The sequence below is a fragment of the Rhodococcus sp. PvR099 genome, assembly GCF_017833315.1.
Lineage (GTDB): Bacteria > Actinomycetota > Actinomycetes > Mycobacteriales > Mycobacteriaceae > Rhodococcus_G > Rhodococcus_G oryzae.
Genome location: NZ_JAFIBV010000001.1, coordinates 1361202 through 1418149, shown reverse-complemented (window position 1 = coordinate 1418149; position 56948 = coordinate 1361202). Strand labels below are relative to the sequence as shown.

At 69.0% G+C, this 56948-nt stretch carries 55 protein-coding genes, 1 tRNA gene and 1 pseudogene (2 of these 57 cut by a window edge); 36 read left to right on the top strand and 21 right to left on the bottom strand.

What is annotated here, in order from left to right; genetic code table 11:
- Positions 1–4, top strand: partial view of a hypothetical protein gene (locus JOE46_RS06400; protein ID WP_209926596.1) — the 3' portion only. Its footprint begins 506 nt before the window's first position; 4 of the gene's 510 nt are visible here — the last part of the coding sequence; its start codon lies off the left edge, out of view; it ends in the stop codon at positions 2–4.
- A 277-nt stretch (positions 5–281) separates the two neighbouring features.
- Here the strand turns inward: JOE46_RS06400 and JOE46_RS06395 are convergent, their stop codons facing one another.
- The 3 genes from JOE46_RS06395 to JOE46_RS06390 form a co-directional block, all read right to left on the bottom strand.
- On the bottom strand, positions 282–938 hold the full coding sequence (locus JOE46_RS06395; RefSeq protein WP_209926595.1) for a TetR/AcrR family transcriptional regulator: 657 nt from the start codon (positions 936–938) through the stop codon (positions 282–284).
- A 155-nt stretch (positions 939–1093) separates the two neighbouring features.
- Positions 1094–1216, bottom strand: a complete 123-nt coding sequence (locus JOE46_RS26725; protein ID WP_269590159.1) for a hypothetical protein — start codon at positions 1214–1216, stop codon at positions 1094–1096.
- A gap of 9 nt (positions 1217–1225) precedes the next feature.
- The gene (locus tag JOE46_RS06390; protein ID WP_209926594.1) at positions 1226–2245 is read right to left on the bottom strand and encodes an alcohol dehydrogenase catalytic domain-containing protein; all 1020 of its coding nucleotides are present in this window, start codon (positions 2243–2245) and stop codon (positions 1226–1228) included.
- Positions 2246–2654: 409 nt separating this feature from the next.
- On the opposite strand from JOE46_RS06390, the gene JOE46_RS06385 reads away from it, so the two are divergent.
- Complete coding sequence (locus JOE46_RS06385) at positions 2655–3272, top strand: VOC family protein (protein WP_209926593.1); 618 nt, start codon at positions 2655–2657, stop codon at positions 3270–3272.
- 15 nt (positions 3273–3287) lie between these two features.
- Here the strand turns inward: JOE46_RS06385 and JOE46_RS06380 are convergent, their stop codons facing one another.
- The gene (locus tag JOE46_RS06380; RefSeq protein WP_209926591.1) at positions 3288–3536 is read right to left on the bottom strand and encodes a three-helix bundle dimerization domain-containing protein; all 249 of its coding nucleotides are present in this window, start codon (positions 3534–3536) and stop codon (positions 3288–3290) included.
- Between the two features lie 163 nt (positions 3537–3699).
- Positions 3700–4338 (bottom strand): hypothetical protein, encoded by a 639-nt coding sequence (locus tag JOE46_RS06375; protein ID WP_209926589.1) that lies wholly within the window; start codon positions 4336–4338, stop codon positions 3700–3702.
- A 434-nt stretch (positions 4339–4772) separates the two neighbouring features.
- Between JOE46_RS06375 and JOE46_RS06370 the strand changes: the two genes are divergently transcribed.
- Together JOE46_RS06370 and JOE46_RS06365 are read left to right on the top strand one after the other, a co-directional pair.
- Positions 4773–5558: an SDR family NAD(P)-dependent oxidoreductase gene (locus tag JOE46_RS06370; RefSeq protein WP_209926587.1), complete on the top strand. Its 786-nt coding sequence runs from the start codon at positions 4773–4775 to the stop codon at positions 5556–5558.
- Between the two features lie 451 nt (positions 5559–6009).
- Positions 6010–6426: a DoxX family protein gene (locus JOE46_RS06365; RefSeq protein ID WP_209926583.1), complete on the top strand. Its 417-nt coding sequence runs from the start codon at positions 6010–6012 to the stop codon at positions 6424–6426.
- Positions 6427–6466: 40 nt separating this feature from the next.
- On the opposite strand, the gene JOE46_RS06360 is transcribed toward JOE46_RS06365, so the two are convergent.
- From JOE46_RS06360 to JOE46_RS06345, 4 genes are all read right to left on the bottom strand, one after another.
- Positions 6467–7444 carry an NAD(P)H-quinone oxidoreductase gene (locus tag JOE46_RS06360; RefSeq protein WP_209926581.1) on the bottom strand — a complete coding sequence of 326 codons (978 nt, stop codon included), beginning with the start codon at positions 7442–7444 and terminating at the stop codon, positions 6467–6469.
- 101 nt (positions 7445–7545) lie between these two features.
- Positions 7546–8976: an ATP-binding protein gene (locus JOE46_RS06355; RefSeq protein WP_209926579.1), complete on the bottom strand. Its 1431-nt coding sequence runs from the start codon at positions 8974–8976 to the stop codon at positions 7546–7548.
- The gene (locus tag JOE46_RS06350) at positions 8973–10631 is read right to left on the bottom strand and encodes an FAD-dependent oxidoreductase (RefSeq protein WP_209926576.1); all 1659 of its coding nucleotides are present in this window, start codon (positions 10629–10631) and stop codon (positions 8973–8975) included. The genes JOE46_RS06355 and JOE46_RS06350 overlap by 4 nt, the downstream gene beginning before the upstream one ends.
- 50 nt (positions 10632–10681) lie before the next feature.
- Complete coding sequence (locus tag JOE46_RS06345; RefSeq protein ID WP_209926573.1) at positions 10682–12280, bottom strand: Na+/H+ antiporter; 1599 nt, start codon at positions 12278–12280, stop codon at positions 10682–10684.
- A 66-nt stretch (positions 12281–12346) separates the two neighbouring features.
- On the opposite strand from JOE46_RS06345, the gene JOE46_RS06340 reads away from it, so the two are divergent.
- The 3 genes from JOE46_RS06340 to JOE46_RS06330 all read left to right on the top strand — a co-directional run bounded on the left by JOE46_RS06340 (position 12347) and on the right by JOE46_RS06330 (position 13593).
- Positions 12347–12676, top strand: coding sequence for a UBP-type zinc finger domain-containing protein (locus tag JOE46_RS06340; protein WP_209926571.1), 330 nt, complete (start codon positions 12347–12349; stop codon positions 12674–12676).
- A gap of 191 nt (positions 12677–12867) precedes the next feature.
- On the top strand, positions 12868–13338 hold the full coding sequence (locus JOE46_RS06335) for a hypothetical protein (protein WP_209926568.1): 471 nt from the start codon (positions 12868–12870) through the stop codon (positions 13336–13338).
- A 75-nt stretch (positions 13339–13413) separates the two neighbouring features.
- Complete coding sequence (locus JOE46_RS06330; RefSeq protein ID WP_027502040.1) at positions 13414–13593, top strand: tautomerase family protein; 180 nt, start codon at positions 13414–13416, stop codon at positions 13591–13593.
- Between the two features lie 15 nt (positions 13594–13608).
- Here JOE46_RS06330 and JOE46_RS06325 read toward each other — a convergent pair whose 3' ends face one another.
- A complete protein-coding gene (locus tag JOE46_RS06325) occupies positions 13609–14082 on the bottom strand; it encodes a MarR family winged helix-turn-helix transcriptional regulator (protein ID WP_097213272.1) in 474 nt (157 codons plus the stop codon).
- An 80-nt stretch (positions 14083–14162) separates the two neighbouring features.
- Here JOE46_RS06325 and JOE46_RS06320 point away from each other — a divergent pair, with 80 nt between their 5' ends.
- Positions 14163–14945, top strand: a complete 783-nt coding sequence (locus JOE46_RS06320; RefSeq protein WP_209926566.1) for a dioxygenase — start codon at positions 14163–14165, stop codon at positions 14943–14945.
- 6 nt (positions 14946–14951) lie between these two features.
- Here JOE46_RS06320 and JOE46_RS06315 read toward each other — a convergent pair whose 3' ends face one another.
- Positions 14952–15425 carry a peroxiredoxin gene (locus JOE46_RS06315; protein ID WP_097213192.1) on the bottom strand — a complete coding sequence of 158 codons (474 nt, stop codon included), beginning with the start codon at positions 15423–15425 and terminating at the stop codon, positions 14952–14954.
- An 81-nt stretch (positions 15426–15506) separates the two neighbouring features.
- Between JOE46_RS06315 and JOE46_RS06310 the strand changes: the two genes are divergently transcribed.
- From JOE46_RS06310 to JOE46_RS06250, 13 genes are all read left to right on the top strand, one after another.
- Positions 15507–16223, top strand: a complete 717-nt coding sequence (locus JOE46_RS06310; RefSeq protein ID WP_209926564.1) for an Imm52 family immunity protein — start codon at positions 15507–15509, stop codon at positions 16221–16223.
- A gap of 49 nt (positions 16224–16272) precedes the next feature.
- Entirely contained in the window at positions 16273–17847 is a 1575-nt protein-coding gene (locus JOE46_RS06305) for an anthranilate synthase component I (protein WP_179800650.1), read from the top strand.
- Positions 17840–18550, top strand: a complete 711-nt coding sequence (locus JOE46_RS06300; protein WP_097213195.1) for a TIGR02234 family membrane protein — start codon at positions 17840–17842, stop codon at positions 18548–18550. Before JOE46_RS06305 ends, JOE46_RS06300 begins: the two co-directional genes overlap by 8 nt.
- A gap of 82 nt (positions 18551–18632) precedes the next feature.
- Positions 18633–19442, top strand: coding sequence for an indole-3-glycerol phosphate synthase TrpC (gene trpC, locus JOE46_RS06295; RefSeq protein ID WP_097213196.1), 810 nt, complete (start codon positions 18633–18635; stop codon positions 19440–19442).
- A 113-nt stretch (positions 19443–19555) separates the two neighbouring features.
- Positions 19556–20815 carry a tryptophan synthase subunit beta gene (trpB, locus tag JOE46_RS06290; protein WP_097213197.1) on the top strand — a complete coding sequence of 420 codons (1260 nt, stop codon included), beginning with the start codon at positions 19556–19558 and terminating at the stop codon, positions 20813–20815.
- On the top strand, positions 20812–21633 hold the full coding sequence (gene trpA / locus JOE46_RS06285; RefSeq protein WP_097213198.1) for a tryptophan synthase subunit alpha: 822 nt from the start codon (positions 20812–20814) through the stop codon (positions 21631–21633). Before trpB ends, trpA begins: the two co-directional genes overlap by 4 nt.
- Positions 21630–22631, top strand: a complete 1002-nt coding sequence (gene lgt / locus JOE46_RS06280) for a prolipoprotein diacylglyceryl transferase (RefSeq protein ID WP_209926560.1) — start codon at positions 21630–21632, stop codon at positions 22629–22631. The genes trpA and lgt overlap by 4 nt, the downstream gene beginning before the upstream one ends.
- 30 nt (positions 22632–22661) lie before the next feature.
- A complete protein-coding gene (locus tag JOE46_RS06275) occupies positions 22662–23246 on the top strand; it encodes a TM2 domain-containing protein (RefSeq protein ID WP_245220952.1) in 585 nt (194 codons plus the stop codon).
- A gap of 217 nt (positions 23247–23463) precedes the next feature.
- Positions 23464–28047, top strand: coding sequence for a glutamate synthase large subunit (gene gltB / locus JOE46_RS06270; RefSeq protein WP_209926556.1), 4584 nt, complete (start codon positions 23464–23466; stop codon positions 28045–28047).
- On the top strand, positions 28040–29545 hold the full coding sequence (locus JOE46_RS06265; RefSeq protein ID WP_097213201.1) for a glutamate synthase subunit beta: 1506 nt from the start codon (positions 28040–28042) through the stop codon (positions 29543–29545). Before gltB ends, JOE46_RS06265 begins: the two co-directional genes overlap by 8 nt.
- A gap of 95 nt (positions 29546–29640) precedes the next feature.
- Positions 29641–31059 (top strand): pyruvate kinase, encoded by a 1419-nt coding sequence (pyk, locus tag JOE46_RS06260; RefSeq protein WP_077041837.1) that lies wholly within the window; start codon positions 29641–29643, stop codon positions 31057–31059.
- Entirely contained in the window at positions 31060–31962 is a 903-nt protein-coding gene (locus JOE46_RS06255; protein WP_097213202.1) for an acyl-CoA thioesterase II, read from the top strand. It begins immediately after the preceding gene.
- Between the two features lie 166 nt (positions 31963–32128).
- On the top strand, positions 32129–33988 hold the full coding sequence (locus JOE46_RS06250; protein ID WP_280923540.1) for an ABC transporter ATP-binding protein/permease: 1860 nt from the start codon (positions 32129–32131) through the stop codon (positions 33986–33988).
- Between the two features lie 9 nt (positions 33989–33997).
- Here the strand turns inward: JOE46_RS06250 and JOE46_RS06245 are convergent, their stop codons facing one another.
- On the bottom strand, positions 33998–34189 hold the full coding sequence (locus tag JOE46_RS06245) for a hypothetical protein (protein ID WP_143548497.1): 192 nt from the start codon (positions 34187–34189) through the stop codon (positions 33998–34000).
- Positions 34190–34494: 305 nt separating this feature from the next.
- Here JOE46_RS06245 and JOE46_RS06240 point away from each other — a divergent pair, with 305 nt between their 5' ends.
- Positions 34495–35478: an alpha/beta hydrolase family protein gene (locus JOE46_RS06240; RefSeq protein ID WP_097213204.1), complete on the top strand. Its 984-nt coding sequence runs from the start codon at positions 34495–34497 to the stop codon at positions 35476–35478.
- 15 nt (positions 35479–35493) lie between these two features.
- On the opposite strand, the gene JOE46_RS06235 is transcribed toward JOE46_RS06240, so the two are convergent.
- On the bottom strand, positions 35494–35955 hold the full coding sequence (locus JOE46_RS06235) for an SRPBCC family protein (protein ID WP_097213205.1): 462 nt from the start codon (positions 35953–35955) through the stop codon (positions 35494–35496).
- 115 nt (positions 35956–36070) lie between these two features.
- Here JOE46_RS06235 and JOE46_RS06230 point away from each other — a divergent pair, with 115 nt between their 5' ends.
- From JOE46_RS06230 to JOE46_RS06220, 5 genes are all read left to right on the top strand, one after another.
- On the top strand, positions 36071–37147 hold the full coding sequence (locus tag JOE46_RS06230) for a phosphatidylinositol-specific phospholipase C domain-containing protein (RefSeq protein WP_097213206.1): 1077 nt from the start codon (positions 36071–36073) through the stop codon (positions 37145–37147).
- 205 nt (positions 37148–37352) lie between these two features.
- On the top strand, positions 37353–38846 hold the full coding sequence (locus tag JOE46_RS26315) for a BTAD domain-containing putative transcriptional regulator (RefSeq protein ID WP_307861255.1): 1494 nt from the start codon (positions 37353–37355) through the stop codon (positions 38844–38846).
- A 27-nt stretch (positions 38847–38873) separates the two neighbouring features.
- Entirely contained in the window at positions 38874–40073 is a 1200-nt protein-coding gene (locus JOE46_RS26310) for a hypothetical protein (RefSeq protein WP_245220951.1), read from the top strand.
- 52 nt (positions 40074–40125) lie between these two features.
- The gene (locus JOE46_RS26305; RefSeq protein ID WP_245220950.1) at positions 40126–40407 is read left to right on the top strand and encodes a hypothetical protein; all 282 of its coding nucleotides are present in this window, start codon (positions 40126–40128) and stop codon (positions 40405–40407) included.
- Entirely contained in the window at positions 40344–41522 is a 1179-nt protein-coding gene (locus JOE46_RS06220) for an FAD-binding oxidoreductase (RefSeq protein WP_245220949.1), read from the top strand. Before JOE46_RS26305 ends, JOE46_RS06220 begins: the two co-directional genes overlap by 64 nt.
- Before the next feature lie 63 nt (positions 41523–41585).
- On the opposite strand, the gene JOE46_RS06215 is transcribed toward JOE46_RS06220, so the two are convergent.
- The 3 genes from JOE46_RS06215 to JOE46_RS06205 all read right to left on the bottom strand — a co-directional run bounded on the left by JOE46_RS06215 (position 41586) and on the right by JOE46_RS06205 (position 42684).
- On the bottom strand, positions 41586–41825 hold the full coding sequence (locus tag JOE46_RS06215; RefSeq protein ID WP_097213216.1) for a hypothetical protein: 240 nt from the start codon (positions 41823–41825) through the stop codon (positions 41586–41588).
- A gap of 99 nt (positions 41826–41924) precedes the next feature.
- Entirely contained in the window at positions 41925–42206 is a 282-nt protein-coding gene (locus JOE46_RS06210) for a hypothetical protein (RefSeq protein ID WP_097213217.1), read from the bottom strand.
- 401 nt (positions 42207–42607) lie between these two features.
- A tRNA-Leu gene (locus JOE46_RS06205) sits at positions 42608–42684 on the bottom strand.
- A 106-nt stretch (positions 42685–42790) separates the two neighbouring features.
- Here JOE46_RS06205 and JOE46_RS06200 point away from each other — a divergent pair.
- The 8 genes from JOE46_RS06200 to JOE46_RS26300 all read left to right on the top strand — a co-directional run bounded on the left by JOE46_RS06200 (position 42791) and on the right by JOE46_RS26300 (position 53122).
- A complete protein-coding gene (locus JOE46_RS06200) occupies positions 42791–43402 on the top strand; it encodes an ANTAR domain-containing response regulator (RefSeq protein ID WP_097213218.1) in 612 nt (203 codons plus the stop codon).
- A 319-nt stretch (positions 43403–43721) separates the two neighbouring features.
- On the top strand, positions 43722–44921 hold the full coding sequence (locus JOE46_RS06195; protein ID WP_245220948.1) for a branched-chain amino acid ABC transporter substrate-binding protein: 1200 nt from the start codon (positions 43722–43724) through the stop codon (positions 44919–44921).
- A 95-nt stretch (positions 44922–45016) separates the two neighbouring features.
- Positions 45017–46054, top strand: coding sequence for a branched-chain amino acid ABC transporter permease (locus tag JOE46_RS06190; protein ID WP_097213220.1), 1038 nt, complete (start codon positions 45017–45019; stop codon positions 46052–46054).
- 119 nt (positions 46055–46173) lie between these two features.
- The gene (locus tag JOE46_RS06185) at positions 46174–47310 is read left to right on the top strand and encodes a branched-chain amino acid ABC transporter permease (RefSeq protein WP_373560279.1); all 1137 of its coding nucleotides are present in this window, start codon (positions 46174–46176) and stop codon (positions 47308–47310) included.
- On the top strand, positions 47307–48269 hold the full coding sequence (locus JOE46_RS06180; RefSeq protein ID WP_072752206.1) for an ABC transporter ATP-binding protein: 963 nt from the start codon (positions 47307–47309) through the stop codon (positions 48267–48269). The genes JOE46_RS06185 and JOE46_RS06180 overlap by 4 nt, the downstream gene beginning before the upstream one ends.
- On the top strand, positions 48256–49035 hold the full coding sequence (locus JOE46_RS06175) for an ABC transporter ATP-binding protein (RefSeq protein WP_097213221.1): 780 nt from the start codon (positions 48256–48258) through the stop codon (positions 49033–49035). Before JOE46_RS06180 ends, JOE46_RS06175 begins: the two co-directional genes overlap by 14 nt.
- A 52-nt stretch (positions 49036–49087) precedes the next feature.
- Positions 49088–51823, top strand: coding sequence for a DNA polymerase I (gene polA / locus JOE46_RS06170; protein WP_209926554.1), 2736 nt, complete (start codon positions 49088–49090; stop codon positions 51821–51823).
- A gap of 105 nt (positions 51824–51928) precedes the next feature.
- Complete coding sequence (locus tag JOE46_RS26300; protein WP_257017650.1) at positions 51929–53122, top strand: alpha/beta hydrolase; 1194 nt, start codon at positions 51929–51931, stop codon at positions 53120–53122.
- Between the two features lie 28 nt (positions 53123–53150).
- On the opposite strand, the gene JOE46_RS06160 is transcribed toward JOE46_RS26300, so the two are convergent.
- On the bottom strand, positions 53151–53585 hold the full coding sequence (locus tag JOE46_RS06160) for a protein-tyrosine phosphatase family protein (protein ID WP_209926552.1): 435 nt from the start codon (positions 53583–53585) through the stop codon (positions 53151–53153).
- 60 nt (positions 53586–53645) lie between these two features.
- On the opposite strand from JOE46_RS06160, the gene JOE46_RS06155 reads away from it, so the two are divergent.
- The gene (locus JOE46_RS06155) at positions 53646–54419 is read left to right on the top strand and encodes a PIG-L family deacetylase (RefSeq protein ID WP_097213224.1); all 774 of its coding nucleotides are present in this window, start codon (positions 53646–53648) and stop codon (positions 54417–54419) included.
- A gap of 82 nt (positions 54420–54501) precedes the next feature.
- On the opposite strand, the pseudogene JOE46_RS06150 reads toward JOE46_RS06155, so the two are convergent.
- The 4 genes and pseudogenes from JOE46_RS06150 to JOE46_RS06135 form a co-directional block, all read right to left on the bottom strand.
- Positions 54502–54625: pseudogene (locus JOE46_RS06150) on the bottom strand (VIT family protein); the annotation flags it as partial.
- Positions 54626–54780: 155 nt separating this feature from the next.
- Positions 54781–55299: a DUF2231 domain-containing protein gene (locus JOE46_RS06145; RefSeq protein WP_097213278.1), complete on the bottom strand. Its 519-nt coding sequence runs from the start codon at positions 55297–55299 to the stop codon at positions 54781–54783.
- A gap of 80 nt (positions 55300–55379) precedes the next feature.
- The gene (locus tag JOE46_RS06140; protein ID WP_097213226.1) at positions 55380–56612 is read right to left on the bottom strand and encodes a sensor histidine kinase KdpD; all 1233 of its coding nucleotides are present in this window, start codon (positions 56610–56612) and stop codon (positions 55380–55382) included.
- A protein-coding gene (locus tag JOE46_RS06135; protein ID WP_269590211.1) for a response regulator transcription factor crosses the window boundary here: on the bottom strand, positions 56609–56948 show its 3' portion. 302 nt of this gene lie beyond the right edge of the window; only the last 340 of its 642 coding nucleotides appear in the window; its start codon lies beyond the right edge, outside the window — the gene reads right to left on this strand; the stop codon is at positions 56609–56611. Before JOE46_RS06135 ends, JOE46_RS06140 begins: the two co-directional genes overlap by 4 nt.

Sequence of the window (56948 nt, the reverse complement as noted above, 5' to 3'; positions counted from 1 at the left end):
GTGAACGCTTCGGTCGACGGGTTGTTCGCTGGTTCTGAGGTAGATCTGTGACACGCGACTGTGCGCGAGGTTCGAAGAGGAGCCTCGCGCACAGTCGCGTTGCGGCCGGGTCGTGGTGCCATGGTTCATGGGCGGGGGGCAGACCAGGAGCCGCGGCGCCGTCGAGCTCGGGTCGCCGAAGAGACCTGCCGCAGATGCGGCCAAGCATTGAAGAATTGTGTGTTGCGATCGCGCCTTCGTCAGGTCGAACTGACGAGGGTTACCCCGAGGTGACTAGTCGTTCACTCCGTGGCGCTGAATGACGTGGCGATGAGTGTGGCCATCCGGGTGAGGGCAGTGATTTCGTCCGGATCGACCAGCCGCCTTTGTGCCTCTGCTCGGCAGGCGACGCCGAAGAATGCGTCGAAAATGATCTCGGCTGCGGTTTGAGCGTTCTTCGGGTCGTCGTCGCGGAGATCGGCTATTGCGTGAACCAGCGGCTGCAGGAGTTGTTCGCGCATCGCTGCGAGTTCGGTGGGAAACATCGTCTCCCACCGGTACGTGTGGAGCAGGATTGCTCGATACCCCTGCGATACATCCTGGGTATAGGGGAGGACGACGGCTCGAACCCATGCATCGACACGTTCGAGCGGTGTGCTCGCCGATGACATACGTTCGATGACGTGGCTGGTTTTCGTGGTGGTGCCATCTTGCAGGACGGCGATGATCAGCTCTTCCTTCGAATTGAAGAGCCGGTAGAACGCGCGGGTTGCAAGGCCCGCGCGCTCGAGGATTGCGGCGACAGGGGGATCCACCTGACCGGTTTCAGCGATGAGGCTGCCGCAAGCGCGGATGAGGCGCTGCGCTTCCGTGAGGTATTCGTCGCGCTGCCGGTCGAACAGCCGATCGACGGCGGCGGTCGCGAGGGGGTTCACAGCCTCTTGGTCTGCGGAAGTCACCTGGTGTGTCCTCATTTTTGTGGCGAGATTGCCGTTCTCGAAGTCGAGGATAGCTATACCGATGCGGTCCCCAGGAGGTCGACAACAACCCGGGGATGGTCGGCGACATGGACAGCAGTCGCGAGCGGAGTGATCGGCGCCAGGACCAGCGCCAGCTACGCGAGCAGCAGCATCATCTCCAGGAGCGGCGCGAGGCGTACATGCAGAACGCCGTCCTGCCCGAGCACGCCGCCGATGGGGTAGTCAGCGCACTCAGAGTTGCGGACCGTGTTGGGCACGGATGTCGATCAGAGTCCGGTGGTCAGGACCACACGGAATCGAGCTTTGCCGCTGAGTGCGTGGCGGTAGGCGGCCGGAGCCTCGGTCAGCGGCACCTCCTCGATCATGGGGCGGATGTCTGTGAGAGCCGCGAAGTCGAGCGTCCGTTCGACATCGCGCGCGGTGCCGGCCGGATGCCCGTGCACCGAACGGGACTGGAAGATCAGTTGTAGCGGGCTGACCGGGATCGGATCCGGGACGGCGCCGATGACGATCAATTGGCCGTCCGCCGAGAGGCCGTCGATGGTGGCAGCCATGGCCGCCGAGTTCGCGGCGGTCGCCTGAACGACCCGAGCGCCGCCCAGACGGCGTAGTTCGGCGGCGACGTCCTGTGTCGTGGAGTCGATGTAGTGCCGCGCACCCAACTGGGTGGCCAGCGGTTCCTTGTCCGGGCCGCGGGCGATCGCGACGGTGTCGAAACCCATCTTCGCCGCGAACTGGACACCGAGGTGCCCGAGGCCGCCGAGGCCGAGGATCGCGACCAGGTCACCGGGGCGGGCCGAGCTCCGGCGCAGCGAGTTGTACGTGGTCACGCCTGCGCAGGCCATCGGCCCGGCATCCGCGGCGGTGAACTCGTCGGGGATGCGGGCGATCGCCGTGGCGGGTACGACCACGGCGTCGGCATAGCCACCCGGGTAGTGCCAGCCGGGTATCTGAAGGTTCTCGCAGTGCATGAAGTCGCCGTCGCGGCACGGATCGCAGTACAGGCACGCGCCGCCGAACCAGCCGACGGCCACCCGATCCCCGGGAAGCCAGCGGGCGACGGCGTCGCCGACCGCGTCGATGCGGCCGGCGATCTCGTGGCCGGGCGTCACTGGGAACGTCACGCCGGGAAGGGCATTGGTGACGAACGCGTCGTCGGAGTGGCAGATGCCGCAGGCCTCGACGGTGACCCGCACCTGACCCGGACCGGGGTCGGGTATCTCGCGGGTGGTGAGGCGCAGTTCGGCGTTGGGATGGTCTACCTGGACGGTCCGGATGCTGGTCATGACGAAATTTCTCCTCTCGGCGTGATGAACGGGCGAATCGAGGATGGCTCCCGGAAATACGTTGCACGGCAAGAATTGTCGACACGGACTTGGTCCGGAGTTCGGGCGCCGCAGGGGACCGCCTCCGCGCGGTAACGCTTAGGTAGGTAGTCGGTCTCGAGCAGAACAGCCATTCGGCGCGTCCTGTCATGACGGGGCCCGCCGGACAACGGCGGCGATGCTTCGAGCGTAATGCTCATCAGCCCGGCCGGGTGGGGTGATCCCGGGATCGCCCATGTGCACCGCCGCCATCTCCTTTGAATCGCTACGGGGTATGGACTTCCAGCGATTGGTGGTGGAAGTGTGGATGTGGCGCACACACCAGTGGCATCGACGCAGGTGACCGGCATCAACGGGAGGAACCGAGGCCGTGGACACGAAGCTGGAGATTGTGGTGTTGCCGGTCTCTGACGTTGACCGGGCCAAGAACTTCTACCGGGCGTTGGGCTGGCGGGAGGACGCCGATGTCGCCACCGGCCCGGATTTCCGGGTGGTGCAGCTGACACCGCCGGGCTCGGCGTGCTCGATCATCTTCGGCACCGGAGTCAGCTCGGCCGCCCCGGGCTCGGCGGACGGCCCGCACCTCGTGGTGACCGACATCGAGGTGGCCAGGGCCGAGTTGGCGAGCCGTGGGGCGCAGGTCAGCGACGTCTTCCATGATGCTGGAGGGGTGTTCCATCACGCCGGGGCCACCGCTCGGGTGACCGGCCCGGACCCGGACCGCCAGAGCTATGGATCGTGGCTGTCCTTCGCCGACCCCGATGGCAACAGCTGGTTCGTGCAGGAGGTCACCACCCGCGCGCCGGACCGCGTCACGCCGGGGCCGGTGGCCTACGCCTCCGCCACCGCGCTGGCCGGGGCGATGCGGCGCGCGGCCGCCGCACACGGCAAGTACGAGGAACAACTCGGGCGATACGACACGGACTGGCCGGACTGGTACGCGCAATACATGGCGGACGAGTCGAACGCTCAGGCGACCGGCGAATAGCCGGCCACGTGTCCCTCAGTCGACTCGATGGCGACCGCCAACGGCGCCGATCGGGACCTCCCGCATGCCCGCGGCGTGGCTCAATTCGGCTTCCGCGTTGCGTTCGACGAGCAGCGGGACGAAATCCCGCACTCGGCGGCCGTCGAAGTGCCTGTGAGCGTGGGCCACCGTGTCGCGCACTGTCGTTGCCGAGAGTTCAGGGTGCTTCTTGGTGAGGCGCTCGACGACGAACTCGATGTGACGCCCCTCGTCGTCCGTGGTCATACTGAAGTGTTGGGCGTCTTCATGGAAAGGTCAAGACGAAAGACCGTTCAACGTGGGGAAGGTCGCGCCCAGGTCCGACAGGACGGTCGTCGACCAGGAAACGAGTCTTGCCCGACACCGTGTGTATCAGGAGCGGGCACAGCTCGGATTCACGAGTGGCCGGTCAGAGATGTCCGGCAAAGAGGGCCGGTGTGATGCGAGCCGATCCGATACCGCGGTCCGACTTGCCGAGCCGGAACCGCACCCGAGACTTCAGCACGGTTCCCGACTGAGCCAATCCATCGATCAGCTCCTCGCCGGCGAACACGGTGAAGGTCCACCGTTCGTTGCGCTCGCAGTCCGGAAGGAACGCGTCGCCGGCCTGAAGCACGCGCGCACCCCACAACTGACGGGTCATGCCCGCACGAATGTCATTGTCAGCGACGTCGAAGTTCACCGCCTCGGCCCCTCGGATCTGCTGATAGCTACCCGCCGAGACGCCATACCGACCAACACACGTGACGAAGAACGCCCCCGCTGTGTCGTCCGGAACCGCGTCGACGCCGGCGTCCAAGCGGCCATCGAAGACATCCCCGGTCAGGTCGGGATGCTGCTGCCGCCGAATGCCTGCCTCCACCGGCTGTCGGGTATCCAGCACCCGCACCGAAGGCACGAACAGCAGCCCGACCTCGACATCGTCGGCGAATCGCTTGTCCGCCAGCCACTTCTCAAGTTCGGCCCCCAGCGTTCCAACGCCGCCCCACCACCGTCGCCCCTGTCTGCTGAGGAATCGGTGTGGATCGACCGGCAGGCGCCTACGCACCCCGAGAACCCGAGTCCACCCACTCTTCTCGAACCGTGCCACCTCGCGCTCGGCAGTCAGCCCTGGGCGTGTGGTCATAGCTCGACACCGACCGTCTCGCATGCCGGCTCCAACTCAGTCGACTCCACCGCCTGAACCAGCCGAGACTGGTGCCCCGGGCGAGGGACGCAACTGAAAACAGCGATGATCACGGCAACCACCTCCACCACGCACCCTACGACCCCACCCCGACATCCACCCCCCTGTGGGCGGGGTGAGGATTCGGTGGGAAGGAGCCCGATACGCCGCGTTCCGGTACCTGCGGACCCGTCTGCTGGATATCCTCACATCAGCCGGATGTCGGGTGTGACGGTCCGGGTCTGGGATCGCGGTGCTGTGCGGGGGAGTGCGCCCCGCAGCATGGGTATCGTTTGCGCCCCTTTGGGAGGGTGACGATGGATCTGCATCTCGACGGGAAGATCGCGGTGGTCACCGGCGCGAGCAAGGGCATCGGTCTCGCGATCACCGACCGCCTCGCCGAGGCTGGGGCACATATCGTCGCGGGATCACGCACCCGCAGCACACGGCTCGAGGAACTCGAGTCCGCCGGACGGGCGACCTTCGTGCCCGCGGACCTGTCGACGAGCGATGGCCCGGTCGCGCTGGTCGAGGCCGCCGCGCGGCTGGGTGGCGTGGACATCCTGGTCAACAACGCGGGTGGGGTCACCCCGCGGCCGGGTGGGTTCGTCACGGTCACCGACGACGAGTGGAATGCCTCGTGGTCGCTCGGGGTGATGGCGGCGGTGCGCACCACTCGGGCGGCGATTCCGGAGATGGTCCGGCGCGGTGGCGGGGCGATCGTCACGATCGGCTCGGTCAACGCGTTCTACCCGGACCCCGGCGTAGTCGATTATTGCGCGGTCAAGGCCGCGGTCACGAACCTCACCAAGGCCCTGTCGAAGGAACTCGGCCCGAAGGGTATTCGTGCGAATTCGATCAGCCCGGGCCCGGTGCTGACGGATCTGTGGCTGGGCGAGGGAGGTGTCGCCGAGGTGATCTCCAAGGCCAGCGGGGCCAGTCCGCAGGACGTCGCGGACGGCGCGGTGTCTGGCACACCCACCGGGCGGTTCACCACCCCCAACGAGGTCGCCGACCTGACACTGTTCCTGGCCTCCGACCGGGCGGCGAACATCACCGGCGCCGACATGACGATCGATGGCGGATTCATCACGACCGTGTAGGCCGCACCCCACGATCGCCGCACCCCAACCGCGACTACCGGCGTGTATTGCCGCCGACCTCGGGGTCAACGGGACACTCCATCGTTTGACGCTCACTTGCGGACGCCCAGCAGCTGGTCGAGAATCCGCAGTTCCGCGGGAAGACCGCGGTGCTCGTCGTGGCTCGGAGCGACGGCAAGCTGAGGGCGTTCGCTTCGGAAGCGGCCGGGCGCAGTTGCTGACCCCGGAGCTTCGAGCCTCCGGCGGCGTTGAAGGACCGCTTCGAGGATTCAATCTCGTTTTCAGCATGGACCTGATGCCCAACGCGGGATACTGACCAACATCGAGTATTACGGCACCTATGTGATCCTCAGGTACGTGACACCCTCGCCGAGTCGGCGAGCGGAGGTCGGCAGGCAAAGCCGCCGCCGGCGCACTACTGACCAGCCTCACAAACACCTGGAGGTAGGCAATGGACATCGTCGTTCTCATCGGCCGAATTCTCTTCGCCGCGTTGTTCCTCACATCCGCTCTGGGCCACCTGACCCAGTCCAAGGCCATGGCGCAATACGCCGCAGGCAAGGGCGTGCCCATGCCGCAACTCTCCGTCCTGTTCTCAGGTGTGCTCTTGGTCGTTGGCGCGCTGAGCGTGCTCCTCGGTGTGTGGGCCGATCTCGGCTCGCTCCTGCTGGTGGCCTTCCTCGTCCCGACCGCGGCGATCATGCACAACTTCTGGTCCGAATCCGACCCTCAGTCCCGGCAGATGGAGATGATCCAGTTCAACAAGGACATCGCGTTGGCCGGTGCGGCACTGATGCTGTTCGCCTTCTTCGCCCACACCGGTGATCTCGGGCTGACCATCACCGGACCGCTGTTCACGATCTCCTGATCCGGTGCGTATGGGGAATCCCGTCCCTTCTCCGGATGGTTCACGGCGAGACGAGGACGACCTTGCCGAAGGCTCGGCCGCTGTACAGGAATTCGTGCGCCTCGGCGGCCAGGGGCATGGGTAGGACGGTGTCGACCACTGGGGCGATCACCCCTTGGTCGATCAGAGGCCACATGTACTTGCGGACCCGGGCGACGATGGCGGCCTTCTGGTCGGGTGGTCGGGAGCGTAGTGATGTTGTCGCCACGCTGGCACGCTTGCTGAACAGCAGTCCGAGGTCGAGTTCGGTGGGTGCGAGGGTTCCACCGATGATGACGAGATGTCCGTCAGGTCCGAGACATTCGAGGTTTTCCTGCAGATACGGCGCACCAGCGATGTCGAGGATCGCGTCGACGCCGCGGCCGTTGGTGGCGTCGAGCGCACGCGCCACGAAATCGTCGGTTCGATAGTTCACGGCGACGTCCGCACCGAGACGCATGACGGGGTCGAGCTTGGCGTGGTTTCCGACGGTGGTGATCACCCGGGCGCCGGATGCTTTGGCCCATTGGACGGCAATCGTCCCGATGCCACCGCCGCCGCCGTGCACGAGAACCCACTGCCCAGGGCGCAGGTGGGCCTTGAGCGTCAGGTTGGCGTACACCGTGCACGACGCCTCGGGCAGCGCCGCCGCGTGCGGAAAGTCCAGGCCGTCAGGGATGGGAAGCAGCTGGCGTGCCGGCACCACGGCCTGTTCGGCGTACCCGCCGCCGTTGAGCAGCGCACAGACCCGATCGCCCTTCGACCACCCGATCACCCGATCGCCGACCCAGCGGATCGTGCCCGCGCACTCGAGGCCGAGAACGCGGGGTGCCCCGGTCGGGGCCGGATACCGGCCTTCGCGCTGGAGGAGGTCGGCCTGGTTGATCCCGGCGGCCCGGACGTCGACCACGACGTCGGACGGCGTCGGCTCCGCCAGTGGCGTCTCCCGCCACTTCAGCACCCCGGGAGGTCCCGGTTCGTCGAAGTCGATTCCTCGCATGTATCCACTGTCGACCAACCCGACCAGCAGGTCGAGCACATAGCTATCTCGGTGTCCCGGTCTGCTTCGCTGATGCGGGCGTTATGGCGCCACTCACGATCTCAGTCATCGTGGCCTCCCTCCGGGCCGGCGAGCGGAATGCGGACGACGAATTCGGTGTGTCCGGGCCGCGATTCCACGCGGATGTCGCCCCCATGTTTGTTGACGATCCGCCACGAGATGTCGAGTCCGAGCCCGGTACCTTCCCCGACCGGCTTCGTGGTGAAGAACGGCTCGAATATGCGGTCGCGGGCCTCGTCGGGGATGCCCGGTCCGGTGTCCCCGATGGCCACGCCCAGGCAGTCGCCGTCCCGGTAGGTGCGGACGGTGAGGGTGCCGCGGCCGCCCATCGCGTCCACCGCGTTGTCGATGAGGTTGGTCCATACCTGGTTGAGTTCGGCGGCGTGCACAGGCACGCGGGGCAGGCCGCGGTCATAGTCCTTGACCACGTCGATGTCGCCGACCTTTCGGCTGAGCATGACCAGTGTGCTGTCGAGCAGTTCGTGCACGTCCGAGACTTGGAATGGGGCGCGGTCCATTTGCGAGTACTGCTTGGCGGCGCCGACGAGCGAGGAGATCCGCTTGGTGGAGTCCGAGATCTCGTTCATCAACAGCTCGGTCTCGATGGTGTAGTTCAGCCAGGCGACGGCGCCCCCGAGGATGGACGGCGTGGTCGAGGCCGCGACCCGCTCGAGCCAGGCGACGTCGAGGCCGGCCTGCACGAAGGTCGGCGCGAGGTTCCACCCGCCGGCGATGCCGTGGTCGTCGAGCCACTCGCTCAATGCCTCTTCTCGGTCCGATTCCTCCAGCGGGCTCAGGGTCGGGGCCTTGGCGACCAGTCTCACGGCCTCCTCCTGGATCTCGATGAGCGCCTGGAGGGTGGCGGGTTCGTATGCCCCCGAGGCGATCATCCCCAGTTTGTGCCGCATGCCTGCGACCCGGTCCCGCAGCGAGTCCGTTGCCCGGACGGCGGCCGCGGCGGGGTTGTTGAGCTCGTGCGTGAGTCCGGCAGACAGGGATCCGAGCGCGAGTAGCCGCTCCCGTTGGTCGAGGATCTCGCGGGAGTTCTGGTTGCCGAAGAACAGCCCCTCCAGTAGATGCAGGGCCATCGGGAACCATTCCTCCATGAACCGCGCGAAGTCGCCGGCGTCCAGAACGAAGAAGGTGGAGCGCTCGGGGACGGTCATCGATGCGCTGTAGAGCTGCGGTACCCGGTCGCCCATGTAGGCGGTCCACGCGCCCGAATACGAGCCGCGATGAGAGGTGCGCACCATCTCCACCTCGTGACCGCCCGAGAGTTTCGTGAGCACCACCGCGCCCTCGATGAGTACGTAGAAGCAGGTGGCCGGGTCGCCCTCGCGGTAGACCGGGCCCGGCTCGAGCACCTCGAGTCGCCCGGCGCGGCTCAGCTGCCCGAGTTGCTCGTCGTCGAGCTTCTCGAACAGGAACAGCGTCCGCAGTTCCTCCGCCGTGACCGCTCGTTCGGCGGTCACGGCTTGGCCAGGTATCGGTGCACGAGCATCACTGCCATTGCTCCCTCTCCCACCGCGGACGCGACCCGTTTCGCGGAGTCCGAGCGCACGTCCCCGGCCGCGAAGACCCCGGGCACGCTGGTCTCCAGGTGCTGGGGCATACGCTCGAGTTCCCAGCCGCGCGGCCGTTTGCCGTCGACGACCAGGTCCGGACCGGAGACGACGTACCCGTGGTCGTCGCGCACCACGACGCCGTCGAGCCAGTCGGTGCGGGGCGCCGCGCCGATGAACAGGAAGAGCCAGTGCGCGTCGACGGTCTCGGTGCGGCCCGTGGTGTTGTCACGCAACGTGATCCGCTCCAGATGATCGTCACCCTCGACGCCAACCACCTCCGAGCACGCCCGGACCACGATCCTCGGGTTCTGTCTGATCTGCTGGATCAGGTAGTGCGACATGGAGTCGTCCAACGAGCGGGCCCGCACCACGATCGTCACCGAACGCGCGCCCCTGGCGAGATAGACGGCGGCCTGCCCCGCCGAGTTCGCGCCGCCGACGATGTACACGTCCTGGTCGCTGCACCGCGCGGCCTCCGTCACCGCGGATCCGTAATACACCCCGCGGCCGGTGAACTCGCCCAGTCCGGGGACCGACAGCTGCCGATAAGAGACCCCGGTCGCCAGGATCACGGTGTGTGCGTCGAGCGACGCGCCGTCGGCGAAGCGGACCGTGCGCGCGGACCCGTTCACCTCCAACGCGACGACGTCCCGGGTGGTGATCACCTCGGCGCCGAACTTGGCGGCCTGCCTGCGGGCCCGGTCGGCCAGCTGGGCGCCGGACAGGCCATCCGGGAATCCCAGGTAGTTCTCGATCCGGGAGCTCTGCCCGGCCTGCCCACCGGTGGCGGTGCGTTCGATCAGGACGGTGCGCAGACCCTCGGACGCCCCGTACACGGCCGCGCCGAGCCCGGCCGGTCCGCCGCCGATGACGACGAGGTCGTAGAAGTCCGACGCGGGGGTGGTGGCCAGACCGACGTGATGCGCCAGCTCCGAGTCGCTCGGCTCCACCAGGGCATGCCCGGCGCATGTGATCACCACGGGCAGACACATGCCGTCAGCGCCCGCGGCCTCGAGCAGACGCTGACCCTCCGGTTCGTCGGACATGTACCACCGGTAGGGGAGCTGGTTGCGCGCCAGGAACTCCCGTACCTCCGAAGACCGCGCCGACCACCGGTGTCCGACGACCTTGGTCTCGGTCACCGGCTTGCGATCGGAGGTCACCCAGGCGTCGAGCAGGGCGTCGAGCACCGGGTACAGCTTCTCCTCTGGCGGATCCCACGGCTTGAGCAGGTAATGATCGAGATCGACGACGTTGATCGCGTCGATCGCGGCATCGGTGTCGGCATAGGCGGTGAGAAGCACACGCTTCGCCGCGGGATACAGGTCCATGCCCTGTTCGAGGAACTCGATGCCGCTCATACTCGGCATCCGGTAGTCGGCGAGCAGGACCGCGACCGGGTCGCCGCGCAGCTTCATCTCCTTGAGCGCGGCGAGTGCCTCCTCGCCGGACTGCGCCCGGATGATCCGGTACTTCTCGCCGTAGTTGCGACGTAGGTCCCTCACGATTGCTCGGGACACGCTCGGATCGTCGTCGACGCTGAGAATTGCCGGCTGTACCATCGGTCTCCCATTCGCGGCTGCCGTTCGCCAAACCGCCTTCCAGTATGGTCCTACTCCCGGTTCATGGTCGCCTCCTCGAGGTCGAGTTCGCGCAGCACCTGTCGCAATACCTCGTCGTCTATTCGTCCGTTATCACGCTCAGCGACGAAGACGCCTCGCTCTGTGTCCAGCATCTGCAGGCGCAGCGCGCGGAATGCGGCGGACGGGCTCTCGCCCAACTCGGCTTCGCTGCGCCCGAGTCGCTCCCATGCCGCGTGAGCGCGGTGCTCGCTCCACGTACGTAGGATCGCTGCGGCCCGCTCACGGACGGCGGCGGGGTCCCCGTCAGCGTTTGCGACGAGGCTGTCGAGCAACTCCGTCGCGGCCCGTGCAGCCTTGTCCTGCGCGGCGGCCAGCGCCAGCGCGTCCTTACGGCGCTCTTCCTCGTTGTCGACCCCCAGTCTGGTGATCAGCCACGGCAGGGTCAGCCCGTGCAGGAGGAGGGTGCCGACCACCACAGCGAAGGTGATGAACAGGATCATGTCGCGCCCGGGGAACGGGGCGCCCGAATTTACGGTGAGGGGAATCGCGAAGGCCGCGGCCAGCGAGACCACACCGCGCATGCCGGACCACGCGACCACGAACACCCCGCGGGGAGGCGGCGCCGGCTCCCGCTCGCGGATCCGTACCGACAGTAGACGGGGGAGGTAGGTCGCGGGGTAGACCCACAGCAGCCGGACGGCGATCACGGCGGCGAGCACGGCAATGGACGCTCCGATGACTTCGGCCACACTGCGGCCGTGGAGCCCCTGGACGACGCTCGGCAGTTGCAGCCCGATCAGCAGGAAGACGAACGACTCGAGGACGACATCGATGGCCTTCCACACCGCGGTGTCCTGCAGGCGGGTCGCGTATCCGGCGCGGGTCGACCGCTGGCCCAGGTACAGGCCGGCGACAACGACCGCGATGACCCCGGAACCGTGCACTTCCTCGGCCGCCAGGTAGGCGACGAAGGGAACCACGAGCCCGATGGCACTCTCCATCACCGGGTCCGTGAGCCTCGAACGGATCACGGCGACGACGATCCCCACCCCGAGGCCGATCAGCGTGCCGCCGACCGCGGCACCGAGGAAGGTGCGCACTCCCTCCAACAGGGTCACACCGGTTCCGACCGCCGCGGCGAGCGCGACACGGTAGGCGGTGAGCGCCGTCGCGTCGTTGAGCAGGCTTTCGCCGCCGAGCAGTGTCATGATCCGTCGGGGCAGGCCGAGGCGTCGTCCGATCGCGCTGGCGGACACCGCATCCGGCGGAGCCACGACCGCCCCGAGTACCAGCGCGGCGGCGAGGGGAAACTCGGGAATGGTGAGGTATGCGACGACCCCGACGACGGCGGTGGTGGCCAGCGGCAACCCGACCGCGAGGAGCCCGATTGCACGCGCATTGCGGCGCAACGCCAGCGAGGAACTGTCGAGTGCGGCCGAGTAGAGCAGCGGCGGTAGTACCGCGAACATCACGAGATCGGGGTCGAGCGCGGTGTCGGGAAGTCCGGGGATCTGCGACCCGGCCAGTCCGACCGGGACCAGCAGCAGCGGTGCCGACCAGTTCAAGCGGCGCGCGAGGGCGGCGGTGAGCAGTGCCGCCACCGCGACGGCGAGCAGGGCCACGTTCATGGCGGTCTCCGTCCGAGCGGTCGGATGTGTGGATATCCCACCCTGCAGCATGCAGGATGAGAGGTGATGAAGAGAGTTCTCCGACGCGCGGCCGACCACATTCGTGTCGGGTCCCCGGATCCGGCCGCCGCCGAGTCCTGCGACGAACTCGCGGCGGCCACCGGGCCGGACCCAGAGCCGCGCACACCCGGCCTTTGCGAGGAATGCACGGCGCTCGGTGAACAGAACTGGGCGCACCTGCGGATGTGCCTCACCTGCGGGCACGTCGGGTGCTGCGACTCGAGCCCTCACCGGCACGCGACCGCGCATTTCGAGCAGACCGGACACCCCGTCATGCGATCGCACGAGCCCGGCGAGTCATGGCGGTGGTGCTACCAGCACGCCGAGATGGGCTGACTCTGTGGGAGCACAGTGACCTACCTGCCGCTGCGTTGCTCCAGGGCGGTCACCGCGGAGGCAGGGTATCGAGGAATGTTTGCCCTCGATCAGCTCCCTTCCGTGATGTTCGCGCGAGTGGTGTGCTGGATGTATCACCGACCCCGGCTCTTCGGGACCGGAGCGGATCATCCAAGTGTCAGGAAGCGGCCATGACCACGATCCATCTCCACCAGACGACCACCGCGACGCCCGAGCAGGTCCTAGCAGGCCTCACCGACTTCGGGCCGGGTCGCGAGGAAATCTTCGGCAACAGCGCAGACAGTTACCTCAAGGTGCACCACGAAGGCCCCCACGATGCCGATGTCACGGAGGGGTCGAACGGTATCTGGGAAACTCTGCACTACGACTGGACCGACCCCCATCGTGTCGTGATGACGACCACCGATTCCAACCTGTGGGGTGGTGCCTCGGGCCACACCTACACCCTCACGCAGGAGCCCACGGGTGTGACCGACGTGGACGTCGTCGTGGTTCGCGATGGCAAGAACCTCAGGGGACGGCTTCTCGCGGGCGTGCTCGGACTCTTCGGTACCCGCGTTCTGGGAAAGCCGTTCAGGAAGTCCATCGAGGCCATCGAAACTCACAACAACGGCGCGACCGGAGAGAACACGCAGACGTGAGAAGGGTGAGTGGACATCACGTCGGTGTGCCTTGGGGTATGAAGTGCTGAATGAGACTGTGGCACAGTTTTTCCTATGCCACTGATTCAGATCAGCCAGACGCCCGGACTCACCACCGAACAGAAGAAGGCGACCATCGAGGCCGTCACCAAGGCATACGCCGAGGCCACTGGGAAGAACCCCGCGCAGGTGTGGGTCACCCTCACCGACGTGCCGCGGGAGAACTGGGGCGTCGGCGGGGTCCCGCTGGGTTGATCGAGCGCCCCGCCCTCAGGCCTGGCCGTTGCCCGCGGCGAGGCCGCGGTCGAGCTGCGCGACCATCGCCGTGCCGAGGGTGAGGAGCTCGCGCACCTGCCGCTCGTCCAGCCCGTCGAACAGCAGTGCCTGCACCGTCTCGGCGTGGCCGGGCGCCGCCTCGACGACCTTCTGATAGCCGGTGTCGGTGAGTACGGCCAGAGATCCGCGGGCGCCGATGATGCTCTCGCGGCGCACCCAGCCGACCTTCTCCAGCTTGGTCACCACGTGCGAGAGCCTGGAGAGCGAGGCATTCGCCGCATTCGCCAGCGCGCTCAGCTGCAGCCGGCGGTTCGGTTCCTCGGAGAGTGCCGAGAGCACGAAGTACTCGAAGTGCGTCAGCCCGGAGTCGCGCTGCAGCTGGGTGTCCAGCGCCGCGGGCATACGGGTCATCACGTTGACCAGCTCGCGCCAGGCCTGCTGCTGCTCCGCGCTCAACCACCGCGTCATCGCGACCTCCATCGGAAATATTCGTCGTGCTGCTACGTTGATTTCTCAAGATACTTGAAGCTTCAATGTTAGGAGTCGTTATGAGCGATCACGCTATGCCAGCGCTCTACCTCAGCCACGGCGCCCCTCCGCTTGTCGACGACGATCTCTGGGTCTCCCAGCTCGGGGCCTGGTCGAGCCGGCTGCCGCGCCCGACCGCGATCCTGGTGGTCTCCGCGCACTGGGAGTCGGCTCCGCTCACCATCGGCTCCACCGCCACCGGGACCCCGCTGATCTATGACTTCGGTGGGTTCCCCCGCAAGTACTACGAGGCGACCTACTGTTCGCCCGGCGCCCCCGAGCTCGCCCGGCAGGTCGCCGCGCTGATGCCGGACAACGAGCCGGTCGCGCATCAGGAGAGCCGCGGCCTCGACCACGGCGCGTACGTGCCGCTCAGCGTCATGTACCCCGACGCCGATGTCCCGGTGCTGCAGATCTCGCTGCCCACCCTCGACCCCGAGCGGCTGATGCACCTGGGCGAACGACTGCGTCCGCTGCGCGAACAGGGCGTGCTCATCGTCGGATCCGGATTCACCACCCACGGACTGCCGTTTCTGCGCGATCCGTCGCCCACCGCGCAGGCGCCCGGCTGGTCAGCCGAGTTCGACGCCTGGGCGGGGGAGCGCTTCGCGGCCGCCGATGTGGACGCGCTGATCGACTTCCGCGCCAAGGCGCCCGGGATGCCCTACGCGCACCCGACCATCGAGCACTTCGCCCCGTTGTTCGTCACGCTCGGTGCGTCCAGCGACCCCGAGCAGGTGCCCTCGCAGGTGATCGACGGGTTCTGGATGGGCCTGGCCAAGCGCTCCATCCAGGTCGCGTAGGCGGGCTCAGTTCTCCCGCGCGGTGTTGCGGCTGCGCAGGAACTCCAGGGCCTGGTCGCCGTGGGTGTTCGCGCGCAGCTCGCTCGCGATCACCTTGAGCACCGTCCGGTCCGTGTCGATGACGAAGGTGGTGCGCTTGACCGGCGACAGCTTCGCGAGCAGCCCGCGACGCACGCCGAACTGCTCGGCCACCACGCCGCCGACGTCGGCGAGCAGCGGGTAGTCGAAGGACTGCGCCGCCGCGAACGAGGCCTGCTTGTCGACGGTGTCGGTGCTGATCCCGGCGCGCGACGCGCCGACCGCGGCGAACTCGCCCGCCAGATCGCGGAAGTGGCAGGCCTCGGCCGTGCACACGGGGGTGGAGGCGGCGGGGTAGAAGAAGAGCACGAGGGGCCCGTCCGCGACCAGTCCGCTCAGGGTCCGGACGGTGCCGTCCTGGTCCGGGAGCGAGAAGTCGGGGGCCTGCTGTCCGGTCTGCATTCGGGTGAGGCTACAACGTGCGCTGCCCGGCTCCTCGGGACTAGCCTGCGTGCGGCGGACGACAGGGACACGGGGGAGCCGATGCGGAGGGTGGTGCGGGGCTTCTGGGGTCCTCGGCGCGAGTCGGTCGATGCGCTCGCCACACGCTGGATGACGACCCTGGACCAGCTCGCGCTGATGCTCCCTGCGGCAGGTCCACCGTGTGGGCCGGGCGAGCCGTGGAACTGGCGGCACATCCACGGGTCCGGCCCCGAGACCGACCTCCCGGCGGACCGGGATTCGCTGCTGGTGGCCCTGCGCGCAGCACAATCGGCCGACGACTGGTCGGACGTCGTCGGCACCGGACTGCGGCTTGCCACCGCGGGCGAGCCGCGCTGGGAGGTGGAGGTCAGCGCACTGGCGGGCGGCGCCCCGGAGTTCCTGCTGCAGTCGATCGTGATCGCGGTCGATGCGCCTGGCGAGGCCGCGGTGCCCGAGGCCGACCTGCTCGCGGCCGTCGCGCGGGCATGGGAGCCGGACTTCGGCGATGTGACCGACGACGACGTGCTCGACGCGCTGGAGGACTCGGGTTTCACGATCGGCGATCCGGTCGTCGGACGTCTCGGCTACCTCTCCGCCGGCCGCGCGGCGCTGTTGCCGGACGACGCGCAGGCGGCGCACGAGAGCTCGACCGGGGGAGTGCTGATGCGCATCGCGGCACCGGGGGAGGTCGGCGACGTGGTCAGGGCCTACCGACGGCTGCGCGAAGCGGGCGCACTCGAGCCGCTGCCCCGACCGATGGACCGGTCCGCATTGTAGGCGGGGCCACCGCCTGTCCCCGGTCGCTCCGCCTGCGATGATGGACGACATGTCCGGCGAGTCAACCACCGTCCAGCCCGCAGTCGCCGTCGCCGATGCGGATGACCACACCACCACCAGGGCGCAGTTCCGTGCCCTCGCGGCCGACCATCGAGTCGTCCCGGTGACGCGAAAGGTGCTGGCGGACTCCGAAACCCCGCTGTCTGCGTACCGCAAACTCGCGGGCGACCGGCCCGGCACCTTCCTGCTGGAGTCCGCGGAGAACGGCCGCTCGTGGTCGCGCTGGTCGTTCATCGGCGCAGGCAGCCCCGCCGCACTGACCGTCGTCGACGGGCAGGCCGGCTGGCTCGGCAACGTCCCGGCCGGCGCGCCGTCGGGCGGCGACCCGATCGCCGCCCTCGGACAGACCCTGGAACTGCTGCGCACCGAACGGCTGCCCGGCCTGCCCCCGCTCACCGGCGGCATGGTCGGCTTCCTCGGCTACGACATCATCCGCAGGCTCGAGCGGCTGCCCAGCCACGCGACCGACGACCTGCAGATCCCCGAGATGGTGATGCTGCTTGCCACCGACCTGGCCGCCGTCGACCACCACGAGGGCGCCATCACGCTCATCGCCAACGCCGTCAACTGGAACGGCACCGACGAGCGGGTCGACGAGGCATACGACGACGCCGTCGCCCGGCTCGACGCGATGACCCACGCGCTCACCGCGCCCGCGCCGTCCACCGTGTCCACCTACGCCAAGACCACCCCCGACTACCGCCGCCAGCGCACCACCGAGGGCTTCGGGGCCGACGTGAAGCGCCTGATCTCGGAGATCGAGGCAGGCGAGGCGTTCCAGGTGGTGCTCTCGCAGCGCTTCGAGATGGACACCGACGCCGACCCGTTCGACGTGTACCGGATGCTGCGCGCGTCCAACCCGAGCCCGTACATGTACCTGGTGCACGTCCCCGGCGAGGACGGCGAGACCGCCTTCTCCATCGTCGGCTCGAGCCCGGAGGCCCTGGTCACCGTGAGCGAGGGCGTGGCGACCACCCACCCGATCGCGGGCACCCGCTGGCGCGGCGCCACCGAGGAGGACGACATCCTCCTTGAGAAGGACCTGCTCGCGGACGAGAAGGAGAACTCCGAGCACCTGATGCTCGTGGACCTGGGTCGCAACGACCTCGGCCGGGTGTGCGAGCCGGGCACCGTCAAGGTGCACGACTACCGGCACATCGAGCGCTACAGCCACGTCATGCACCTGGTCTCGACGGTCACCGGCCGGCTGGCCGAGGGCATGCACGCGCTGGACGCCGTCACGGCCTGCTTCCCGGCAGGCACCCTCTCCGGGGCGCCGAAGGTGCGTGCGATGGAGCTGATCGACGAACTCGAGCCGACCCGCCGCGGCATCTACGGGGGAATCGTCGGATACCTCGACTTCGCGGGCGACGCCGACACCGCGATCGCGATCCGGACCGCGCTGATCAAGGACGGCACGGCCTATGTGCAGGCCGGTGCCGGCGTCGTGGCCGACTCGGACCCCGTCTACGAGGACACCGAGGCGAAGAACAAGGCGATGGCGGTGCTCAGCGCGATCGCGGCGGCGGGCACGCTCCGGGCCGTGGGCGGCACCGATGACTGAGCAGGAACCGGACCGGGACCCGGCCGCCGCGCCCGCAAGGGGGCGGGCGTCCGCGGCCGCCGTGCCGGTGCTGCTGCTCGCGGTCGCGGCGCTGTGCCTGTGGGCGTCCTCGCGGATGACCTGGGTGCGGGTGGAGTCGTTCGACGGCCTCGGTGGGGCCCGCACCAGCGAACTGATCGGCGGCACCTGGGCGGCCGCGACGACGCCGCTGGCCCTGACGCTGGTCGCGGCCATCGCCGCCTCCTTCGCCGTGCGCGGCTGGGCCCTGCGGGTGGTCGGGCTGCTGGTCGCGCTGGTCGCGGTCGCGGCGATCGTGCCGGCCGCGTCCCTGCTGATAGGCGGTGTCGACGACGACAAGGCCGGACGGCTCGCCGAGCTGCCCGGCCGCGCGGAGGTCACCGCGACCGAGGCCTTCACCCTGCCTGCGGTCCTCGTGCTGCTGGGTGGGGTCACGGCCCTCGTCGCCGCGGTCGCGCTGATCCGCAAGGCGGGCGCGAGTGCCGGGCTGTCGTCGAAGTACGCTGCCCCCGCCGCCCGCAGGGAAGAGGCGGGCAACCGCGCGGCGACCTCGAAGGAACCGCTCAGCGAGCGAATGCTCTGGGACGCACTGGACGCGGGGGAGGACCCGACCACGGGCGACGTGGCCGGGCCAAACGACCAGGACGGACCCGAGCCTGCCGGAGGCACAGACACCCGCCGTTAGTCAATATGGTGGCGCCCTCTAGGCTTGCCCAATCCGATGAGGTTGCTCACACGGCAACGGCCCAGAAAGGACTCGGGACACGATGACGGTTCTCGATTCGATTCTCGACGGGGTGCGTGCAGACGTCGCAGCCCGTGAATCCGTTCTGGACTTCACAGCCGTGAAGGCGGCCGCGGCCGCCGCTCCGGCGGCACTCGACGCCGCCGCCGCGTTGCGGGCTTCCGGTATCGGGGTGATCGCCGAGGTCAAGCGGGCCAGCCCGTCCAAGGGCACGCTCTCGGACATCGCGGACCCCGCCGAGCTTGCGTTGGCGTACCAGCAGGGCGGCGCGCGGGTGATCAGCGTGCTGACCGAGGAGCGTCGTTTCCGTGGCTCGCTCGCGGACCTCGACGCCGTGCGGGCGGCCGTGACGATCCCGGTGCTGCGCAAGGACTTCATCGTCGGCCCGTACCAGATCCACGAGGCCAGGGCCCACGGCGCCGATGTGATCCTGCTGATCGTCGCCGCCCTCGAACAGGACGCGCTCGCGTCGCTGCTCGACCGCACCGAGTCCCTCGGCATGACCGCCCTCGTTGAGGTGCACACCGAGGAGGAGGCCGACCGGGCCCTCGAGGCGGGCGCGAGCGTCATCGGCATCAACGCGCGCAACCTCAAGACCCTCGAGGTGGACCGCGACACGTTCGCCCGTATCGCCCCCGGGCTGCCGACCGAGGTCGTCAAGATCGCCGAGTCCGGAGTCCGCGGGACCGCGGATCTGCTGGCCTACGCGGGCGCGGGCGCGGATGCGGTCCTCGTCGGCGAGGGCTTGGTCACCAGCGGCGATCCGCGCACGGCCGTCAAGGATCTGGTGGCCGCCGGGGCGCACCCGTCCTGCCCCAAGCCCGCTCGCTGACCGACCCCTGGCGGTCGGACCCGACGTGAGTTCGGTCGCACCGACTAAGGCAGACTGGACGGGTGAGCACAGACGATCCCGTACTTTCCGCCAAGGGCCGCGGCCTTCCCCGCATGAGTGCCGGTGTGACCGAGCGCAGCGCCCACGAGCCCGATCAGGGCGGCCATTTCGGTGTCTTCGGCGGACGGTACGTCCCCGAGGCGCTGATGGCGGTGATCGAGGAGGTCACCGCCGAGTACGACAAGGCCCGCGGGGACGACTCGTTCCTGAACGAGCTGGATCGGCTGCAGCGTGACTACACCGGCCGTCCGTCGCCGGTGTACGAGGCCACTCGGCTCAGCGAGCACGCGGGCGGCGCCCGGCTGCTGCTCAAGCGGGAAGACCTGAACCACACCGGTTCTCACAAGATCAACAACGTTCTCGGGCAGGCGCTGCTGGCCAAGCGGATGGGCAAGACGCGCGTCATCGCCGAGACCGGCGCCGGCCAGCACGGCGTCGCCACCGCCACCGCCTGCGCGCTGCTCGGCCTCGACTGCGTGGTGTACATGGGTGAGGTCGACACCAAGCGTCAGGCGCTCAACGTCGCTCGGATGCGTCTGCTCGGCGCCGAGGTGATCCCGGCGATGACCGGCTCGCGCACCCTCAAGGACGCCATCAACGAGGCGTTGCGTGACTGGGTCACCAACGCGCACAACACCTATTACTGCTTCGGCACGGCCGCCGGACCGCATCCCTTCCCGGTCATGGTCCGCGACTTCCAGCGCATCATCGGTCTCGAGGCGCGGGCGCAGGTGCTGGCGCACACCGGTCGGCTGCCTGACGCGGTCGCAGCCTGCGTCGGCGGTGGATCCAACGCCATCGGCATCTTCCACGCGTTCATCGACGACCCGTCGGTTCGGCTCGTCGGCCTCGAGGCCGCGGGCGACGGCGTCGAGACCGGCAGGCATGCCGCGACCATCACCGGTGGCTCCCCGGGTGCACTGCACGGGGCCTACTCGTACCTGCTGCAGGACGAGGACGGTCAGACCATCGACTCGCACTCGATCTCCGCCGGGCTCGACTATCCGGGCGTTGGACCCGAGCATTCGTTCCTCAACGACATCGGCCGGGCCGAGTACCGCCCGATCACCGACACCGAGGCGATGGACGCGTTCGCGTTGCTCAGCCGCACCGAGGGCATCATCCCCGCCATCGAGTCGGCGCACGCCGTGGCAGGCGCCCTCAAGCTCGGCAAGGAGCTCGGCGAGGGCGCGATCGTTTTGGTCAACATCTCCGGCCGCGGCGACAAGGACGTCGACACCGCCGCGAAGTGGTTCGGCCTGATGCCGGACAGCGACACTGACCACTCCAACGAGGAAGGCCAGGCGAAGTGACCGCACCGCAGCCGCACGCCGCAGCACCGTCCCGCCTGGGTGAGCTCTTCGCGCAGTGTCGAGCGGAGAAGAGGGCCGCGCTGGTCGGGTACCTGCCCGCCGGCTACCCCGACCTGCCCGGCTCGATCGAGGCGTTCGAGACGCTGGTCTCCTCCGGCTGCGACCTGATCGAGGTCGGCATCCCGTACAGCGACCCGGTGATGGACGGACCCACGATCCAGGCGGCCGCGGACGCGGCCCTGGTCGCCGGGTTCCGGGTCCGGGACGTGTTCACCGTCGTCGAGGCGATCAGCAAGGCCGGTGGCAAGGCGGTCGTGATGACCTACTGGAACCTGGTCCTCAAGTACGGCGTCGACGAGTTCGCCCGGGACCTCGCCGCCGCGGGCGGCCTGGGGATCATCACCCCCGACCTCATCCCGGACGAGGCCGCCGACTGGCTGGCCGCCTCCGAAAAGTACGGACTGGACCGGACCTTCCTGGTCGCGCCCTCCTCGACCAACGAGCGCCTCGCCAAGACCGTCGACCTGTGCCGCGGCTTCGTCTACGCGACCTCGACGATGGGCGTCACCGGCGCCCGCGACGCGGTGTCCAACATGGCGCCGGAGCTGGTGGCGCGGGTGCGTGAGCACTCCGACATCCCGGTCGGCGTCGGGCTCGGCGTGCGCTCCGGCGCGCAGGCCGCCGAGATCGCCGCCTACGCGGACGCGGTCATCGTCGGCTCGGCGCTGGTGACGGCTGTGGCCGAGGGCCAGGAGGCGTTGCGCGCGATCACCACCGAACTCGCCGCGGGAGTCCGCTCGGCTACCGTGGCGTCGTGACTTCGACTGCCGACATCCTTGCCTATATCCCGAGCCCGCCCCAGGGCGTGTGGTCGATCGGCCCGATTCCGCTGCGCGCCTACGCGCTGTTCATCATCCTCGGCATCGTCGTCGCGGCGGTGTGGGGCGACCGGCGCTGGGTCGCCCGCGGTGGCGAGAAGGGCACGGTCCTCGACATCGCGATCTGGGCCGTCCCGTTCGGGTTGATCGGTGGCAGGCTGTACCACGTGGCCACCGACTGGAGCACCTACTTCGGTGAGGGCGGCAACCCGGTCGATGCGCTGAAGATCTGGCAGGGCGGCCTCGGCATCTGGGGTGCCGTGCTGTTCGGTGGTATCGGGGCCTGGATCGGCTGCCGACAGCGTGGGGTTCCGCTCCCCGCCCTCGGTGACGCCGTCGCGCCGGGAATCCTGCTCGCGCAGGCGATCGGACGGATCGGCAACTACTTCAACCAGGAGCTCTACGGGCGCGAGACGACCGTGCCCTGGGGCCTGGAGATCTTCGAGCGGGTCAACGCGGACGGCCGGCTGGATCAGCTGGCCGGCACCTCCACCGGGGTGGTGGAGAAGGTCGTGCACCCCACCTTCCTGTACGAGCTCGTCTGGAACCTGCTGATCGTTGTGCTGCTGGTCTGGGTGGACCGCCGCTACCGGATCGGCCACGGCCGGTTGTTCGCGCTCTACGTCGCCGGATACTGCATGGGCCGTCTCTTCGTCGAGCTCCTGCGCGACGACTACGCGACCCACATCGCCGGGATCCGGATCAACGTGTTCACGTCGATCATCGTGTTCATCGGAGCGGTGATCTACTTCCTCGCGGCGAAGAAGGGCCGGGAGGCCCCGGAGGAGCTCCAGCCGAAGCATCCTCGGGAGCCTGTGGCGACCGCAGTCGCGGCGACCGGTTCATCCGCGACCGGGGGGTCGGAAGGAGCACCCGACGCGGGCCCCGCGGGCCCCGCGGAATCCGGCGGTACCGAGGCGGGCAAGACCGACAGTTAGCTCATGAACAACCAGGGGGGAGATATCGACATGTCTGAGGTACCAGAGGGCGGATCGACACCGGGTCCCGTGTACGGACCCGAGGGCACCGGCCCGGGATGGCTCATGGACGCCGGCGCGACCGCGCCGCAGCAGGAGGCTTACGGGCAGCAGCCCACGCAGCCGCAGCCACAGGCTTATGGGCAGCAGCCCACGCAGGCACAACCGCAGGCCTACGGGCAGCCGCCCGTGCAGCCCTTCGGCCAGCCCTACGCGCAACAGCCCTATGGTCAGCAGCCCTTCGTGCAGCCGGCGTATTTCGGCGGCGCCCCGGCGGCGCCCTTCGGACGCGACCCGCTGACCGGCGAACCGCTGTCGGACAAGTCGAAGGCGACCGCGGGCCTGCTGCAGATCCTGCTGCCCTTCGTCGGGATCTGCGGTGTCGGCCGCCTCTACGTGGGCAGTACCGGCATCGGTCTGGCGCAGCTGCTGCTCTTCTGGTTGGGCGTCATCACGACGTTCCTGCTGATCGGTTTCGTCATATTCCCGGTCGTGTGGCTCTGGTCGTTCATCGACGGGATCATGATGTTCTCCGGCAACGTCAAGGACGGGCAGGGCAGGCCGCTCAGGGGCTGATCGGTCCTGGTTACGCCCCTATACTCGGGCGTTTCTGCTGCTAAACTGAGCACGCCCGAGTGTGACGCTCGGAGTTTTCTTTTCGGGCCAGAGTCGTCCCGGAACCCCGAACTGGTGTGATCTCCACCCGACCCGGTGGGACCCGCCAGCCGAGGCTCCGTGCGATGGCCCCGCGCGCCACACCCGGCAGCCTTCCCGGCCGATGTGGAGGTGCCCGTTGCTGTTCTCTCGCTCGCCCGCGCCGCAGGGTCTGTACGACCCGGCCCAGGAGGCCGATTCCTGCGGCGTCGCGATGGTGGCTGACATCCTCGGCAGGCGCTCACACTCGATCGTCGCGGACGGGCTCCTCGCCCTGGCGAATCTCGAACACCGCGGGGCCGCGGGCGCCGAGCCGAACAGCGGTGACGGCGCGGGCATCCTGCTGCAGCTGCCGACCGCCCTGCTGGCCGAGGTGGCCGGGTTCGAGCTGCCCGAGCCGAACCCCGACGGCGCGAACACATATGCCGCCGGGATCTGTTTCCTCCCGCAGGACCCGGATCGACGCGCCGCCGCCGTCGAGCGGATCAGTGCGATCGCCGAGGACGAGGGACTCGAGGTGCTCGGCTGGCGCGAGGTGCCCGTCGACCCCGCGGGCGCCGACATCGGCCACTCCGCGCGCGACTGCATGCCGCACATGAGCCAGCTGTTCGTCGCGGCACCGGCGGGTCCGGACGGGCGGCCCGCGGACCTGGAACTGGACCGCCTGGTCTACGGGCTGCGCAAGCGCGCCGAGCAGGTGAGCCCCGAGGTCGAGGCGGATGGCACGGCGGTGTACTTCCCGTCGTTGTCGAGCCGGACGATCGTCTACAAGGGGATGCTGACCACCGCGCAGCTGCCCGCGTTCTTCCCCGACCTGCGCGATGACCGCTGCCACAGCGCGATCGCGATCGTGCACAGCAGGTTCTCCACCAACACCTTCCCGTCCTGGCCCCTCGCGCATCCGTTCCGATTCGTCGCACACAACGGCGAGATCAACACCGTGCGCGGGAACCGCAACCGGATGCACGCCAGGGAGGCGCTGCTCGCCAGCGCGCTGATCCCCGGCGATCTCACACGGCTCTTTCCGATCTGCACACCCGAGGCCTCGGACTCCGCGTCCTTCGACGAGGTGCTCGAGCTGCTGCATCTCGGCGGCCGCAGCGTGGCGCACGCGGTGATGATGATGGTCCCGGAGGCGTGGGAGAACGACGCCCAGATGAAGGCCGAGCGGCGCGACTTCTACCGCTTCCACGCCTCGCTGATGGAGCCGTGGGACGGCCCCGCCTGTGTGACCTTCACCGACGGCACCGAGGTCGGGGCGGTGCTCGACCGCAACGGCCTGCGTCCCGGCCGGTGGTGGCAGACGGCGGACGGGCGGGTGATCCTCGCCAGCGAGAGCGGCGTCCTCGACGTGCCGCCGTCCGAGGTGGTGGCCAAGGGCAGGCTCGAACCCGGCCAGATGTTCCTCGTCGACACCGCGGTCGGTCGGATCGTGCCGGACGCGGAGGCCAAGCTGCGGCTGGCCAGGGAGCGTCCGTACTCGGAGTGGCTGCACAGCGGGCTGCTCGAGCTCAGGGAGCTGCCCGAACGCGCGCACATGCAGCATCCGCACGAGTCGGTGGTGCTGCGGCAGGTTGTCTTCGGATACACGGAGGAGGACCTCCGGATCCTGCTCGCCCCCATGGCCTCCGCGCCGGGTGAGCCGCTGGGCTCGATGGGCACCGACACCCCGGTGGCGGTCATGTCGCAGCGTTCGCGGTTGCTCTACGACTACTTCATCGAACTGTTCGCACAGGTGACCAACCCGCCGCTGGACGCGATCCGGGAGGAGGTCGTCACGTCCCTCTCGCGGGTGATGGGACCGGAACAGAACCTGCTCGAACCGACCGCGGCCTCGTGCAGGCAGATCGTGCTGCCCTGGCCGGTCCTCGACAACGACGAGCTCGGCAAGATCATCCACATCAACGACGACGGCGACAACCAGGGCCTGGCCGCCACGGTGCTGCGCGCGCTCTACGACGTCGAGCGCGGCGGCACGGGCATGGCCGAGGCGATCGAGGAGTTGCGGTCGGCGGCGAGCAAGGCGATAGCGGCGGGGTACCGGACGCTGATCATCTCCGACCGCGACTCGGACCATGCCCGCGCGCCGATCCCGTCGCTGCTCGCGGTCTCCGCCGTGCACCACCACCTGGTGCGGACGAAGGAGCGCACCAAGGTGGCGCTGGTCGTCGAGACCGGCGACGCGCGCGAGGTGCACCACCTGGCGCTGCTGATCGGTTTCGGCGCCGCCGCGGTCAACCCGTACCTGGCGATGGAGTCCATCGAGGACCTGGTCAGTGAGGGCGAGCTGGTCGGCGTCGAGCCGCAGATCGCGGTCCGCAACTACCTGACCGGGCTGGGCAAGGGCGTGCTGAAGGTGATGTCCAAGATGGGCATCTCGACCGTCGGGTCCTACACGGCGGCACAGGTTTTCGAGGCCATCGGACTCGACCGCGAACTGGTCGACGAGTACTTCACCGGCACCGTCAGCAAACTCGGCGGCGTGGGCCTCGACGTGCTCGCCGAGGAGGTCCGGATCCGGCAGCGGATCGCGTACCCCGACAACCCGACCGATCGGGCGCACCGCCGCCTGGAGGTGGGCGGCGAATACCAGTTCCGGAGGGAGGGCGAGCTGCACCTGTTCACCCCCGAGACGGTGTTCCTGCTCCAGCACGCGACCCGATCGGGCCAGCACGAGGTGTTCGCCCGGTACAGCGAGGAGGTCAATCGGCTGGCCGCGGCCGGCGGCGCGCTGCGCGGGCTGTTCCGGTTCCGTGAGGGGCTGCGCGAGCCCGTACCGCTCGACGAGGTGGAGTCGGTGGAGTCCATCGTCACGCGCTTCAACACCGGCGCGATGAGCTACGGCTCGATCTCGGCCGAGGCGCACGAGACGATGGCGATCGCGATGAACAACCTGGGCGGGCGGTCGAATTCGGGGGAGGGCGGCGAGGACACCGACCGGCTCTACGATCCGCGCAGGCGCAGCGCGGTCAAGCAGGTCGCCAGCGGCCGGTTCGGCGTCACCAGCGACTACCTGGTGAACGGCACCGACATCCAGATCAAGATGGCGCAGGGCGCGAAGCCGGGGGAGGGCGGGCAGTTGCCCGCCTACAAGGTGTACCCGTGGGTGGCCAAGACCAGGCACTCGACGCCCGGCGTCGGACTGATCTCCCCGCCGCCGCACCACGACATCTATTCGATCGAGGATCTCGCCCAGCTGATCCACGATCTGAAGAACGCCAACGAGCAGGCCCGCGTGAACGTGAAGCTGGTCAGCTCGGTCGGCGTCGGCACGGTCGCGGCCGGGGTGTCGAAGGCACACGCCGACGTGGTGCTCATCTCCGGCCACGACGGCGGCACCGGGGCGTCCCCACTCACCTCCCTCAAGCACGCGGGCGCGCCATGGGAGATCGGGCTCGCCGACGCGCAGCAGACGTTGGTGCTCAACGGCCTTCGGGACCGGATCACCGTCCAGTGTGACGGTGGCATGCGTACCGCCCGCGATGTCATGGTGGCGGCACTGCTCGGCGCGGAGGAGTTCGGGTTCTCCACGGCGCCACTGATCGTGGCCGGCTGCATCATGATGCGGGTCTGCCACCTCGACACCTGTCCGGTCGGGGTGGCCACCCAGAACCCGGAGCTACGCAAGCGGTACAACGGCAAGCCGGAGTTCGTCGAGGAGTTCTTCCGGTTCATCGCCCAGGACGTCCGGGAGTACCTGGCGCAGCTCGGGTTCCGCAGTGTCGACGAGGCGGTGGGCCGGGCCGACGTGCTCGAGACCGCGGAGGGCATCGCGCACTGGAAGAGCCGTGGGCTCGACCTGTCGGCGATCTTCGAGATCCCGACCGACCGCGACGGCACACCGATGACCCAGCGCCGCAGGCAGCGCGATCAGGACCACGGGCTGGAGCTGGCGCTGGACCGCACCCTGATCCAGCTCGCCGAGGGCGCGCTGGAGGACGCGCACCCCGTCCGGCTGGAGCTGCCCGTACGCAACGTCAACCGCACGGTCGGCACCCTGCTGGGGTCGGAGGTGACCCGCCGCTACGGCGCGGAGGGTTTGCCGGACGACACCATCCGGTTGGAGCTGACCGGCTCGGCGGGCCAGTCGCTTGGCGCCTTCCTGCCGCCAGGGGTGACGATCGACATGATCGGCGACGCAAACGACTATGTCGGCAAGGGGCTCTCGGGTGGCCGGATCGTGGTGCGGCCGTCCCCGGACGCGACGTTCGTGGCGCAGGCCCAGGTGATCGCGGGAAACACGATCCTCTACGGCGCCACGTCCGGCGAGGTCTACCTGCGTGGACTGGTGGGTGAGCGGTTCTCGGTGCGCAACTCCGGCGCCACCGCGGTCGTCGAGGGGGTCGGGGATCACGCCTGCGAGTACATGACCGGCGGGCGCGTCGTGGTGCTCGGGCGCACCGGGCGCAACCTCGCGGCGGGCATGTCGGGCGGCATCGCGTACGTGCTGGATCTGGATCCGGAGATGGTGAACCGGGCGATGGTGACGCTGCAGCCGCTCGATGCAGACGACCTCGCGTGGCTGTCCGAGGCGGTCGCGCAGCACCGGCACTGGACCGGGTCGCCGTTGGCGGCCTCGGTGCTGGCGGACTGGCCGCGCCGAAGCGCGTTGTTCACCAAGGTGCTGCCGGTCGACTACCAGCGGGTGCTCGACGCGACCCGGCTCGCGCGCGCCGAGGGCCGGGACGTGGACACGGCGATCATGGAGGCGGCTCGTGGCTGATCCCCAGGGCTTCATGAAGGTGGTCAAGAAGGACGCGCCCAAGCGCCCGGTCACCGAGCGCATCGGCGACTGGGACGAGGTCTATGCGGAGCAGCCCGCCGCCGAGCGGGCCAGGGAGGTGGCCGAGCAGGCGACCCGGTGCATGGACTGCGGGGTTCCGTTCTGCCACTCCGGTTCCGCGGGATGCCCGCTGGGCAACCTGATCCCCGACTGGAACGACCTGGTACGCCGGGACCGGTGGGGTGCGGCCAGCGAACGGCTGCACGCCACGAACAACTTTCCGGAGTTCACGGGGCGGGTCTGTCCGGCGCCTTGCGAGGCGGCGTGTGTGCTGTCGATCGCCGAGAACGACACCGGCGGCTCGGTGACGATCAAGCGGATCGAGCAGGCCATCGCGGACGCGGCGTGGGAGGGCGGCATCGTCGTGCCCCAGCACCCGGTGATCAGCACGGGCAAGAAGGTCGCGGTGGTCGGCTCGGGACCCGGTGGCCTGGCCGCGGCGCAGCAGCTCACCCGGGCAGGGCACGACGTGACGGTGTTCGAGCGCGACGACCGCCTCGGCGGACTGCTGCGGTACGGCATCCCCGCGTTCAAGATGGACAAGTCGATTCTGGAGCGGCGCCTGTCCCAGATGCGATCGGAGGGAACCCATTTCGTCACCGACTGCGAGGTGGGCGTCGATCTGACCGTCGAACAACTGCGCGCCCGGTTCGACGCCGTGGTGCTGGCCGTCGGTGCGCTGCGGGCGCGGGACAACACGATCGTGGAGGGCCGCGAACTCAAGGGCATCCACCTGGCGATGGACCACCTGGTGCCGTCGAACCGGGAATGCGAGGGCGACGGCGCGAGCCCCGTCACCGCGAAGGGGAAGCACGTGGTGATCATCGGGGGCGGCGACACCGGGGCCGACTGTCTCGGGACCGCGCACCGTCAGGGCGCGGCGTCGGTGACGCAGCTCGACTACAACCCGGAGCTGCCAACCGAGCGCGACGACGAGCGTTCCCCGTGGCCGTCCTGGCCGATGGTGCTGCGCACCTCGCCGGCGCACGCCGAGGGCGGCGTCCGGCGCTACGAGGTGGCGGTGCAGCGCTTCCTCGGCGACGAGCAGGGCAACGTGCGGTCGATGGTGCTGGCGGAGGTGAAGGTCAGCCGGGACGAGGAGGGGCGCAGGCACGTCCGGCCCGTCGGCGAGGAGGTCGAACTGCCCTGTGAGATGGCGCTGTTCGCGATCGGATTCGAGGGCGTCGAGTACAGCCGGATGCTCGACGATCTCGGGCTGTCGCTGACCAGGCGCGGCGTGCTGTCGTGCGGCCCGGACTGGCAGACCACGGCGCCGGGCGTCTTCGTCTGCGGCGACGCGCACCGCGGGGCCTCGTTGGTGGTGTGGGCGATCGCCGAGGGCCGGTCAGCGGCGCGCGGTGTCGACGTGTACCTCACCGGGCACTCGGACCTGCCGTCGCCCGTGCACCCGACGGCGCTGCCGCTCGCCGTCGTGTGAATCGCAGGCAAACGCAAAGGGTCTAATTGTTTGTATGTATGCACAATTCACCGCCTGCGATGGAGATGAGTGAGGGCACCGACTAGGCTCGACGCGTGACCCGACGGACGAAAATTGTGTGCACGCTCGGCCCCGCAACCGCGACCGGGGATCGCATTCGTGAGCTCGTCGAGAGCGGCATGGACGTGGCCCGGTTGAACTTCAGTCACGGCGAACACGCCGACCACGAGGAGAACTATCGCCGGGTCCGCGAGGCCTCGGACGTGACCGGCAAGGCCGTCGGCATCCTCGCCGACCTCCAGGGCCCCAAGATCCGGCTCGGCCGCTTCGCCACCGGCAGCACCGTGTGGGAGAACGGCGAGGAGGTGCGGATCACCGTCGAGGACTGCGACGGCACCCACGACCGCGTCTCCACCACCTACCGCGAGCTGGCCAAGGACGCCAAGCCCGGCGATCGGCTGCTGGTCGACGACGGCAAGGTCGGACTGACGGTCACCGCCGTCGACGGCAACGACGTCGTCTGCGAGGTGACCGAGGGCGGTCCGGTCAGCAACAACAAGGGCGTCTCGCTGCCCGGCATGGATGTCTCGGTGCCTGCCATGTCCGAGAAGGACATCGAGGACCTCGAGTTCGCGCTGCGGCTCGGCGTGGACTTCATCGCACTGTCCTTCGTGCGGTCGCCCGCGGACATCGAGCTCGTGCACGCGGTCATGGACCGCCTCGATCGCCGCGTCCCGGTGATCGCGAAGCTGGAGAAGCCCGAGGCGATCGAGAACCTCGAGGCCGTGGTGCTGGCCTTCGACGCGGTGATGGTGGCCCGCGGCGACCTCGGCGTCGAGCTGCCCCTCGAGCAGGTGCCGCTGGTGCAGAAGCGCGCCATCCAGATCGCGCGGGAGAACGCCAAGCCCGTGATCGTCGCGACGCAGATGCTCGAGTCGATGATCGAGAACTCCCGGCCGACCCGCGCCGAGGCCTCGGACGTCGCGAACGCCGTCCTCGACGGCGCCGACGCGGTGATGCTGTCCGGCGAGACCTCGGTCGGCAAGTTCCCGATGGAGACCGTGCAGACGATGGCCCGGATCGTGGAAGCGGTCGAGGCCGAGTCCACCCGGGTGCCCCCGCTGACCCACGTCCCGCGGACCAAGCGCGGCGTGATCTCCTACGCGGCACGCGACATCGGCGAGCGCCTCGATGCCAAGGCGCTGGTCGCGTTCACCCAGTCAGGCGACACGGTCCGCAGGCTGGCCCGGCTGCACACGCACCTGCCGCTGCTCGCGTTCACCCCGTTGCCGGAGGTGCGCAGCCAGCTGACCCTGACCTGGGGCACCGAGACCTTCCTGGTGTCGCCGGTCTCGACGACGGACCAGATGATCGGGCAGGTCGACACCGCGCTACTGTCCCTCGGCCGGTACAACAAGGGCGACCTCGTCGTGATCGTGGCCGGTTCGCCCCCGGGCACCGTCGGCTCGACCAACCTGATTCACGTGCACCGCATCGGAGAAGAGGACCACTAGGTGACTGACCTGGGGGCACAGCCCCGCCCTGTTCGGGCGGGGGATCTCGACACCCTTCTCAGCGTGCTCGACCTCGAGCAGCTCGACGAGGACGTGTTCCTCGGGCAGCACCCGCCCCAGGCCCAGCTCGGCAGCCGGACGTTCGGCGGCCAGCTGGTGTCCCAGGCGATCATCGCGGCCGGGCGTACGGTCTCCGGTGACCGGCCGGTGCACGCAATCAACGCCCATTTCATCCGGGGCGGCGATGTGAAGCGGCCGATCGAGTACCGGGTGCAGCGCCACCGCGATGGCAGGGCCTTCGCGAACCGCCAGGTCGTCGCCTACCAGGACGATCAGGAGCTGTTCGTGATGCTCGTGGCCTTCCAGGACTGGGGCAAGGGTCTCGAGCACGCGGTCGAGGTCCCGGACGTGCCGTACCCGGACACCCTGCCGCCGCTCGGCGATCACTTCGTCGGGTACGAGGACCGGCTGCAGATGTTCGTCAACGCCCTCAAGCCGATCGACATGCGCTACGCGAACGACCCTAGCTGGATCCTCAAGGGCACAGGGGAGAAGCTCAACCACAACCGGGTCTGGATGAAGGCGGACGGCGAGCTGCCCGACGACCCGCTGCTGCACGTCGCGACGATGGGCTACTCGTCGGACACCACGGTGCTCGACTCGATCATCACCACCCACGGGCTGTCCTGGGGCCTGGACCGGATCGTCGCGGCCACCGTGAACCACTCGATCTGGTTCCACCGACCGTTCCGGTTCGACGAGTGGGTGCTGTACGCGACCGAGTCGCCTGTGGCGGCCGGCTCCCGCGGGTTGGCGACCGGCCGGTTCTTCTCGCTCGAGGGGCAGCTGCTCGCGACCGTTGTGCAGGAGGGCCTGATCCGGCACTTCCCGAGCCGGAAGTAGTCGCGCGTCCCCTCGCTACTGCGGGCGAAACTCGTTGACGCCGTGCAGGAACGGCACGACGGTGCCGTTGGTCGCGCTGCGCGGGTGTCATCGGGGTTAGACTTCGCCATCTCTACGGCGCGGGCGTCTGGTCGCTCGGGCCGTGAACGCGCGAATGGGGTGGCGTATGTCGGAAGACGGCGGGCTCGACTGGGACCACGAGGTCGTCACCAGCCTGATATGGACATTCCGGGCATTTGCCATTGCGGCGGTGTGCTTCGTCCTGATCGCCTACGTGCTCTTCCGGACCACCAGGTGGGGCAGGCAGTTCTGGCGGATCAGCGGCGACTACTTCAAGGGCCGCGAGAGCGCGCCGGTGTACGCACTGCTGGCAGTGGTGCTGTTCATGACGGTCTTCGCGGTCCGCATGACGGTGCTGTTCTCATACCAGGGCAACGAGATGTACACCGCTCTGCAGATGGCCGCGCAGTCCTTCGCTCAGGGCGATGTCGGGGCCTTGGACGCGGCGAAGGCGACGTTCTGGCGGAGCCTGTGGATCTTCGGGGTGCTGGCCACCATCCACGTTGCCCGTTCACTGCTGATCTACTACATCGGCCAGGCCTTCGACATCCGCTGGCGGGTGTGGTTGACCGAGCACGTGACCACCGACTGGCTGGAAGGGCGCGCGTTCTATCGCGACCGGTTCGTCGACGAGACCATCGACAACCCCGATCAGCGGATCCAGGCCGACATCACCGATTTCGTCACCATCTCGCGCTCGCTGTCCATGGGCGCGGTCGGCGCGATCGTCTCCCTGGTGTCGTTCACGACCATCCTCTGGGACCTGTCCGGGCCGATGACGGTGTTCGGCACCGAGATCCCCCGCGCCATGGTCTTTCTCGTGTTCGGGTACGTGCTGCTCTCGACCATCGTCGCGTTCTGGATCGGCCGGCCGCTGATCCAGCTGAACTTCTGGAACGAGCGGCTCACCGCGAACTTCCGCTACGCGCTGGTCCGGGTCCGCGACAGCGCCGAGAACGTCGCCTTCTACCGAGGTGAGGGCGTCGAGCGGCACGGGCTGCTCTTCCGCTTCGCCGCCGTCATCCGCAACTACTGGCGAATCGTCTTCCGTACCTTGAAGTTCAACGGCTGGAACCTGGTGGTCAACCAGATCGCCGAGGTGTTCGCGTTCATCATCCAGGCGCCGCGGTTCTTCAACGGAACGATCACGCTCGGCGACATGACGCAGTCCGCGACCGCCTTCAGGCAGGTGCACGACTCGCTCTCGTTCTTCCGCGAGTCCTATGACGTCTTCGCCGGGTACCGGGCCAGCCTGATCCGTCTCAACGGTCTGATGGACGCCAACTCGGACTCGCGGGAACTGCCCGCGATCGCGGTCTCGGAGCTCGAGGGCGCGCTCCGGGTCGAGCGGGTGCAGGTGCGCAGGCCGGACGGGTTCTCGCTGATCGCGGACCTGGACCTGTCGATGGAGCCGGGCGACACCCTCGTGGTCAAGGGGCGCTCGGGCAGTGGCAAGACCACCCTGCTGCGCAGCCTCGCCGAGATGTGGCCCTTCACCGAGGGGCAGGTCAGGCGGCCCGCCGGAACCAAGACGCTGTTCCTGTCCCAGATGCCGTACCTGCCGCTCGGTGACCTACGGACCGCAGCCGCCTATCCGGGCACGCCGGACGAACTCGACGACGAGTCGATCCGGGAGGCCCTGCGGAAGGTGCAGCTCGCGAACCTGGTCGATCGGCTCGACGAGCAGGCGGACTGGGCGAAGATCCTCTCGCCGGGAGAGCAGCAGCGGATCGCGTTCGCCCGCATCCTGCTGATCCGGCCGGAGCTGGTGTTCCTGGACGAGGCCACCTCCGCGGTCGACGAGGGACTCGAGTATTCGCTGTACAGCCTGATCCGCACGGAGGTGCCCGACACCATCCTGGTGAGCGTCAGCCACCGCAGCACTGTCGACCAGCACCACGCGCAGCAGCTACAGCTCGCGGGCGACGGACCCTGGGACCTGTCCCCGGTGCCGGTGCGGGTGTAGGACGGGCGGTCAAGCCGGGCGCCAGCCGTTCGGCATGTGCTCGTCGGCGAACGCCAGCTTGATCCGGATCAGTTCCGATCGGTTGGGCTTGCCTGACTTCATCAGCAGCCCCTCCTGCTGGGCCTGTGCGTCGTACTCTTCGATCCGCACGGCGTCCATCTTCACCCCGACAAGGGGCCGGACCGGGCCCGGCCTAGGCATGACCGACCGCCCTCCGGCGTCCCCGAATCGACCACGTTCCCCGCATGATGCCGCCCCTCCCCAAGGATCTTTGTGGCCGTGCCACATTCGCCGGTCAATGTATCCAAACCGGACAAACCTATCGGTTGGTTTGATGGTAAATCTTGGGCCGGTCTCGCCAGGACACCGGGGCGTTTCAGGGTCGCGGAACGGTGTCGTTTCGGGCCACGTGCAGGTAACGATTGCGCGGAGGAGGCGACTCGGGTGCAGTCGAGGGGAATAGCGTGGTGCCACTGTGACTCATGTCACGACGGAGGTCGATGGCGATGCGCGGATCTACGAGGGGTGTCCAAGACGGAGCGCGGACCGCGGTGCTGCTGCTGATCGCGGCACTGGTGCTACCGCTCGGACTGGCGCTCGGCGCCGCCGCGCCCGCCTCGGCCAATCCGTACGACCGGTTCCACGAGGACTGGGTGCCTGCGCCGGGAGGGGTCGGGCATATCAAGGTCCGGATGTGGCTGGCGAACAACGGCAGCAACAAGGCCGTCTACCTTCTCGACGGGATCCGGGCGACCAACGACGTGAGCGGCTGGGAACACGAGACCAACGCCGCCTGGCTGTCGGATCACGGCGTCAACGTGATCGAACCGGTCGGCGGCGAGTCCAGCTTCTACGCGGATTGGTACGCCCCGAACAACTTCACCAACCAGCCGTACAAGTACATGTGGGAGTCGTTCCTCACCCAGAACCTGCCCGACCACCTGGCGGCCAGGTACGGCATCAGCCGGACCAGCAACGCCGTCGTCGGGTTGTCGATGGGCGGCAATGCGGCCCTGATCCTGGCGGCCCACCACCGCAACCAGTTCACCTTCGCCGGCGCGATGTCGGGCTACCTCAACCTGTCGGCACCCGGGATGCGGGAGGCGATCCGCATCGCGATGCTCGACGCGGGCCTGTACAACTCGGACTGCATGTGGGGCCCGCCCTGGGACCCGGCCTGGTTGCGGCACGACCCGTTCGTCCAGGCCGAGGGCCTGCGCGGGCTACCGATGTGGATCTCGGCCGCCAGCGGTCTGCCGGGCGTGCACAACCGTCCGGTCTATCCGATCGACTACGTCAACACCGCGACGGGGATGGGACTCGAGGCGCTCTCGCTGGCCCAGACCAGGGCATTCCAGGTGCGGTTGATGACCATGGGCATCGATTCCGCCCACTTCGACTTCCCGGCGACGGGAACCCACGCGTGGCCGTACTGGCAGGACCAGCTGTGGGCGATGCTGCCGATGCTCAAGGGCTCTATCGGGGCCTGACCCGGCGAACCGGAGTCAGGCCGCCTCGGCGGCGGCCGCTATGTCCCGCAGATCCTGCGTCATCATCTTCGCGGTGGCCTTCGCGCCGAGCCCGCCGAAGGACTTCATCAGCAGCTTCGCCAGGAAGGTGGATTTCCCGGGGTCGGCGTTGAAGGTCATCGAGAGGTCGGTGCCGTCGCCGCTCGGGGCGAGGGCGAAGGAGGTCGTGTAGTCGGCGCCGCGGGAGTTCGCCTTCACCACGGTCCGGCGCTCCGGGTCCACCTCGGCGACCCACATCTCCTCGGTGGCTTCCTTGCCCAGCATCTTGCGGGTCTCACGCCAGCGGGTGCCGACGGCGTAGCCCTCGCCGGCGACCCGCTCCGTGCTGATCACCCCGGTGAGCGTCGTCGCGGCCGCGTCGAGGTCGGTGAGCACCGCCCAGACCTTCGCCGGCGTCGCCGCCACGTGCCGGGTGAGCTGAATCTCGGTGTTCGACAAGGTCGGTGCCCTTCGTTCGGGAGATATCCAGCTCGGCTAGAACGGAACCAGGGGGCGCTCGGTGCCCGTACGCTGCCGGGTGTTCACCCTCCGTTCATCGTAAAGGCAGCACCAAGTGAATCCTTCTCGACAGGCAGGCATCGCCGCCCTCGCCGCCACCGCCGCGGTCCTGCTGGTCAGTGCCGTGCCCGCCCAGGCGGATCCGGCGGCCGCATCCGGATCGCCGTACTCGGCGACCACCGCGGTCGGCGTGCACAACGCCTACGAGCAGCAGACGTACGAGCACCTCGCGGACGCGTTGGACTCGGGAGCGGGCCTGATCGAACTCGATGTCTGGACCAACAGCTTCGACGTGGTCGCCAAGGGTGGCGGCATGAGTGATTGGCGGGTCTCGCACGAGAATCCGCTGGCGAACGTCAACAACTGCGCGAACGCGCCCGCGCCGGAGCAGTTGCGGGGCCTGTCCCGGGATCAGGATCTCGCCGGGTGCCTCGCCGATCTCCGGGTCTGGCACGACGCGAACCCCGGTCATCGGCCGGTGATGATCAAGATCGAGATGAAGGACGGCTTCAACGCCCCCGGTGGGCTCGGCCCGCGCGAGTTCGACGCCCTCCTGGACGAGCGGCTCGGCTCCGCGCTGTTCCGGCCGTCCGACCTGACCGGCGGCGCGTCCGTCACCCTCGACGAGGCCGTGCGCGCCGACGGCTGGCCAGGGCGGGGCGAGCTGGCGGGCAAGTTCATCGTCGAGCTGATCCCGGGAACAGTGGAGGAGAAGAATCCGGCCGATCCGCTGTGGACGGACGTCGAATACGCCACCCACCTCCGGGATCTGGCCGCGGCGGGCGCGCTGGACGAGGCCGTCGCCTTCCCCGCCGTGCATCGCGCGGAGGCGGGCGACCCCCGCCAGACCCGGTATCCGGACGCCACGGTCCGGCCGTGGTTCGTGATCTTCGACGGGGACGCCGCCGCGTTCGTGAACGGTGGCATCGACACCGCCTGGTATCGCGATCGCGGCTACCTGCTGGTGATGACCGACGCGCACCAGGTCGCCCCCGCGATCGACGGCACCAGCCCGTCGGAGGAGGCGGCGCGGGCCCGCGTTGACGAACTCGCGGCAGGCAACGCGAGCGTGGTGACCGCGGACTGGCACCCGCTGCCCGGGGTGCTCTCGCGGGTCGTGCCGAGGGGCTGAGGCGGCCCGGGCGGGCAGGCGAGTCCGGTAACCTCTGGCGCTCAGGGGAATCGGCGGCGCTGAGGAGGGGGCGGGCCATGCCGGAAAGCCTGGAACTACGGGTGCTCGGGCCCGTCGCCGCGCTCCGCGACGGACGCCCGATGACCTCGCTGGTGCCCGTCAGCGCGCGCTGCTCGCGGCGCTCGTCCTCGCCTACCCGCACTCCGTGTCCGCCGACCGTCTGCTGGCCCAGGTGTGGCACGACCTGGATCAGCCCAAGCTCAGTTCGTTGCACGTCGCGATCTCCAAACTGCGCGACCTGCTCAGTCCGGACAGGGCCAGGCGCGAGGACGGGGTGCTGGTGCGCGATGGCAGCCGGTACCCGCTGTCCGCCGCGCGCGGAAGCGTCGACGTCGCGCGGTTCGAGGAGTTGGTCCGGACCGGCGCCGAGGTCGCGGAGACCTCCGCGGACGCGGCGGCGGCCGCCTACCTGGAGGCACTGTCGCTGTGGCGGGGCTCGCCGTACGCCGACATCGCCGGTTCCGAGTTCACGACGCCCGAGATCGCCCGGCTGACCGCGATGCATCTCGAGACCCGCAGGTCGTTGCTCGAGGTGGGCCTGCGCCGGGAGCGATTCGCCGAGGTGGCGGCGGAGGCGGAGGCCTTGGCCGCCGAACATCCCCTGGACGAGCGGATCTGGGAGATCCTGGTTCTCGCGCTGTACCGCGGTGGTCGACAGTCCGACGCGCTGGGCGCGCTGCGCCGGATCAGGGCGATCCTGGACGACGAACTCGGCATCGATCCCGGAGTGGCCCTGCGACGGCTCGAGGCGGCCGTGTTGGCGCAGGACGCCGCGTTGCACGGTCAGGCGGCGCCGCGCCCGGCCCAACCCGACCCGCCGCGGGCGCCGAACCTGCCTTCTCCGCGGAGCCTGCTGGTGGGCCGGGCGGCCGACATCGAATCGGTGGCCACGGCGCTGGGTGAACACCCCCTGGTCACCCTCGTCGGACCGGGTGGGGTGGGCAAGACCCGACTCGCGATCGAGGTCGCGCGGCGCAGACGTGCCGCGGACGGCCCGTGGATGGTGGATCTCGGCGCACTCACCGACGGCGCGCTGATGGTGCCTGCGGTGGCATCGGCGCTCGGACTGCCGGGGGTCGGCGGCGCGGAGCATCTCGCCGGAGTGCTGGCAGGGCGAACGATGCTGATGATCCTCGACAACTGTGAGCACGTCGTCGCGGACGCCGCGGCACTGGCCGTCACGCTCGCCGATCTGTGCCCGGGGGTGCAGTTGCTCGCCACCAGCCGCGAACCCCGCGAGGTGGACGGCGAAGCGCTGCACGAGGTCCCGCCGCTCGCGCCGGACGAGGCGCGGGATCTGTTCGCGGCTCTCGCAGGCGGCGTGGTGCCCGGGTGGCCCTCGGCGAGGCCAATGTCGCGTCGGTGCGCACGATCTGCGCCGAACTCGACGGCATCCCGCTCGGCATCGAACTCGCGACCGCACAGCTGCGGGTGCTCTCCGAGCAGCAGATCGCCGACGGGTTGGAGGATCGCTTCACCCTCCTGCGGGGTGGGTCTCGAAGCGCCCCACCCCGACAGCGCAGGCTCGCGGACACCATCGACTGGAGCTACCGGCTGCTCGACGACGAGCAGGCGGTGGTGCTCAGGCAGGTGGCGGTGTTCGCGGGCAGCTTCGACATCGACGGAGCCGCGGCCGTGACCGGGGCTCCGTCTGCGGTCGCCTCTGGTGCAGCCGCTGACCGCCCTCGTGCGCCGATCGCTGCTCACCGTCCTGCCGGGCACCGCGCCCCGGCGCTATCGGATGCTGCGGACAATCAAGCACTTCGCGTGGCAGCAGTCCGATCCGGCGGAGCGTCGGTGGACCGAGGGGAGGCACCGGACGCACGTGCTGGCCCGGGTCGCCGCCCGCCAGTCCGCGCTCTACGGCCCGAATTCGGCGGAGGTGATGGGGGAGCTCTCCGCGGACCAGGCCGAGCACCGCGCGGCGCTGGTGTCCGCGCTCGCCGCGGGTGAGGCGCATTGCGCCCTCGGGCTGGCCGGTGGCCTGTACTGGTTCTGGTACCGGATGGGTCGCATCGGGGAGGGGCTCGGCTTCCTGCATGCGGCGCTCGACGCGGTCGTGGCGGACCACCTCGCCCCCGAACGGCGACAGTTCGCGCGCGCGACGGCAGGCGTCGCATCGTTGACCTATCTCACCGGGAACAGGCCGGCCGCGTCCGACGCCGCGCGGGAGTCCGCCGCCGCGTGGGCGGCGGCCGGTGACCGCGCGGAGGCGGCCCGATTGAGCGCATGGTGCGGCTACTTCCTGTCGATGGACGGTGACCATGACGCGGGGCTCGACCTCGTCCGCGACAGTGCCGCGACCGCACGCGCTCTCGGGTCCGGCTTCGCCGAGGCGGACGCCCGGATGGTGTTGGGGATGTTGTTGCGCAACCACGGCCGCCCCCTCGAGGCGCGCGGGGAGCTGGTGACGGCGATCGCCATCGCCGAGCGCATCGGCAACAGGTGGTCGGTCGGCTCCTCGACGTGGGCCCTGATGAAGTCGGCGATGGACGCGGGTGACGTGGATGCCGCGATGTCGGCCGCTCGGGACATGCAGTCGGTCCTCGAGGTGGACGGTGACGTGACGTCCTGGCTGGTGTTGATGCACCACCGCCGCGGTCCTGGCTGGCGCCGGGCACCCCGTGGAGGCCGCCGTGCTCGCGGGGGCGGTGCAGTCACTGGGCGGCCGGATCGGGTTCCTGCCCGAGGGGATGGACCCGATCGACGGTCCCCGGGAGGCGGCTGCGGTGCGCGATGCGCTCAGCGCACAGGACTATGCACTGCACTCCGCGCGCGGAGCGGACCTCGACCGGGCCCAGATCAACGCACTGCTGTCCAGCCTGGTCGGGGAGAGTGCGCCAAGCCGGCCGTAAGAGCGCGGTAAGAGCGGTGGGCTGTCCTGAGGTGGACAGTTCCGATCGAGCGAAGGGATGCCCGTGTCCACCAGCATCGAAGAATCCTCACCCGTCCTGCCCTCACTGGCCGAGCGCCTTGGCGCCGCAACGGCCGGCCCGGTGCACGCGCCGGGCGACGGCGGCTTCGACCTGTCCGTCGCGTCGTTCAACACCGCCACCGCGCACCGTCCCGCGGCGGTGCTGGTCGCGTCCAGCGCCGCGGACGTCGCGGCGGCCGTCGGGATCCGGCCGCCGCCGGGTTGTCGGTCGCGGTCCAGGCCACCGGGCACGGCGCCGCGGCCGCCGGGCCCGGGTCGATCCTGATCAACACCCGGCTCCTCGACTCGATCGTCATCGACTCGCACGCCGGGATCGCGACCGTCGGCGCGGGCGTGCGGTGGCAGCAGGTGCTCGACGCCGCGTCGCCACATGGGCTAGCAGCGCTGTGTGGGTCCGCGACGGAGGTCGGGGTCGTCGGCTACACACTCGGCGGCGGGATCGGCCCGGTGGCCCGGACCTACGGTTTCGCGGCCGACCATGTCATCGAGATCGAGGCGGTGACCGCCGACGGCCAGCTGCGCCGCGTCAGCGAGACGAGCGAACCGGACCTGTTCTGGGCACTGCGCGGCGGCGGGGCGGCGTTCGGGATCGTCACGCAGATCACGTTCCGGCTCTTCCCGATTCAGACAGTGTATGCCGGCGGCATGTTCTTCGACTTCCTCGACGCGCCGCGGGTCCTGCACGGCTGGCGGGACTGGGTGCACCGGATTCCCGAGTCGGTGAGCTCCTCGGTCGCGGTGGTGAACTTCCCGCCGCTGCCCGTCCTGCCCGAGGCCCTGCGCGGCCGCACCGTGCTGCACCTGCGTTATGCGCACGTCAGCGAGACGGAGGACGGTGAGGAGCTGCTGGCACCGCTGCGCGCTCTGGCCGAGCCGATCATCGATACCGTCACCGAGATCATGTACGCGGATGTGGGGTCGATCCACGCCGATCCCACCGACCCGATGCCGGGAGCGGAGCGGTCGATGCTGTTGCGCCGGCTGCCGGCCGAGGCGATCGACGAGTTCCTCGCCACGGTCGGGCCAACTGGACGCCTGCCGTTGGTGCTGGCGGAGATCCGGGCGATGGGTGGGGCGCTGGCCCGCGGCGCCGAGGTCCCGAACGCGGTGGCGGGCCGGGACGCGGCGTTCAGCCTGTTCGCGGTCGGCGTGCTCGCGCCACCCATCGCGGGCGTCGTCCCGGGTGCGTTGGACTCGGTGCTGGCCGCGATGGAGCCGTGGGGGACCGGAGCGGCCTTGATGAACTTCGCGGGCGGAGCCGAGGGTGCCCCAGCCGACCGGGTGCTGGCGGCCTGGGGTCCGCAGGAGCGCCGACGGTTGTCCGAGATCCGCGACCGGTTCGACCCGAACCGGGTGTTCGCCGCCGCCGCGCGCTGGTGACGGCACGCCGGGACGGTTCGGCGCGCACGAGGGGTTCGCGCCGAACCGTCCCGGCGGGCGACGTCACTGCGGAAGTCGGGCCTCCAGGGTGCGGGTCAGGATCTCGAGGGCCAGGTTCCAGCCCCGTGCCATGTCCTGCGTGAGCGCGACCCCGTGCGCAGCCAGCGCGGGTCCGGCGAGGTCGTTGACCTCGTCGGGACCGACGCGGGTCTGTGCCAGCTCGACGATGTCGAGCAACAGGCGGACGCGGTCGCCGTCGCTCATCGGGAGGCAGGCGCGGTCGGCAAGGCCGGCGTTCGTCATGGTGCAACCGTATCGGTGCGGATTTCCGTCTCATCGCCGCGGAGGGCGACCGCACCCGGCGCTGATGCGGGGTGGACGCGGGGCGCGTGGCGGGTGCCGTCAGGCGAGGCAGATCGGGAAGGCGACGTTGGGCCCGATGAGCGGGATGAGTCCCCAGGGTGCGCAGGCGAGGACGGTGCCGAGGGCGCCTTGCCACGTCGTCTGCCCGGGCAGGAGTACCACAGGAGTGATCAGGTCGGGGGCCACCGGTGTCGTCTCGATGACGGCAGGGGGAGCGGTGGGAGGCTCTGACGCCGTGGCCCCGGCCGGCCCGGCCCCGAGTGCGAGTGCGGGGGCGATCAGGGCCGCAGCGGTCGCCGTACGCAGTGTGATGGTGTTCATGACGTCCTCCTAGAGCAGCAGGCTCGGCCACGCGAGGGAGCACGGTTGCGGTCGCGGTCCGCTCATCTGAGCCCGAGTCCTCCACTTATCGTGCGCTTCCTGTTGGCCTATTGCGAGGGGTCAGTTGGTGCGTGCACGGGCGTGCGCAGGGCGCCCGCGCGCAGCCATGGCCGCCCACGCGAGATCGCGCTCGGGTTGATGCGTTGTGATTCCGGTGGTTCGAGCGAAAACAACTGGCGGACAGGATATTTCGCATCGGAGTCAGGGTTGTCATGTCGTCGAACGGATGCGCGCAGGTGTCCAGTCGTGGGTATGGACATCAGTGCGTCGGGACGAGTTCCATGACGTGGGACGCGGGTCGACGTCAGGAGCTCGAAACGGGGGTTCGGCCTGAATCTTCGTGGTGCCCTCGGTGAGACTCGAACTCACACTGCACGGGTTTTGAATCCGTTTCCTCTGCCAATTGGGATACGAGGGCTGGCGGTTGTCCACTGTAGAAGATCGTGTCTACGCGTCAAGCACCGGTACCCTTCAACGGTGCGGCGCCTGACTCGGGCGAGGCTGACGACCGAGGGGGATTGGTGATGACGAACGCTCCGGCCGCGCAGGGTGACGGCGCCGTCGCCCGCCGAGTGGTGGTCGCCGAGGACGAGACCCTCATCCGGATGGACCTGGTGGAGATGCTCCGCGAGGAGGGCTACAACGTGGTTGGCGAGGCGGGCGACGGCCAGCGCGCGGTCGAGCTGGCGGAGACGCTCAAGCCGGACCTGGTGATCATGGACGTCAAGATGCCGCTGCGCGACGGGATCGATGCGGCCTCGGAGATCGCGGCCAAGCGCATTGCGCCGGTGGTGATCCTGACAGCCTTCAGTCAGCGCGAGCTCGTCGAGCGGGCCCGCGATGCAGGCGCCATGGCCTATCTGGTCAAGCCGTTCTCGAAGGCGGATCTGGTGCCTGCCGTGGAGTTGGCCGCGAGCCGGTTCGCCGAGATCTCCGCGCTCGAGCGGGAGGTCGCGACGCTGGCCGATCGGCTGGAGTCGCGCAAGCTCATCGAGCGCGCCAAGGGTGCGTTGATGAGGTCGCAGTCGCTGACCGAGCCCGAGGCGTTCAACTGGATCCAGCGGGCGGCAATGGACGGGCGGACCTCGATGAAGGCCGTCGCCAAGATCGTGATCGAGACGCTCGACTCGAAATAGTCCGCGACACGCAATGTAACCATTGCGCTAACGAAGTGTTTCGCGACGAAGATGCGGCCTTTCGGCATTGGGTGACGAAATAACCCCGGTCCCGCAAGTATCGCTGTCACCTGCGGGTTCTTCATTGTGACGCCATTCTTGGTCGCTCGTATAGTTAGCCCGTCGCAATTGAGGCGGCGCGGCGAACTACTTCAATGTGATGCACGGGCATTGCCGCACGGTTATGTTTTGTCCGGGCTGGCGGACGGCCCCTCCGGAATTGTCCGGGGCGCACAGATTTCGGAGGTGGGACGTGCACCGTCGTACAGCGAGAGGCGCGTTGATCGTTGGAGTCGCAGCAGCGCTAGCCGTCGCGGGCTGTAGTAGCAAGACGACCGACGGCGGATCGTCGGAAACCAGCGGAACGGGGGAGTCGAGCGCGCTCAGCATTCAGCCGGGGGTGCTCCTCGATTCGGCGGGCAACGAGGTCGCGAGCGCCGACGTCACCGACGCGGCCGATCCCGCAGGCAGCGGCAACGCCACCTGTTCGGGGGTCTCGCTTGCGATGGCGGGAGCGCTGACCGGCGCCAACGCCGCGCTCGGACAGAACATCCTCTACGGGGCCAAGCTCGCCCTCGACAAGCACAACCAGGCCAACCCGAACTGCCAGGTCGAGATGGAGACCTTCGACACCGAGGGTGACCCGCAGAAGGCGACCCAGGTGGCGCCGAACATCGTGAGCAACGCATCGATCGTCGGTTTGCTGGGACCGGCCTTCTCCGGCGAGACCAAGGCAACCGGCCCGATCTTCAACCAGAGCGGGCTGCCCTTCCTCACCGCGTCGGCCACCAATCCCACGCTGACCGAGAACGGCTGGACCACCTTCTTCCGGGGCCTCGGCAACGACAACAGTCAGGGTTCGGTCGTCGCCAAGTACCTCACCGGCACGCTCGACGCGAAGAAGGTGTGCGTTGTGCAGGACGATTCCGACTACGGCGTCGGCCTGGCCCGGGTGGTGACCGAGACCCTCGGCGCCGCAGCGGATCCCGCCTGTTCGGCCAGCGTCAAGACCGGTCAGAAGGACTTCTCGGCGACCGTGTCCCAAATCAAGGGCGAGTCGCCCGACGCGATCTGGTACTCGGGCTACTACGCCGAGGCGGCGCCGTTCGTGACCCAGCTCCGCGAGGGCGGGGTGACCGCGACCTTCAGCTCCGGTGACGGCACCAACGATCCCGAGTTCGTCAAGCAGGCAGGCGAATCCGCGAACGGCGCGGTCCTCACCTGCCCCTGCGTCCCGGCGCCTGCCGCGCTGGCAGATCAGTACGAGGCACTCAACGGCCAGGCGCCCGGCGTCTACTCGGTCGAGGGCTACGACCTGACCACGATCATGCTCAAGGCCATCGACTCCGGGGTGAAGGACCGCGCCGGAATGCTGGAGTACGTCAAGAACTATGACGGGCAGGGCGTCGGCAAGAAGTACCAGTGGAACGACAAGGGTGAGCTGTCCAACGCCCTGATCCAGATTTACAAGGTCAACTGACAGAACGGATCTCGCAGCCGGGTGCCTGCTCCAGTGCAGGCCCCGGCTGCGTCGTCGGGGCGCGGTAGCGCCTCCCGACCTTGAAAGTGACTTCGATGATCGCGACTTCCCTCGCCGCCTCGGCAACCCTCTACGCGGGCAATATCGACTTCAACATCGAGGGGCTCACGACGAGCTTCTGGCAACTGACCATCGACGGACTGAGCTACGGCGCCATCTACGCACTGGTGGCGATCGGTTACACGCTGGTCTACGGCGTGCTGCGGCTGATCAACTTCGCGCACTCCGAGGTCTTCATGCTCGGCATGTTCGGTCAGTACGTGGCGCTGGAGCTGCTCGGCTTCACGCCGAGCGGTAACGCGTACAACGAGGGCGTCGTCATGACGGTCGTGTTCCTCGGTCTGGCCATGCTGTTCGGAATGGCCGTCTCGGGTGGCGCCGCGGTGGGGCTCGAACGCGTCGCCTATCGGCCGCTGCGCAAGCGCGGGGCGAAACCACTGACCTTCCTCATCACCGCGATCGGAATGTCGTTCGTGCTGCAGGAATTCGTGCACTACGTGCTCCCCGAGATCTGGCCGGGGCTCGGCGGCACCAATGCGCAGCAGCCCATCAAACTGGTCCAGCCGGTCGAGGTGTTCAGCATCTTCGGTGCCTCGGTGAGCAACGTGACCATCGTGATCATCGTGGCCGCGTTGCTGCTCACCCTGGTCACCGACATGATCATCAACCGGACCAAGTTCGGCCGGGGGATCCGGGCGGTGGCCCAGGACCCCGACACCGCGACGCTGATGGGCATCTCACGCGAGCGCGTGATCATGCTGACCTTCCTGCTCGGCGGCATCCTGGCGGGCGCCGCGGCGCTGCTGTACACCCTGAAGATCCCGTCCGGGATCATCTTCAACGGCGGCTTCATCCTCGGGATCAAGGCGTTCTCCGCGGCGGTGCTCGGCGGAATCGGCAACCTCCGCGGGGCCCTGCTCGGCGGCCTGCTGCTCGGTGTCATGGAGAACTACGGCCAGGTGCTGTTCGGCACCGAGTGGCGCGACGTGGTCGCGTTCGTGCTGCTGGTCGTCGTGCTGATGTTCAGGCCCACCGGGATCCTCGGTGAGAGCCTGGGAAGGGCGCGGGTATGAGTACCGAGAATCCGGCTGCGGCGCAGCCAGACCCGACCGAGCTGCTCCGGGGTCCCCAGCCCGACAAACACGGTGTCGGCGACGCAATCCGGAGCTGGTGGAACGGCCTGGCCCGGCCGATGCAGTGGCTCTTCGGGGTCCCGGTGATCGCCCTGATCGCGATCCTGCCGGTCTGGCGGCCGCCGATCCTGGATACGCCGGGCACCGACTTCGGCGGGGTGATGGCCCAGTTCGCGATGTACGCGCTCATCGCCATCGGCCTCAACGTGGTCGTCGGCCAGGCCGGCCTCCTCGACCTCGGCTACGTCGGCTTCTACGCCGTCGGCGCGTACACCGTCGCGCTGCTCACCAGCCCGAACAGCCCGTGGAACAAGATGACCGAGAGCGGATTCTTCTCGGAGGACTGGGCGTGGCTGTCCTGTCTGCCGATCGCGGTGGCCATCACCGCGTTCACCGGGCTGATACTCGGCACCCCGACGCTGCGGCTTCGGGGCGACTACCTGGCCATCGTGACCCTCGGCTTCGGCGAGATCGTCCGGCTGCTGGCCGACAACCTCACCGACGTCACCAACGGCGGTCAGGGGCTCTCCCAGATCGCGTACCCGCACCTCGGCGAGACCGAGGACAAGCCGTACGGGGTGTTCTCGGCGGGCAACACCGGCGGCAACCTGAACTCCGGTGTGTGGTGGTTCTGGGTCGGGATGGTGATGGTGATCATCGCGCTGCTGCTGGTCGGCAACCTCGAGCGCAGCCGGGTCGGCCGTGCCTGGGTCGCGATCCGGGAGGACGAGGACGCCGCCGAGATCATGGGCGTGCCGACCTTCAAGTTCAAGCTATGGGCGTTCACGATCGGCGCCTCGATCGGCGGCCTGTCCGGCGCGCTCTACGCCGGGCAGGTGCAGTTCATCAACCCGACAGGGTTCAACGTCATCAACTCGATGCTCTTCCTGTGTGCGGTGGTCATCGGCGGTCAGGGCAACAAGCTCGGCGTCATCGTCGGCGCGTTCATCATCGTGTACCTGCCCAACCGGGCGATGTCGATCGAGATCGGCGGGCAGTCGCTCGGCGACTACAAGTACCTGTTCTTCGGCCTGGCGCTGGTGGTGCTGATGATCTTCCGCCCGCAGGGGCTCTTCCCGGCGCGGCAGAAACTGCTGGCCTACGGCAGGCAGATCTACCAGGCTGTACGTAGACCCAGCGACGCGCCGGGCACTGGTCCGGCGCCGAGCGGAGCAACGACGGAGGTCGGCGGATGACGGCGGGACCTGGAGCGGGCGACGCGATGTTCGACAACGAGGACATGGCTGCGAACCTCGCGCCCGAGGTGGATGTGCCGACCGCGGGTGTGGTGGACGTCGCGGCCATCGACCCGGCGCTCGTCGACCCCGAGGCGGTCGCCGAGGCGGTGGCCCCGCAGCGGGAGATCGAGACCGCCGAGGGTCAGGCGCTGCTGAAGACCGAGGGCCTGACCGTGCGTTTCGGCGGGCTCGTCGCGCTCGACGACGTGTCCTTCGAGATCCGGCGCGGCGAGATCCTCGGCCTGATCGGGCCCAACGGCGCGGGCAAGACCACCTGTTTCAACGCCATCACCGGGGTATACAAGCCGTCGGCCGGGCGGGTGATGTTCGACGGTGAGCCGCTGGCCAAGACGAAGCGCAACGAGATCACGCGGCTCGGCATCGCCCGAACCTTCCAGAACATCCGGCTCTTCGGCGAGATGACCGCGCTGGAGAACGTGGTGGTCGGCACCGATGCCCGGCACCGGACCTCGGTCCCAGGCGCGATCTTCCGGACCCGCCGTCATCGCCGCGAGGAACGCGACGCCGTTGCCCGCGGGATGGCGCTGCTGGAGTTCGTCGGCATCGCGCCCCGCGCGGTCGAAAAGGCGAAGAACCTCTCGTACGGCGACCAGCGGCGACTGGAGATCGCCAGGGCGCTTGCCACCGAGCCCAAGCTGTTGTGCCTCGACGAGCCCGCCGCCGGTTTCAACCCGAGCGAGAAGTCCGCCCTGATGGACCTGATCCGCAAGATCAGGGACGACGGCTTCACGGTGCTGCTGATCGAGCACGACATGCGCCTGGTGATGGGTGTGACCGATCGCATCGTGGTCCTCGAGTTCGGCAAGAAGATCGCCGACGACCTGCCCGCCGCGATCCGCGAGAACCCGGCCGTGATCGCTGCCTACCTGGGGGTGCCCGACGATGCCATCGCATAGGAAGACCGACGAGGCCGGCCAGGCCGGTTCGGTCGCGACCGCCGAGGGGCCGCTGCTGGAGGTGACCGACGTCGCGGTGAGCTACGGGCGCATCCAGGCGCTGCACGGGGTCTCGCTGCATGTCGACCGCGGCGAGTTGGTGACCCTGCTCGGCGCGAACGGGGCTGGTAAGTCCACCACCATGCGGGCATTGTCCGGGCTGCTGCCGCTCACCCACGGCCGCATCGTTTTCGACGGCCGGGACATCACCCATGTGAAGGCGCACGAGCGGGTGAAGATGGGGATGGTGCAGGCGCCAGAGGGGCGCGGCGTGTTTCCCGGGATGACCGTGCAGGAGAACCTCGACATGGGTTGTTATGCACGCAAATTCGAGACGAAGGCCGCGTATACCGAGCGCCTGGAGTGGGTGTTCGAGCTGTTTCCCCGGCTGCAGGAGCGCCGCACCCAGGTCGGCGGGACCATGTCCGGCGGCGAGCAGCAGATGCTGGCCATCGGCCGCTCGCTCATGTCGCGGCCGCGCCTGCTGATGCTGGACGAGCCGTCGATGGGATTGGCGCCCATGGTGATCCAGCAGATCTTCCGGATCATCGCGGAGATCAACGCGCAGGGCACCACCATCCTGCTGGTCGAGCAGAACGCGCAGCAGGCGCTCACCCGGACCGATCGGGCCTACATCCTGGAGACCGGCGCGGTGACCAAGACCGGGACCGGCAAGGAGCTGCTCGCCGATCCGGCGATCAAGCGCGCCTACCTCGGGGTGGGGTAGCGGTGGTCGGGGTGGTTCTCGGGTGTCGGTCCACGTCCCTAGACTCAGTGCGGTGAGCCCAGCAACCGATCAACGGTCCTCCGCCCGTCCCGACGGCGCCGCAACCGCCGACAAGCCGACGTTGTTGCTGCTCGACGGCCATTCCCTGGCCTATCGGGCGTTCTTCGCGCTGCCCGCCGAGAACTTCAAGACGCACAGCGGACAGACCACCAACGCGGTGTACGGGTTCACCTCGATGCTGATCAACCTGCTGCGCGACGAGCAGCCGACGCACGTGGCTGCCGCGTTCGACGTCTCCCGGCAGACCTTCCGCGCGGAGGCCTTCCCGGAATACAAGGCGAACCGCAGCAAGACCCCGGACGAGTTCAAGGGACAGGTGGAGATCACCAAGGACGTGCTCGGCGCGCTGGGCATCCCGGTGATGGCCGAGGCCGGTTTCGAGGCCGACGACATCATCGCCACCCTCACCACCCAGGCCACCGAGCGGGGTTACCGGGTGCTGGTGTGCACCGGCGACCGGGACGCCCTGCAGCTGGTCACGCCGGACGTCACCGTTCTCTACCCGAAGAAGGGCGTCTCCGAGCTCACCCGGTTCACGCCCGAGGAGGTCGAGGCCAAGTACGGCCTGACCCCGAGCCAGTACCCGGACTACGCCGCCCTGCGCGGCGATCCGAGCGACAACCTGCCCGGCATCCCCGGCGTCGGCGAGAAGACCGCGGCGAAGTGGATCCGCGAGTACGGCTCGTTCGACGAGCTGGTGCTGCACGTGGACAAGGTCAAGGGCAAGGTCGGCGACTCGCTGCGCGAGAACCTGAACAGCGTGATCCTCAACCGCCGCCTCACCGAGATGGTCCGCGACGTGCCGCTGCCCTATACCCCGGACCAGCTGGTGCTGGCGCCGTGGGATCGGGATCGGATCCACATGCTGTTCGACGATCTCGAGTTCCGGGTGCTGCGGGACCGGTTGTTCGACACCCTCTCCTCCGCCGAACCCGAGGCAGAGGAGGGCTTCGAGGTGCGCGGCGGCGCGCTGGCGCCGGGCGAGGTGGCGGACTGGCTGGCCGAGCACGCCCGCACCGGGCAGCGGCACGGGCTGTCGGTGGTCGGCTCGAAGCAGCCGTACGGTGGCGACGCCAGCGCGATCGCGATCGCGGCCTCGGACGGCGAGGGCGCGTACATCGTCACCGCCACCGCGAGCCCCGAGGACGAGAAGGCTCTCGGCGCTTGGCTTTCCGACGCGAGCGAGCCGAAGGCGCTGCACGAGGCCAAGGTGGCGATGCACGCCCTCCGTGGTCGCGGCTGGGTGCTGGGCGGGCTGACCAGCGACACCGCGCTCGCGGCGTACCTGGTCCGGCCGGGGCAGCGCAGCTTCAACCTCGACGATCTGTCGCTGCGGTACCTCAAGCGCGAGCTGCGGGTCGAGGAGTCGGGCGAGGCACAGCTCTCGCTGCTCGACGAGGAAGACCAGGCCGACGCGGCCGTCGCCGAGAGCGAGATCCTGCGGGCGAGGGCGGTGGTGGATCTGGCCGCCGCGCTGGACACCGAGCTCGCAGACATCGAGTCGGCCGGGCTGCTCACGGAGATGGAACTGCCGCTGCTCGGCGTGCTCGCAGACATCGAGTACACCGGCATCGCCGTCGACACCGCGCACCTGCACGACCTGCAGAGTCGCTTCGCCGACGCCATCAACGTGGCCGCCAACGCGGCATACGAGGTGATCGGCAAGCAGATCAACCTGGGCTCACCGAAGCAGCTGCAGGTGGTGTTGTTCGAGGACCTCGACATGCCGAAGACGAAGAAGACCAAGACCGGGTACACCACCGACGCGGCCGCGCTCGAGGCGCTGTTCGAGAAGACCGAGCACCCCTTCCTCGAGCACCTGCTCGCGCACCGCGACGCCACCCGGCTCAAGGTGACCGTCGACGGGCTGCTCAAGTCCGTCGCGGAGGACGCCCGGATCCACACCACCTTCAACCAGACGGTGGCCGCCACCGGCCGGCTCTCGTCCACCGAGCCCAACCTGCAGAACATCCCCGTGCGCACCGACGCCGGCCGCGAGATCCGGGACGGCTTCGTCGTCGGGGAGGGCTACGACTACCTGCTGACCGCCGACTACAGCCAGATCGAGATGCGGATCATGGCGCATCTGTCCGGGGACGAGGGCCTGATCGAGGCGTTCAACACCGGCGAGGACCTGCACAGCTTCGTGGGTTCGCGGGCGTTCGGGGTCCCGATCGAGGAGGTCACGCCCGAGCTGCGTCGCCGGGTGAAGGCGATGTCCTACGGGCTGGCGTACGGCCTGAGCGCGTTCGGCCTCGCATCGCAGCTGAAGATCTCCACGGAGGAGGCGAAGGGGCAGATGGACGCCTACTTCGCCCGGTTCGGCGGGGTCCGCGACTACCTGCGCGAGGTCGTCGAGCAGGCCCGCAAGGACGGCTACACCTCCACCCTGTTCGGGAGGCGCCGCTACCTGCCGGACCTGAACAGCGACAACCGTCAGCGTCGCGAGGTGGCGGAGCGGGCCGCGCTCAACGCTCCGATCCAGGGCACCGCCGCCGACATCATCAAGGTCGCGATGATCGACGTGCAGAAGGCTCTCGCCGAGTCGGGGCTGCGCTCACGGATGCTGCTGCAGGTCCACGACGAACTGGTGCTCGAGGTGGTCGAGTCCGAGCGCGAGCAGGTCGAGGCGCTGGTCCGGGAGAAGATGGCGGGCGCCATCGAACTCTCTGTCCCACTGGAGGTCTCGGTGGGCACCGGTCGCAGCTGGGACGCGGCAGCGCACTAGTCGGGCGACGGCGGGGGCGCATCAGCCCGTGGTTGGATTCGGCCGTCGGGAATGGGCGACCGTGGGGCGATGCCTCACGGTCGCCCCGTCCCTAGCGTGGGGCGGGTGATCAAAATCTCCTCCCGAATAGTTCCCGCCGTGGTCCTCGCGCTCGCGCTTCCGCTCACCACGGCCGCCGTCGGCGCTGCGTCCCCGGTCGCGGCGGCCGACGCGGGTTCGTCGGCCATCGGCACGGTCTTCCAACTGCCCTCTCCCACAGGTGCGTTCGCGGTCGGGCGCAACACCCTGCACCTGGTCGACGAGTCCCGCCCCGACCCCTGGGTCACATCGGACCGGCGCGAGCTGATGGTCAGCATGTACTACCCGGCCCACCCCGGGGCAGGCGCGCGGGCTCGGTACGCCACGACCGAGGAGATCAGGCTGCTGCTCGAGGGGCAGGAGTTGGCGGGCCTGGTGCCCGCCGAGGTACTCAGCGCCACCGGCACCCACAGCGTCGTCGACGCTGTGCCGGTGGAGGGCTCGTACCCGATGGTGGTGCTGTCGCCGGGCTTCACCGCCTCCCGCTACACGCTCACCGCCCTGGCCGAGGAGCTGGCCGCCCGTGGCTACGTCGTGGCCGCCGTCGACCATGCGAACGAGTCGTTCGGGACCGAGTTCCCAGGCGGGCGGATGTCCACCTGCCTCGCCTGCGGACGGACCGAGGATGAGGGGACCCTCGGCGTCGTCACCGCGACAAGGGCCGCGGACGTGTCGTTTCTCCTGGACCGGCTCACCGCACCCGATTCGGCCTGGCCGCATTCGCGCCTGATCGACAGGGAGCGCATCGGCATGGCAGGCCACTCGATCGGCGGCGCCAGCACAGCGGAGACGATGGCGTCGGACGATCGCGTTCGCGCTGGCGTCAACATGGACGGCTCCTTCCATATCTCGATGCAGCCGGACGGGGTGAAGGACCGGCCGTTCCTGATGATGGGCACCGACGACGAGGTCCACCGCCCCGGCGGCCGGGACGTGTCGTGGGACGCGGCGTGGAGCCGCCTCGTTGGGTGGAAGCGATGGTTGACCGTGGCCGGCGCGGGCCACGCCTCGTTCACCGACATCCCCGCCCTCGCCGAGCGGTTGGGGATGCCGGTCGGGGCCGCCTCGCCGATCGGGGCCGCACTGCCGGGGGGTCGATCGGTCGACCTCACCCGTGTGTATGTCGGCGCCTTCTTTGACCAGCACCTGCGGGGCGTCCCGCAGCCGATCCTCGACGGACCGAGCCCGGCCTACCCGGAGGTCAGGTTCAACAACCCGTGACCGGGTCGCCACCCTGTTGGTCGACCGGTCACGCGGCGGCGAAGCGGGAGACGTAGCGCCGCTGCCAGGGCGTCTCCACCGCATGGGAATCGAAATGTTCACGCACGAAGGCGACCGCGTCATCGGCGGGGACCCCGTCGAGCACGGCGATGCAGGCCAGCGCGGTGCCGGTGCGGCCCCTGCCGCCGCCGCACGCGACCTCCACCCGCTGCGTTCGGGCGCGCTCCCACGCTTCGCGCAGGGCGTCTCGGGCGTCTGTCCGATCGCTCGGAAGCCGGAAATCCGGCCACCGGACCCAGCGCGATTCCCATTCGTTGGCGGGCGGGGGACTGCCGAGCAGGTAGAGGCCGAACTCGGGACGAGCGCCGTCCGGCAGTGGCTTTCTCAGCGCGCGTCCCCGCACGAGCCGTGTCGACGGAAGCCGCAGCACTCCCGATTCCGCTGTGTCCCATGGCCGGTCCATGGTCGGCAAGTTACTCGGGTCACTCGGGGTCGTGGGGTGATGCTGTGGAAGCATTGCGGCATGAGCGTTCTGGTCTGCTTCCACGCCCACCCCGACGACGAGGTGTTCATCACCGGCGGTGTCATGCGTCAGGCCGCCGACGCCGGCCATCGCGTCGTCGTCGTCACCGCGACCGACGGCGCCCTCGGCGAGGTCCCGGAGGGTCTGCTCGCGGAGGGGGAGTCGCTCGCCGATCGCAGGCGCCGGGAGCTGGAGGAGTCCACCAGCGTGCTCGGAGCGCATCGAGTGGAGCTGCTGCACTACGCGGACTCGGGGATGGCGGGCACACCAGAGAACGCGAACCCGGCGGCGTTCTGCAACGCCGATGTCGAGGAGGCCGCGGCGCGCCTGGCCGCGATCCTCGTCGAGGAGTCCGCGGACGTGGTCACCGTGTACGACCCCAACGGCGGCTACGGGCACCCGGACCATGTGCAGGTGCACCATGTGGGCGTGCGCGCGGCGGAGATCGCGGGCGTGCCGCACGTCTACGAGGCGGCGGTCAGCCGTGATCACATCCGCAGGCTGATGGCGGCCAATCCGGAGTGGTCGGAGGACGCCCAGCCCCCTAACCTCGACACCTTCGGTCTGTCGGAGGAGGACATCACCACCGTGGTCGACGTGACCGCGGCGATGGGTGCCAAGCGGGCCGCGATGCACGCGCACGCCACGCAGGTCGGCGACTTCGGGCCGTTCCTGCAGATGCCGGAGGAGCAGCTGCGGGCCGCGTTCGGTCAGGAGTGGTTCCGGCGCCGGGGTGCCCCCGCCGGTCTGGCGGAGACGGCGCTACCGCTCTGACGCGGCCCGCGGGCGCTCACTCCTGAGCGGCCGCGACCTGCTCGCGGACCTTGTCCATGTCCAGCGCCTGGACCTGGGTCACGAGGTCCGCGTGCGCCGCGAACGACTCGTGCGCGGTCAACTCTTCGGCGACGGTGCGCGCGGTGGCGGGGGACAGACCATTCGCCTTCGCACAGGGACGCCAGTTCGTCGAGTTCGGCGTCAGGAATGGTGACGACAACCCAGCGGTGTGCGGCTTTACGGCATGGGTTCCGGCCTGCTCGACAGCATTCGAGGACTCCTGTTCGAGTTCACGGCGCGAATCGTGTTGCCGACGGCACCGCGTCACCATCTGTGCACGGCTGCCCGAAGTGGTCCGGCGTCACTGCGCGACCGGGGAATCGGCGGCGGTCGAGTCGCCCCAGACTGCTGCCGCACCGCTCTCTCCGATCCGGTAGACCTGCACCATCGATCCGACCGCCAGCGCCACCGCGACGACGGCAAGTCCGGTGGCGACGATGCGTGTCGCATTGCCGCCCGTCGGCCCGCCGCGTCCGGCCCGCCACGCCTGGAATCGCGGGTGGTGGATCGCCCACCATCCGAGTGCGACGAGGAAAACGCCGGCCGACCAGTAGATCAACTGGTCCCCCAACTCGGCGTGGATCTGCACGAGGGGATCGCGCGGGGTGCGATGCTCGAGCCATTCACCGGCGTGCGTCGTGAGGGGTACGAGAATGAGCGTGACCAGGGCGACCAGCGGGGAGACGATGCCGATCCGCCGTCGCGCCGCGGGCCAGCAGACGGCCAGCAACAGGAGTAGTGCCGAGATCGGCACCAGGACCGCCACGAAGTGCACGAGCAATGGGTGGATGGGTAGACCGTTGAACGTTGTGGGCCCCATGATCACTCGCCTCCGCCGGGTGTGTCCGATGTACCGGCTGCCACGGTAGGCGCGAATTCTTGGAGCCTTCTGGGAGTGTCCTAGGGGTGCCTCGGCAGGACGAGCGTGAAGGTGGCCCCGCGACCGTTCCGTGGATCGACGAGTATCTCGCCGTCGTGGGCAGTCGCGATCTCACGGACGAGCGCGAGCCCGATACCGTACCGCCGGCCGCCGGCAGGCTGCTCGGGGCCGTGTGCGAAGCGGGTGAACAGCCGGTCCAGCTGCCGCGGTTCGATGCCGGTACCCGTGTCGGTCACCGCAATTCGCACCAGGTCGGTGTCGCCGTCGACATGGAGCGTGACCCGTCCGCCGGGGCGCACGTGGGTGACGGCGTTGTCGACAAGTCCGTGCACCGCGCGCCGCAGGGCCGGACGAGACCCGCTCACGATGCAGGGCGCGTCGCCGTGCTCGACGTCGACGTCGACGTCGACTCCCAGCGACCGCGCGTGCGCCTCGACGCTGTCGCGGACCTGCTCGCACAGCGCGGCGACGTCGACAGGCTCCCGGGTGTCGGGTCCGGTCTCGAGGGCCGCCGAGAGCAGCAGGTCCTCCACCAGCTCACCGAGCGCGCGGGTGTCGGCGACGATTCCGTCGAGCTGGCGGGATACCTCCTCGGGCTCGAGCTGTCCGACGCGGCGGGCGAGCAGCTGCGCGCGGGTGTGCAGCACCGTGAGCGGGGCACGCAGCTCATGCGACGCATCGGCGACGAAGCGTCGCTGCAGCGACAGCGCCAGGGTCAATGGCCGAATCGATCTGCGGGACAGGAGGACCACCACGACCGAGGAAGCGGCAATACCTGTGATCTCGGCGAGGACAAGGGCCGCGAGCAACCGATGCCGCCCCGCTTCGAACGGCTCGAGGTCGAGGGCGGCGGCGACCCGGCCGTGGGTGTTGTCGCCGACCAGTGCGCGGTAATGCCGCTCACCCGCACGCAGGTCGGAGAAGCCGGCGGGTCCGTCGAGTAGACCCGCGATCTGGGGTGGTGCGTCGGCGCTCACCTGTGTCATACCGTCGGGTCCACGCAATGCGAGTGCCGTGCCGGGTGGGGGATCGTCGACGTCCTCGGTGGCCTCGACCACGGACCGCAGCTGCGTGTCGATCTGCCGCGACTGGAAGCGGGCGTCGACGAGATACATTGCGAGGCCCACCACCAGCAGCACCAGTGCGAGAGCCGCCGCGGCCTGCAGTGCCACGAGACGTCCGGCGCGGCGCAGCAACTGCTCGTCGCCGATGACGGCGGCCGGACGGGTCGCGACGGTCGGCCGCCGCCTCATCGGGCACCGAGCCGGTATCCGACACCGCGAACGGTCTGCACGACGTCGCGCCCGAGTTTGCGTCGCAAGTAGTGCACGTACGTGTCGACGGTGCCCGGCTCGTCGGCGCCGTCGAACGCCGCGTCGAGAAGTTGCGCCCGGGTGAAGACCTGGCTCGGTGCCGCAGCGAGGACGGTGAGCAGCGCACACTCGCTGACGGACAGTTCGACTGCGGTGTCGCCACCGATCACCATCCGACTCGCCAGGTCGAGTCGGCGCTCGCCCACCGGGAGCAGTTCCGCGCGGTCTCGGGGGCGCCTGCGAAGCGCCCGCAGACGGGCCAGCAGTTCGGGCACC

What these genes read in the sequence shown, in the direction of transcription:
- JOE46_RS06250 (WP_280923540.1), top strand. Translation starts at nt 32,129, where the DNA reads ATGTCGGAAGACGGCGGGCTCGACTGGGACCACGAGGTCGTCACCAGC.
- JOE46_RS06190 (WP_097213220.1), top strand. Translation starts at nt 45,017, where the DNA reads ATGATCGCGACTTCCCTCGCCGCCTCGGCAACCCTCTACGCGGGCAAT.
- JOE46_RS06380 (WP_209926591.1), bottom strand. Translation starts at nt 3,536, where the DNA reads ATGACCACGGACGACGAGGGGCGTCACATCGAGTTCGTCGTCGAGCGC.
- trpB (WP_097213197.1), top strand. Translation starts at nt 19,556, where the DNA reads ATGAGTGCCGGTGTGACCGAGCGCAGCGCCCACGAGCCCGATCAGGGC.
- JOE46_RS06310 (WP_209926564.1), top strand. Translation starts at nt 15,507, where the DNA reads ATGCGGAGGGTGGTGCGGGGCTTCTGGGGTCCTCGGCGCGAGTCGGTC.
- JOE46_RS06340 (WP_209926571.1), top strand. Translation starts at nt 12,347, where the DNA reads ATGAAGAGAGTTCTCCGACGCGCGGCCGACCACATTCGTGTCGGGTCC.
- JOE46_RS06175 (WP_097213221.1), top strand. Translation starts at nt 48,256, where the DNA reads ATGCCATCGCATAGGAAGACCGACGAGGCCGGCCAGGCCGGTTCGGTC.
- JOE46_RS06275 (WP_245220952.1), top strand. Translation starts at nt 22,662, where the DNA reads ATGTCTGAGGTACCAGAGGGCGGATCGACACCGGGTCCCGTGTACGGA.
- JOE46_RS06365 (WP_209926583.1), top strand. Translation starts at nt 6,010, where the DNA reads ATGGACATCGTCGTTCTCATCGGCCGAATTCTCTTCGCCGCGTTGTTC.
- JOE46_RS06390 (WP_209926594.1), bottom strand. Translation starts at nt 2,245, where the DNA reads ATGACCAGCATCCGGACCGTCCAGGTAGACCATCCCAACGCCGAACTG.
- JOE46_RS06160 (WP_209926552.1), bottom strand. Translation starts at nt 53,585, where the DNA reads ATGGACCGGCCATGGGACACAGCGGAATCGGGAGTGCTGCGGCTTCCG.
- JOE46_RS06325 (WP_097213272.1), bottom strand. Translation starts at nt 14,082, where the DNA reads ATGACGCGGTGGTTGAGCGCGGAGCAGCAGCAGGCCTGGCGCGAGCTG.
- JOE46_RS06320 (WP_209926566.1), top strand. Translation starts at nt 14,163, where the DNA reads ATGAGCGATCACGCTATGCCAGCGCTCTACCTCAGCCACGGCGCCCCT.
- JOE46_RS06215 (WP_097213216.1), bottom strand. Translation starts at nt 41,825, where the DNA reads ATGACGAACGCCGGCCTTGCCGACCGCGCCTGCCTCCCGATGAGCGAC.
- JOE46_RS06140 (WP_097213226.1), bottom strand. Translation starts at nt 56,612, where the DNA reads ATGAGGCGGCGGCCGACCGTCGCGACCCGTCCGGCCGCCGTCATCGGC.
- JOE46_RS06305 (WP_179800650.1), top strand. Translation starts at nt 16,273, where the DNA reads ATGTCCGGCGAGTCAACCACCGTCCAGCCCGCAGTCGCCGTCGCCGAT.
- JOE46_RS06200 (WP_097213218.1), top strand. Translation starts at nt 42,791, where the DNA reads ATGACGAACGCTCCGGCCGCGCAGGGTGACGGCGCCGTCGCCCGCCGA.
- JOE46_RS06345 (WP_209926573.1), bottom strand. Translation starts at nt 12,280, where the DNA reads ATGAACGTGGCCCTGCTCGCCGTCGCGGTGGCGGCACTGCTCACCGCC.
- JOE46_RS06245 (WP_143548497.1), bottom strand. Translation starts at nt 34,189, where the DNA reads ATGCCTAGGCCGGGCCCGGTCCGGCCCCTTGTCGGGGTGAAGATGGAC.
- JOE46_RS06335 (WP_209926568.1), top strand. Translation starts at nt 12,868, where the DNA reads ATGACCACGATCCATCTCCACCAGACGACCACCGCGACGCCCGAGCAG.
- JOE46_RS06210 (WP_097213217.1), bottom strand. Translation starts at nt 42,206, where the DNA reads ATGAACACCATCACACTGCGTACGGCGACCGCTGCGGCCCTGATCGCC.
- JOE46_RS06315 (WP_097213192.1), bottom strand. Translation starts at nt 15,425, where the DNA reads ATGCAGACCGGACAGCAGGCCCCCGACTTCTCGCTCCCGGACCAGGAC.
- JOE46_RS06185 (WP_373560279.1), top strand. Translation starts at nt 46,174, where the DNA reads ATGCAGTGGCTCTTCGGGGTCCCGGTGATCGCCCTGATCGCGATCCTG.
- JOE46_RS06350 (WP_209926576.1), bottom strand. Translation starts at nt 10,631, where the DNA reads ATGGTACAGCCGGCAATTCTCAGCGTCGACGACGATCCGAGCGTGTCC.
- JOE46_RS06240 (WP_097213204.1), top strand. Translation starts at nt 34,495, where the DNA reads ATGCGCGGATCTACGAGGGGTGTCCAAGACGGAGCGCGGACCGCGGTG.
- JOE46_RS06360 (WP_209926581.1), bottom strand. Translation starts at nt 7,444, where the DNA reads ATGCGAGGAATCGACTTCGACGAACCGGGACCTCCCGGGGTGCTGAAG.
- JOE46_RS06155 (WP_097213224.1), top strand. Translation starts at nt 53,646, where the DNA reads ATGAGCGTTCTGGTCTGCTTCCACGCCCACCCCGACGACGAGGTGTTC.
- JOE46_RS06370 (WP_209926587.1), top strand. Translation starts at nt 4,773, where the DNA reads ATGGATCTGCATCTCGACGGGAAGATCGCGGTGGTCACCGGCGCGAGC.
- JOE46_RS06180 (WP_072752206.1), top strand. Translation starts at nt 47,307, where the DNA reads ATGACGGCGGGACCTGGAGCGGGCGACGCGATGTTCGACAACGAGGAC.
- JOE46_RS06300 (WP_097213195.1), top strand. Translation starts at nt 17,840, where the DNA reads ATGACTGAGCAGGAACCGGACCGGGACCCGGCCGCCGCGCCCGCAAGG.
- trpC (WP_097213196.1), top strand. Translation starts at nt 18,633, where the DNA reads ATGACGGTTCTCGATTCGATTCTCGACGGGGTGCGTGCAGACGTCGCA.
- JOE46_RS06330 (WP_027502040.1), top strand. Translation starts at nt 13,414, where the DNA reads ATGCCACTGATTCAGATCAGCCAGACGCCCGGACTCACCACCGAACAG.
- JOE46_RS06145 (WP_097213278.1), bottom strand. Translation starts at nt 55,299, where the DNA reads ATGGGGCCCACAACGTTCAACGGTCTACCCATCCACCCATTGCTCGTG.